The organism is Lachnospira multipara ATCC 19207 (genome assembly GCF_000424105.1).
Classification (GTDB): domain Bacteria; phylum Bacillota; class Clostridia; order Lachnospirales; family Lachnospiraceae; genus Lachnospira; species Lachnospira multipara.
Genome location: NZ_AUJG01000016.1, coordinates 1 through 57443, shown reverse-complemented (window position 1 = coordinate 57443; position 57443 = coordinate 1). Strand labels below are relative to the sequence as shown.

Below are 57443 nucleotides of genomic sequence, written 5' to 3'. Positions count from 1 at the left end.
ATTTCTGCAAAAATTTCATCATCTATTTTTTCTAGAATAGTTGCTGCGTCATTTTTTGTCTTATGAACAAAATTAATTTCCTTATCTATTAGTATTGAGCGTCCTTTTCTATATGTTGTTTTAACAATGATAGAAGAAACACCAATATCGCTTGTGGCGAGTAATATTCCAGGAACTAATTCTTTGCTGTTCATTTTAGAATTAGGGAAATCTACAGTTAAATCTGGGAATTCTAAGTAAACATTAGTAAAATCATGCGACATATTCCATTCTCTTACTTCCATTCTACCCATTTTATTTTGTGATATAATCTTTTCGATTATTTCACATAATAAAGTTTGTGGTATATGCTGATAATATGGAGACATTACTGCAAAGATTTTTTTAACTCCGTCAACTTCTCTGTAGACTATATTACTATATTCTTCAGCCTTATCTACAAGTAATCCTTTTGCTAAATGCATGTTTCTAATAATGCCATGCATACCTACACTATTTGTACCAGTAATCGAAGCTCTGGCTGTTAGACTAGGCATTGACCAGTTTGAAACAATAAATTTCTCTCTTTCATTTGGTAAATAGAACATTAACTGTGTAGTATTAATAAGTTCATTAACTAAATCGTTTCCGAAGTTTTTAACATCAACACCGTATTTCTTATTCAACATATAATTTTTCTCAAAAAATTCTATGCTGTCCTGACCAAGTCCAAAAAAGAATTGAACATTGTCTTTAGAATCCCCATTAATTGCAGAAAGCATTTCTATATTAAAATTTCTGACCTTTTTAACATGAGTTATCTCAGTCATATTCTTTATTGCTTCTGCAAAAGATTCGTATGTTGTTCCGCTTATCTTAAAATCATCATTTAAAGTTATCATAGTATATTCCTCCATTATCATATCTAATATTTGTTATTTAATCTTCGTTTATAATTTCTTTTAGTCTTTCAATTGATTGACAATAAATCATTGGGATATCGCTTCTTGAAACAAGCGTATTAATAGGAACATCATTCCCAGAAACGTATTCATTGATAAAATACGAAACCTCTGATGGCGACAAAAATTTTGTCTGTGTAAAGAATTGAAAAATTCTTGTCATTTTTAATACTTTTAATCTTCTCTTATTCATATATTTCTCCTTTTTTAATAATAGCATTTTTTGTTTACATAATAAATATCTAAGATTTTTGATTTTAAAAAAAGAAGGGTTTCCCCTTCTTTTTAACAATTATTATATAATTTCAATTTCTCGTGTGTGTTCCAAATTCAAAACATTCTCACTGACTAAGTATTTTGCAATTCTGATTTCGTTTAAAGCCTTGTCATACATGTAAAATGTTCGGCCATTTTTTACTTGATACTTGTTAATGAATTCATTTTCTGCATCAATATGAAAAGACGCATATGATGGGACTTCCATTATGATAGCTTTTTTCTTTTCTTCTACAATAGATATAGAATTTGCAAAAAAGCTTAATTTATCATCTACTTCTGATACTTCATCATGAAATTCTCCTTCTATAATATAAGCTGCGCCTTCCTCAATTTTATCGCCAAACAATGCATATTTTTTGGTAAATACACATACATCAACGCTTGAAGTCTTATCTGTAAGTTTAAAGAAACACATTTTAGCTCCATCTTTTTTTCTTGCAGTGATTCTTAAATCAGTTACAATGCCATAAATTTTAGTTGTATTTTCTAATATTGAATCAGAAATGTTTGCTAGATTTAATGATTCTGCTGTTGGATATATATCCATTGGATGCATAGTAATATATCTACCAAGAGCTTCTTTTTCAAGATTCATACGTTCCTTTATATTTTCAGGTAAATTAATAAATTTAATGCTTTTAAGTTCAGCTTCAGCATTAACCTTAGAAGCATTAGCATTATTTATTCTCTTTTGTAATTTAGTTATACTAGTAGGTTCTTTTATTTCTGCCTTTAAATTTGCATTTTGTTGTATAGCAATAAGTTCTTCTCCAGATTTATTTTCTACATAAGGTAATACTAGATTAGAACTATCAATAAAGCTTTTCTTCTTTATTATAGTGTCGATAATTGGCATTGAACTTTCTATATATTTTTTCATTGCTTTTCTATTTTTAGCAAAACTGTCAAAAGCTCCTGCGTCAATTAATTTATTTAATAGTCCTTCACCTAATTTTGTTCTTATAACAAAATCATTTAGAGAATTATATACGCCATTATTTTTTCTTTCGTTAATAATAACCTCGGAATTAGATGCAACTCCCTTAATTGAACTTAAAGCAAATATAATATCTCCATTAACTACTTCAAATTTGACTCCAGACTTATTTACATCTGGTGGTAATATATTTATTCCAAATTCGTTAGCTTCAGCAATTAATCCAGATATTTCATCTGAATCAGCAGCCCAATTTAATGCAGCTGCGAAAAATTCTGCTGGATAATAGTATTTTAACCATCCAGTAATATAAGCATTGAATGCATATGCTGCAGCATGTGATTTGTTGAAGGCATATTTTGCAAAATCCATCATCTGATCAAAAATGGCATTAGATATTGAATCAGGAATATGCTTTTTTAAACAGCCTTGTACGAAAATTTTTCTTTCGTGTGCTAACTTATCTGCCTTCTTCTTAGACATATAACGTCTTACTTGATCCGCACCGCCTAATGTATAGCCAGCTAAATCTTGGCAAATTTGCATAACTTGTTCCTGATATACTATTGCACCATATGTCGAATTCAATATATGTTCTAATTCAGGTGTAGCATATTCAATAGGTTTTAGTCCATTTTTTACATCAATAACACCATCTAAGTATTGTAGTGGGCCTGGTCTAAACATTGATACAAGTATAATTAAATCTTCAAAATTAGATGGTTTAAATCGCTTTAACATCTGCTTCATACCATTTGATGAAAACTGAAAAACTGCATTAGTTTTAGCTTCAGCAAATATTGAAAATAGTACTTTTTTATCCTCTAAATTAATCTTATAAGGATCAATAATTTTGCCTGTATTATTTTCAATCATTTTAAGACATTCAGTAATAATATCTAAGGTTTTTAGACCTAAAAAATCAAATTTAAGTAATCCGTTTTCTTCTGTTTGGACCATATCGCATTGTGTAGTCATCATATTGAGATTATTGTTCCATCTAAGTGGTAAATAATCGCTTACAGGATTTCCATCAGATATAACTATACCAGCGGCATGTGCCCCATAAGCTGTGAAAGAACCTTCAATTACTTTAGCCCAAGCAAGTATTTCATTTGCATCTTTTTGTTCTGCATTTGAAAAGTTATTTTTTATTTCTTCTTTTAAATAATCAAAAAGCGATGTTTCGCTCGTATCATCTAACTTACCATTAGAAGATACTTTCTTAGCGAAGCTGACACCGACTTCATCAGTTATCATTTTAGCAATTTTATCGCCTAAATGAATTAAAGCTTCATTATACTCTTTTAGACCGTAATATTTAGCAGCAATTCTTACAGCACCCTTTGGAGCTTGTGCATTAATTGTCATGATGCCACAAACTGAATCAGCTCCATACTTATTCTGAACATATTCAATTACTTTTGAACGTGTTAGATTAGATATATCACTATCAATATCTGGCATAGATACTCTTTCTGGGTTTAAGAATCTTTCAAATAATAATCCGTACTTTATCGGATCAAGACTTGTAATTCCCAGTAAATAGCATACTAACGAGCCAACAGCAGAACCTCTACCGTTTCCGATTCTCATTCCAGGATTTTTCCAATTGTTTTCTTTAATCCAATTTTTTAGTTCTGGAATTGTTAATGGTGCATCGTTAATTTTGTCTTCATCTACATATCCAAGTAATCTTCCGTACTCTAAGAAATCTTTTACAACTAAATGATAGTCTACATAGCCCATAGACTTAATAATTCCAATTTCATATTTAAGTCTTTCACTATGTTCTTTATCTAGTCCATTTGGAAATCTCCATGTTATACCCTTTGCAATTTCCATATCGAATATTTCTTCGGATTTATCTGAAAATTTTGGATAATGATTTTGAGTTTTAAATTCAACATTACAAGAATCGAAAATGTATTTGATATTTGCTATAGCTTCGTCAACAGCGTCTTTATCTAATATTTCTAGTAATTTTTCTGCTAATTCTTCGTCTGTTTTTAAGTATAGTTCTTCATCACCAGTCTGTTCTTCTAAAAAATCTGTTTTGTATCGAAGACTTCTTAAAATTTGACGTTGAAGCCTGTCTTCCTTAGAATTAGTTAAAATATGTACATCATTAGAAGCTACAAGTTTTATATTTAACTTTCTAGCAATTTTAACAAGTTCAGGGAATACTGTCTTTTCAATATCAATTCCATGATTTTGAACCTCTATATAAAAATTCTCACCAAAAGCTTCCTTATATATAGTAGCTGCTTTTAAAGCTTCAGCTCTTAGTTCATCAAAAGATTTTGCATTATCTTTTAAATTTGAAATTTCTATTTCAAGATCCAAATATTTAGATATATCATCTTCACAGCTTTTTAAGTCTTTTTTTTGTTTAGAAAGTTCTTTTTTTGCTAACTCTAATTCAGTTTTAACCTCTTCTAATTCTTCTTTTGCTTTTAAAGATAGAATTTTTTCCTCATTAAGTTTTGCCAATTCTAAAGAAACATCCTCACCTTTGTCGTTTCTTTTTAATAATTTTTTTTCAATGGCCACAATTTTTTTTTCGCTAAGTTTTTTTAGGTCATCTCTTCTTATCATTAATTCGTCAACTTTGTTTTGAGCATTATTGACATTATCAGTAATGGTTAGATATTTACTATCTGATGGTGACATATACTTTTCCTGTTTTGCTCTGAGTTTATTAATATTGTCATCAATTTTCTTGTTCTTAAGAAAAATAGCTGATAACACACCATAAACACAAGCTGAAGTTATAATAACATCATCTTTATATTCTTTTGCTATTCTTAAAATATCCTCCTTATTTATTACAGGGAAGCCTTTAATGATAGTCTTATTAGATATTGTTACCATTTTACTGATAGCTTTATAACCATTATCGTTTTTTGCAATAGCGATTAAATGAGTTCGACCTAATACTCTGCTATTAACATATAATTCCACACCTGGTATTAATTTTAGATTATATTCATTAAATACTGCTTTATAATCTTCGATTGAAGAAAGTACACCGTGGTCTGTAATAACAATGCCTTTTCCTTCTAATTCGATAATTCTTTCTGCTAATCTACGTGCATCTATTTGTGCGTCAAAAATTGATCTTACATGTGTGTGAATGCTTGTTGTAAACATATATATATTCCTCCTTAATTGTACAGCTCTATTTACATTTGCTATAATTCAAATATATATGATTTATGATTTGATAATCGTACTCATATTGGGTATAATAAAGGAGGTTGTATTATGGATATAAGAAAAATTAGGGAAGAATTGAACATGTCGCAATCTCAATTTGCTAATAAATTTCATTTATCAGTTAAAACATTACAAAGATGGGAACAGGGACAAACAAAAGTACCTGAATCTATATATTATATGATTAATAAAATTTACGAATTAGAGAAAAAAGATAAATAACTTTAACATGGGATATTCGTGGGACAACAAATATAAATGATTTGTGTATACTTAAATTAAGCGGGAGGAAAGGTTACAAAATGGCGGAATTTACTTTATTGCAGACTTTGGCAATATGCGACTTTATAAGAACAAATAAAAAGATAAGTTATTCACAAATCGAAGAACAGATTAGCATACAAATGGCTAAAGAAGAGAATCCTGATTTTTTTATAGGAACAGGATTAAGTAAATCTTCCTTACAACGGAAAGTTACAGATTTAACTGAAGAAGGCATTGACAATTTCACTCAAAGAGAAAAACAGATATTATTTAAAGCTGTAAATAAAATCATTAGCGATACGGAAAGTGCATTATTAGAAGCAACAATAGAATCTTTTAATTCTAAAAGGATTGCTGAAGATTCTTTATTAAAAGGTAGTCCTACTAATGAAAGATTTCGAATTTTGCCAAGAATTTCTGATATAGTTTCATTGCCAAATTCGGGAGGCAATGATCTTGATTTAGAGTTGTTAAGGAAAATGTATTGTTTTGCAAGTCCAGAAATAAGACATTGGTGGAATACAAATCTTAATACATATTTAGCACTACCTGATGTAGTTAAAGCTGCCTTATTATGTTGTTCTTATATAGGTACAAATATTAGTAATATTGAGGTTAAAAAGAAAAGAATATCACAGCTGCTAGATTTTTTTTATTTTAATGCAAAAAATTTTTTGGAAGTAGAACCCAGATATCAAATTCAATTGATAAATATTTTAGAAATAATCAATGAATATAAAACATATGATGATACAAACGTAAAGAAATGGGCTATTGATAAAAATAACATTGATTTTAATTGTTTTTTGCATCAGGATATCGAAGAACTCGATAGACAATACATATCTTTAGAGTCTTTATTTTTAGAATATAAAAGTATTGGTAATGAATATACTCTAAGAGATTTTATACATGCAATCAGTTTTCCCATATTTTTACGAAAAGAGGATTGGGCGGTTGCACTATCACTATCGGTTCTTTATTATAAAAAGCGTGATATAATCGGAAGGGATAGAAAACTCAAATATAAGGGTGGATGTACAGATTATCACTTTTCTAAGATGGAACTTGAATTATTGCTTAATATAATTAAAATTTTGAATTAATTTGCATATTGCTAAATCGGTCAGGAGGAATACATGAATAATTATTCTAAAGACGAGTTAGTATTTTTAGCAAGTTTAAGAAATTTTATTGACAGTTATACTGTTAATGATAGCAATAATCAATTAGTAAATAAGTATAAAGAGTCAGTTAATGCTGAATTAATTGGGGAAATTGATAATTATGTAGATTTTATTATTAGGAAAAAATTTCCTTCATATGCGAATCAAGATTATAATGACATAAAAAATGAAGTTATTGCTGAAATTTTAAAAGTCTTTCCCAAATATAACGGTGCTGCTTCATTATCCACATATCTTAATCCATATATACTAGCTGGCGTAACAAAAGAAATATGTTTTCGAACTAATAGAACACTTCAACAAAATAGAAACATTATTAAAATTGAGCGAGCTAAAATAGAATTAATGAAAGAAGGTTATAAAGAAGAAGAAATTACTTATCAAATGCTCTCAGACCTCACAGGTATGTCAGTTGATAGTATTATTGCTTCTTATCGCTTTGAAATTAGAATTAGTCTAGAGAAAAATAAAAAATTATTCACTTAATAATTCTTTTTTATATTTATAAAATGTATTTCTAGCAATTCCAATTAATTGAATGCATTCTTTATCATTTAAACTGCCATTAAAATGTTTTGAATATTTGATAATTTTTTGTTTAGTGGGTTCTTTCTTTTTTATATTTAGTTTTGCGCCTTTCTTTTGTCCTATTTGTTTTCCATTAAGTCTTGCGGTTTCTATACCTTCTTTTGTTCTCTGACGTAAATCAGATACTTCTTTTTCAGATTGTTCAAATGCGTATTTAATTTGCTCTTTAGCAACTTCTAATAGATATTTATTAATACCATCTAGAATTAAATCAACCTTATCTCCTACCAGATCAACTTTGTTAGTTAATGCTTTTTTATATACATCTGTGTTAATATAACTCTCTTTTAAAAATATTAGATTTATGTTTTGATTATATAGTTTTTCATAAAGTTCAAATCCTTGGTCTGCATCTCTGCTCATTCTTGATACTGAATCGAAAACAATTGTATCCCCTGGATTAATTGCATTAAGAATTTTTTCAAGTTCTAATCTACCTTGAAATTTCGTACCTGTATAAATTTCTTTTACAATAATTGCATTTGGATATTTCGAACGTATATTTCTTTCTTGTCTTTCTATGTTTTGTTTGTCAGTTGATATTCGACAATAGCCATATATTTTGCTCATTTTGAAAAATTCTCCCATTTTTTGTATTCATTCTGACGAGCGTCAGATTTGTACTTTTATTTTATCGTTATTTTGTCCATTTTTCAATGTATATATTAAGTTTTGATACTTTTTATTCGTAACGGTAGTTTTAATACTTTATCTATTTAGTAATACTAAACACATTGCAATACTAAAACAAAAAAGCCAAACTAAGAAGACTCTTAATTTGACTTTTTATGATAGGAAATATTTATTTGTTGTTTGAAACATTTTTTGTGTAATTATTAATGTAGTCTATTACTGTCTGGATATTATTTTTTTCTGACAAATAATCATCAAGGCCCTTATAATTTCCTTTCCAAATACCGTTACTAAAATCCCAAACTAAAGATGTGTATTTTATATTAGATTTCTCTAATATATTATGTAACTTATGTTGAGCAGACTGGATTTTTTCTAGTGTTTTCTTATTATAATCGCTGTGTGGTTTTTTATCCATGTCATAACATTCGAACACAAAATTGTTTTTTATAAGGCTGATACCGTTTTCTTTAAAGTCATTTAAAACATCAACTCCAGGTACACCAATAACAGAAAACTGTTTATCTAACAATTCGTAGCAAATAGTCGCCTTTAGAATTCCTTCTGTAATAAGGGTAACGTTCTTTTTGCCTTTTAGATAAGTAAATCTTCCACCTGATGTACAACCATTTTCTTTTCCAGCTGAAGAGAGCCATAAATATTTACATCCATTTTTAGGTTCATCAACTCTAATTTGAAAACCAATTATCATATGTTCTCTATATACTGGACAAAGATAACCTTTTGAATACTTTAAATGCCATGAATTGTTTTCTTTAAAAAATCCTGGGACACCATTCAAATCGATTTTTTGTAATAACAATTGTTTAGTTAATAAATTACCATTTCCTTGAATTGTTTTAAATCCGATCTCAGCAATATGCTGTTCAGAGAGTCCTCTTTTTAACAGATTATCTTTATGATATTTGTTAAGCTGCAATTGTGATAATAATGCCTTATATGCTATGTTTAATTTTTCATCGCAAGCTCTATTAGATTGTTTAACAGAATTGCTAATAAAAGATGTTTCATATTTAAAAGGCTGGGTTTTTCCATTTAATTCTTGATGAATTAAATTAACACATTTCTTAAATTCTCGTGAATCTTCTAAATTTAAATCTAGATTTTTCAACTCACTGTAAAGTTTAAATTGGTTTCCTGAATTACCACATTTCCAACAATGGTATTTATTTTTTTTGATAACTGTATAAGAAAATTTACCTCTATTATCCCCACAAAAAGGACATTTAGCATAATATTCTCCATTAGATTCCTTAAATGGAACGATTCCTAAAATATTTGCTACTAAATCAATATTTATTTCCTGCATGTTATATCCTCCATTACAAATAGTTTATCTAATGTAAATATATAAGAAAAATTCAATTTTATAGCATAAAAAACTCTCCATCATATTAATGATAGAGAGTCTTTTTAATTTATTGAGTTATTGTATCAATATTATACCAACACTTCGTCAAGTGTTAAAACAAATGCATTGTCTGCTAACCATTCTTCTTCTTTAACTTCCAAACGGTTAACCTCTTTTACAAGGTTTGTAAAAGCAGGTAATTGTCCTACAGCTTCAGACTTATTTGGTATAGGTATTAGTAAACATTCATGTATACTGCTTGGACACATAATTGCACATTCCCAGTTTAATTTCCACAAAATGTTTTTGTAATCTAAAATAGCAGCTGCACCATTTGTTCCTCTTTTATTACTTACTACTATTGGTGCTGGACCTTGCCCTGCAAAACTCATACCTGTACGTTCACCAAGATCGTCTATTTTAATATCGCTTAATGTATTTGCATATGCAGCTCTTCTAAGTGTTTCGAAATCTAATCCCATTTTTAATAGCATATCTTTTCTAAGTGTGATAGACATAGATTCATCTGTACTATTATTGTCGAGCTTGATATAATACTGTTCCCAGATTCCAGGAAATTCACTTGGACGTGTTAGGTGTGTATTACTTTTGCCCTTAACTAATCTAATAAAGACATTCTTTAATAATAAATCTTTGTTAGTTAATATTGCTTCAAAATTTGGGATACTAGGTGTGTTATGATGTTTTTCCAATATTTCCTTTATAATATCAGAATTTGACCTACCCTGCTTAATATACTCGCCTACGTGAACTACTCATGACTAAAGTCACGAGCTTCAATTCAGGTCTTACGACCTCTTTTAAGAAGTTTGGTGTTTAAGTTTTGCTCCTGAATATCAGGATACCCTTATTCTTACAGGCGTGTCCACTTCGCCCCTAGTGTATAATCCATCTAAGGATACAACATTACTTTTGCGTAGGATATTTAGTGCTCCGTTTACATCAGCATTAAGACATTTACCATTTTTACATTGATACATTCCTCTGTAAATTCTATTACCGCTAAATGTATATGTTTTTGGATTATCATTATTGTAAACTGGAAGTTCATCTTTATCCCAAAATGATGCTTTAGACGTATAGCTTTCTTCCTGTTTTACAAACACAATACTATTTAACTCACAGAGATATTCTAATTTAGAGCGTAACCTACCGTATGGGATATTTACAAAGTTTTGATTGTTTCTTTTTCCCATATCAGCACCACGTTGGAATGTTTCATTATAACCAACAACAAGAGTTCCTATATTATTAGAAACACAATAGTCTATGATTTTACGAGCAGCCTTGTTCATATAATCATTAACTTTATTGTTTCTATCTCTGGTATTAGCTTTTTGTCTGTTAGTTAGTCTATAACCCAAATGTTGTTTGTCTTTAATAGACTGTAAACGAGCATTTTCTTTATTAAACCATTGATTGATAGATTTAAGTCGTTTTCCATCTATGATGAATGACTTACCTTCACTTGATACAGCTGTTACAAGATTGTTTATACCTAAGTCTAAAGCTAGTGCATTGTTTTGATTTAGATTTCTTTGAATTTTTTCAGCTTCATATATGTATTGGATTTCAAAGAACCTAGCATTTGCCTTTGGTATTATGCGTATCTCTTTAACTTTTTTATCAATTAAAATCGGTGGTATTGTAATCTCTACGCTTTTATGAGTTTTCTTATAAGTGTTTGAAAATGGAAGTATTAGCTCATTTCCATTAAGTCTAACAAAACCTATGACAAGTGTTGTATATCCGTCTTTAGGAAGATAATGTGGCAATTTACAATCTTTAAAAGCATACTTGCCTTTTTTAGCAAGCTTTAACAAACCAAAGAATGACTTAAAACTGCCATCTACTTCTTTGAGTATCTGCTGAGCCATATTTGAGTTGAGTAATTTATAATTTTCAGACGACTTTAAAAGAGCATAGTTCTTCTCATAGTTTAGATACTCGCCTTCATTGAAGTAGTATTGTCTTACATTGTAGATTGCCTGATTAGTTAAGTTCTTTGCTATATGACAAAGTTCTTTAATTGATTTATAATCTTCTTTTGACAGATGTTTTACTTGTTGTTTTACAGTAAGGTACATATAACTATTTCCTTTCATAAGACTCGGATTGTTCCTGTATGTATATTATATCATACATTTTACTAAAAATGTAATATTATAGTAAAATAATGGGCTGTATCTCATGACTAAAGTCACGAGTGTTAGCCCATTAACTCATAAAAACAACATCCTAAATTCTTATTAACTTTTACTTCAATTGCGGGTAAAATAGAATTGTTTTTTTCTACCTCACGATATTTGCAATCTAGGCCGCAGCTTCTTAATACATCCATAATTTCATTAATTCTTGATACATTTGTCATAAATTTTTTTCTCCTTTTTACTGTATATATTTACACAGTAAATATATAAGAAAAATAAATATGAATTCTTCTAACCTATGTTAACCTAAGAAGCTGGAATTTCTAAGATATTTGTACACTGTACTTTAACACCTTCTGCTTTTGACGATAATATCTTTTCTCTTTTTGCCAAATCCCATGTTGGCGGTACGATAATTTTATTATCGAATTTACCCTTTGAAGTCATTTTGACTTGAATGTGGGCTAAATATTCTGTTTCATAAATGAAATCATAGTAAATCCCATCTGATCTAAATTTTAGTCCAAACACATATCCTTGGCCCTTTAGAGGGATTCCGAACATCTTAAATGGAGTAAGTCTTAGAAATTTGTCGTCTATTTTATAGCCTGCCAAATATTCTTCTTCACTAAAATCGCTTCTTTCGATTGCATAAAGATTACTGCATGACCATTTTGTTTTTGTAGCAGTATGATACGTAAATCTAAGACCAAACAAAGTCCATTCAAACCACTCTATTGCTACAAGCACATCTCCATTGTTAACTTTTTCCTGAATTTCTTTTGCAATTGGTATTCTCATAATTAATAAATTTAGAAATTTTCACCTCCAATATCTTCTCCCCAATCAATTACCCTAGCTTTACCTATATCATCAATTGTTATTTCTTCCATGGGTTTATTGTAAAATTTTTCGAACATTTCTTTAGTAGAGATTTGACCAAATCGTTGTGAAATGGAATCCGCATGGGCTTTTCTTTCTTCATCGGATGCTTCATATAAAGCTATTTTATTAGATATTTCCAAGACTTCATCATCTGTATAAATATCCTGTACTCCTTGAATATTCAAAAATTCCACTAAATTACTTATTGAATATAACTGAACAGGCATAATTATTCGATTGTCGCCTTTGTGTGCTCTAATATAAGCTGGCATATTATTTAATATATTCCAGTAAACACCCTCTTTTTTATTTGTAATATAAGGCTTAAATTGAGTGATAGCTAAATTCCAATATTTATATTTTCCTATAGTATTTTCTAATGCTCTTATATGCCCGTAGTTTTGTTTAATTGGATTTTTCATTTTGTGTTTATGGTATTCAGAATCATTGCAAATATCTAGGTTATCATAATTTCCCCAAAGCCATTCATCATCATCTATATCACCAACAAATGTTTTGAATACAGATGATTTTTGTTCAATTACAAATATTCCTTTATTATGAACTAAAATCGCATCTATTTCTGTTGTATTACCATCTTTTTTGGTAAGTATTACATTTCTTAAAAAAGTCTTATTGGCCATATTAATCACCTAGCAATTCATCATGATTTTTTTCTTTTTGCTTTTCTAATGAATTTAATTCATCTTCTGTTTTCTTAGCAACTAAATCTTCAAAAGACTGACCTCTTTCTCTATTAAGCTCTTCTAAACTCTTATTGTTTTCAATTTTATCTTGAAGATTATTCATATTAGATTTGTGTATACGTGTCTCGCTATACGGACTATATTTATCATAAGTTTCCTTAATGAATCGTTCTGCTTCTTTTCTATTTTTCTTTTCTTCTCTTTTTTTATCACTTTTGTGCTGCAGAATAGCAGATGCAAGTAACGTTGCTCCCGCAGCAATTACGCTAATATACATAAAAAGTTCCTCCTGAAATTATTGTTTTTACAAATATATATGATTTTTTGGTTATTTTTGGAAAATATCTAATATTATATTACATAAAAAAACATTGCCAATCTATAGGACTGACAATGCTTTTTATTAGATATATAGTTTTTTAAATATAACTGCAGCTTAGAGCATTCATAATATCATCATCCGATGCTTGTGGAATAAATGATTTTGCAGCAAATGCCTCAATATCATTTTTCTTTTGAAGTTCATTTCTAAGCTTAGTAATACCTGAATTATATTTCATTTGTAAAAATACTGCTTTTACTGTCTTAGGAAGTTCTGCCTTAATAAAGAAATATTCTGGAATCTTTTCAGGTGTATTATTTAAATATGTAGCTATATTTTTATATGATGGTATTTTATCGCCACCTAGCACAGGATCAGTTGGTTCAAGTAACATGATTTCTACTAACCATCTTTCTAAAGGTGTTAATGTATCTAATGCATGTCCGATTTCTTTAATCCTCTCTTCTTTTAAATAGTTTTCTTCTGGTGATAAGAAACTACCATGTTCAATTTTGTTTTGTTCCGTTAGTTCTTCATAACTACTTTCAGTGTAAGAGAACTGTGTTAATACTTCATTGACTGTTTTTATTGGTATATTTGAAAGCGTTGAAATTTTAGCTGCATCCAGTCTCTTATCGTCTAGCCCCTGATAACCACATTGTATTAATGTGTTATAAATGATTCCCTGCATTTGCTTATAGTGTGCAGAGATTTCACTCTTATAATCTGAAGCTATGTTAACCCACATATTACCAAAATATGTGATTGCCTTAGCCTTATATGGATTAAAATTCTTATATTTTTCCATTAATACTAATGCTGCATTTTGCATTAAATCATCAAATTCACCCTTGCCTAAATACTTCTTTACTATTAAAGTTTTAGCATAATTTTCTGTGATTTGCCATAGATATGTAGACCAGTCTGTATCGCTTATTTCGCCTGCTTTCCAAGCTTCGTAATACATTTCTACTCTTTCATTTGTTTGCTCTTTAAGCCAATTTTTCTTATTTTCGGAAAAACAAAGTTCAATTTTCATTTTCTTTTACTCTCCTTACTTACTATTTTTTTGAATAATGTAATATTACTTTTTAAATTCGTAATTGATTCCAAAGTACTAACAACGTCATCTAGCGATGCTGTTTGTAAATCAAGTGAATTAAATACGTCAATAGTATTTGGGGGAGTATAGTCCTTCGTACCATTCATATATATTTCTCCTTTCTGATATTTGTTATTCATTAGAAATATATAAGAATTTTGGATTAGTACTTATTGAGAATTCACAACCAAAATTAATACGTGTCACGCATTAATTTTTGTGACATAAATTATTATTTTTTTATTTCATCTTATTATCATAATAATTACACATTTTTTTCACAAACAAGATGATTGTAATACTAATGATATATAAAGTCAACGATTTTTTAGTATAAAAGTACTATTTTTTATAAAATAAACAATTTACGGGGGTAAGATAATAATAAAAATACCCCCAACCGAAGTTGAGGGTACTTTGTATGATATACAATAAGTCTAAGAAATTATATTATCTATTTTCCAAAGTATAAGTTTGGAATACCAGTAGATAAAATTGTATCTTTAATTTCGCTATAATCGACTGCGGCAAGTATAACATTATCGTAATCATTCTTAAAATCATTAATAGTCTTAGCAAGACTCATTAACGCTTCTTTATCCATTACAGATAATTCATCTAATACCATAATTTTAGTTCCTACTAACTGGTTAATCATATCCATAATTATAAATAAGAAATAGGCCTTTTCACCATTTGATAGTGACTGATAAGGTAAATATAATCCCTTATCGTTTGACATCTTGACTACAACACCCTTATTAGTTTCAAATACGAATTTATTATTTGGTCTATATTTGCATGAACGCTTGTTGCAGATATCTTCAAAGAAGCCTAAGTATTTGCTAACGATAGCATTTCTTACTTCGCCCTTCTTATCAAAAACTTTGACAAGGTTGTTATAATCGTTGTACATCTCTGAATAGATTTTGAGCTGCTTTTCTTTTGAGCTTCGCTGTTCGCAATCCTTAATCATCTTTAATTTAGACTCAATATCTTCAATCTTAACCTTAAGCTCTTCTTTCTTGTATGTTAACTCAGCAGGCTTTTCAAGAACAACAGGCTGATTATTCTTTAATTGCTTTAAGATAGACATTTTATCTAATTTTCTTTGATATTCAATTGCGTTAGCATTATATTCATCTAATGTTTTTGTCACATTTTCTAAATCTGATCTAAGCTTTAAAGTGTTCTTTTCGATTAACTGTATGCTGTTTTCTAAAGCCTTAATGCTTTCTTCTATCTCGTTTTTTGCAGAAGTTTTGTCTTCATGGCATACAATTAATGGTGAAATAGGACAAACTGGCTTACTTAACAAATCTAATGTATTTTTAAATTCAGAAATAGAGTTCATCTGTGTAGAAATAATAACACCATTATTATTAATTAGATTATTTAGCTCATTTATCTTGTTCTTTAAATCCTTATCAGTTCCATTTGGACGTACAGCTTTGATGCTTTCAATTTCTCTTTCAAGAGCACTAACCTGTTCATTATACTTTTGTGCCTGAATTAATGATTTTTGATAAGCATTAATGTTCTTCTCATATTCTTCACCTAATAAAATAGCTGTATTAAATTCATCTCTTTTTAATAGTAATTCATTGCTATCAAAAGGGGCACTACTTGGTAATTCATCAATAATGAGTTTTAAAGCATCGACCTTTTTTCTGATCATTGCTCTATCTTCAAAAACCTTTTTATAAAATGATTCAATAGTATCTAAATCAATATCTGATTCAGGTAAAAAGCTTTCTATTGTGTCTTTCATTCCAGGAGTAAGCGCAGGCACTAACGAAATAACGTCATTCCTTTTAAGCTTTTCTGGGATATAAGATAAAATCAATGATGAAAACTCTTGTGGTGATAAATTCGAAATTACTTCACTTGAAGTTGTTATTTTTAATTTATCCATTGGAATTCCAGAGATATTTTCAATCATTTGTGTAAGAACCTTAGCTGTATTAGTTTTACCTTCAATTTTAATTGTTGTTTTTCTAGGAGTAGAATTCTTTACTTCTCTTGAAAAATGTAATACTTCTTTGGAAGTTGTATTTTCAATTTCTAGATAAACCTTTGCGTATGATGCGTTTGTATTAATAATTTCACCAGCTGGCTCATTACCTGTTAATCCATAATTAATTGCATCAATTATAGATGTCTTACCTGCACCATTTGCACCCAATAAGCATATAATTTGAGGTAAACCTAATTCCTTGATACCTTCATAGCCTTTAAAATTTTCGATTACTAACTTATTAATTCTCATATATATTTCTCCTTTTATAATTTATTATATTAGAAATATATAAGAATTTTGATTGCAAAAAACACTCTCCTCATTTTCGAGAAGAGTGCTTCACTTCTTAAACATTGTCGTTTAGTTCTTTGATTCTTTGCTTTAAAAGAGTATTTCGATGTTTAACCTGCGTATTGCTAACGGCTATGTCTATAGCTGACAACAATTTTCCGTATTTGTATTTTTCTTCGGCAAACAAATATATTTCTTTTTTAGCTCTAGTTACCGCAGTATAGAACAATGCTCTATTAAGTAACATATAATCAGCATATGTGTATGCTATAATTACACATTTTGCTTCAGAACCTTGGCATTTATGCTGTGTAATGGCATATGCGAGAGTTAACTCTTTAAGTGTGGCTCTTGTGTAGCCTCCAATTGAGCCATCATCAAATTTTACCACTACTTTATAATCTTGTTCGTCATCTTCATTTGTCGTTTTGGCGATACATACTATTGTGCCAGTATCTCCATTGAATACGCCTGTTTTAAAGTTGTTATCTTTAAGCGAAACAAAATTATAATTATTAACAGTCTGCATAACCCTGTCGCCAACTCGATATATATTATTGCCTACAATAGCTTCATCTGCACCAGCAGTACGCAATTGCTGGATTCTTTTATTTAATGAATTTACGCTGGTAATACCACGTTCTCTCATTGGAACAGCTAACATAACATTTTCAATTCCATATTCTGAAACTTTAGCAAAATATTTGTTAATCACATTAACAGCAATGTCTTCAGAACCACTTGGAATATAATGGAAATTATTATCGTAAGTATATTTATCTAGTTTTAACCCTTGATTAATAAGTGCTGAATTGTTTGCTATTGAACCTGAATTTCTATGTCCTTCTTTAAGCAGAATACAAGGTATTACACCACTTTCTATTAAATCCCTTAAAACCATTCCTGGGCCAACTGATGGGATCTGGTCCACATCTCCAACAAATACAATGTTACAATCCTTCACACACTTAATTAATTTATGAGCAAGAAGTATATCAACCATAGAGCTTTCATCAACCAAAACTAATTTATTTTCAGGTCTATCATCTTCATATTTTGATAATAGTCTATGAATAGTTGATGCTTCATAGCCTGTAGATTCTGTAATTCTTTTAGCTGCTTTTCCTGTAGGAGCAACCATAATAACATCTCTTTTATCATATCTACGTCCTGAACGTAAAAAGGTTTCAGCTATAATTTCTGATATTGCTGTTTTTCCTCGGCCTGGTCCACCTGAAATAATAGATATTCGATTCATGACTCCAGTATATACAGCCTTTCTTTGCTCTGATGTAACCTCAAAATTACCGAAAAATCCTTTTTCTTTGAGTTCTTCTGTTTTTCTTTTTTCAACATCTTTAATACATGCCTCAATTATTTCTGGTTTAACAAATCTAGCAGAATTTGAATTCACGAGTTTAACTATTAATTCGGCTGTTTCCTTTTCAACATTATACATTTTTTTTGTATATATTCTACCATCGTCATTAACAATTACTCCGTTATTTATAGCATAATCAAGTGCTTCATATAAAGAATTGTTAATGTCTTTTCTAACGGTAATAATATTTGTAAGTTCATCTAATGTTTCTTGTGATGGATTATGTGCCTTAATTAATTTTTCTCTTGATTCAATCCAATTTTCATATCCAGCTTTTAAAGAATTTTCAGCTACAATTTCTGAGATATCTTCAAAATTATGCGTTGGGGCTAAAAGCTTATCTAAGCTTTCTTTAATTTCTTCTATAGTCAAATAACAATGTCCGTTAGTTAATTGACCTTGTTGGATAATATAATTAATAGCATAGCTTATTCTTTCAATAGAATCGGGTTTCATCCCTGCGGATAATGCAATCTTATCAGCTTTAGCAAATCCAAATCCATCAATTTCATCAATTAATACATATGGATTTTTCTTTAACTTGTTAATGGAACTATCGCCATATTTATTATATATCTTCATAATCTGATCTTTTGTGCCTGCTCCATTAAGAAATAATGTTATATCTTTATACGGAATTACTTTTTCATAGTTTTTCGCTATAGTTTTAACTTTAGTTTTCGTGATTCCTTTTATTGTGGTTAACATCTCTCTTTTTTCTTCATTTTCGATTATGTTAAAAAATTCATTGCCAAATGCATTGATTATTCTTTCTCCTAGCACTGGGCCAATACCTTTAATAAATCTTAATGCAAAGAATTGACGAAGTCCTGCACAATCATCTTCTTTTTGATATAATACATTTTTTATGACAAATTGAGTACCATATACATTTTTTTGTTCTTCGCCAGTAATAGTAACTTGCATACCCATACTTGCATTGGGAATAACACCAACTACTAATTTTTCATCATTATCTGTATTTAATACATATCTTCCCCAGTCATTTTCCTTTTGAGTTAAAATTCTTATAATTTTTCCATTGATTTTTTCCATGTTTTTCTCCTTTTATTTGTTTTTTACATGATAAATATATAAGAATTTATGTTCTCTTTTATTATATATTTATTATTCTATTATTCTATTAACCCTGACTCTCTATACATCATTGTTATGATATTATTCATTTCTTCTTCTGTATAATGTCTTTCTTGCCCTCTATATAAATTTTGCGACATACTGACTCGTGTAGGTCTTTCATATTTATCGCTCATTGTAAAAATTAAGCTTCCGACAATGTTTTTCTTCTCATTTAATCGGGGAACTTCTATACCTAATCGTTGCTTTACTTCATTAACACTCAAATTTGACTTATCTGCACTTTTTTGAATTGCTAATATATCTTTTTCTGATAATTTATATCCATTTCTTTGTAAAACTTCTTCCACGATTGCACCTGTTGAGTTAATTTTTGTTTTTTGTTTTGCATTGTCTAAAGAGACTTCATTATATTCGCAATTATCTATAATATTATCATCAGCTTTTTCTAAGCCATTTTCTGTCAAATGATAATCAACATGTGAAAGGCTTTCAATGTTTTTCTTCTTAAATTCCCTTCTTAATAGGTTTTCTGACTTGTTTCTTCTACTTATCTCTTTAATATCTTTATTATCTTTGCCATTGATATTCCAAATAAATCCAATTACCTTGCTGCCGCCTTTTACGTTTTTCTTCTTTTCAACTAAATTAACAGTAAGATCTGTTTTTTCATTAATCTCAGCAATAGATTCTAATAATATCTTTTTAAAATTTCCGTAATTATAACTTTGAGGAATCATTAATGACTCTCTTAATACAACACTATCGTCAATTCTATGACCTTTATCAGCCCATCTTTTTAAACAATAATATACTCGTTTTGAGTACTTAGAAGTTAAACTTACAGCGTATTTCCAAGGATATAAGGTATAACCATTTGCTCTGTCTTCCATTATTATCTCTTTTGCAACTGGATTCATAACAAAGGTAACAGATAAATTGTTAGAGTTCCAGGATAATCCCATCAACATTCTATTTACTCCACCTAAATCAATATCTCCCCATTTATAATCACGGTTATAAATATTTTTAAAGCCTTTTCGCAAGGACTCATAAGCATGTTTTACTTGTGTCGTAGGAAGATACTTTGCATATTTTGTCAGATCCACAGTATACGAATACTTATATAAATCATCAGGGCCATCTTGATTAAGATAGTTAAAAATAATATCTATACAAGTGTTTTCGATATTTGATAACTCTATTCCCTCTTCAACTAGCTTATTAGGTCTAAATGATAATTCTCTTTTATTCATAGCACAATCTTCCTTTCACGTTTTATTGTCTTGGTACTGTAAATATATAAGAGCATTTTTTATTTTTGCAGCTGCTACAACAACCTATTTGTTGTTATATATTTGTTATAAATATTTGTTTCCTTTGTAGACACTCCTCAAAGCCAGTAATGGTGCGCCTTGTAGGATTTTAGTGGTGAGAAAATTCGGCTAAGTGGTGAGAAAATTCGGCTAAGTAGTGAGAAAATTCGGCCAAGCGGTGAGAAAATTCGGCTTATATATTTTCCAAAAATGGGTATTCTTTCTTTTATATTTACACTACAAGGAAGGTGGTATTTGATGATATTAAAAGGATTACTTATAAATTTTAAGGAACACAATTTGCAGACTGGAATTTCTATTGCTTGTGTGCAGATTCCAAGTCTAAATAAGACAATTCTATGTGATGGAATATTTTTCGATTATACAAACGGAACTCCTCTTTTATTAGAAGGAGAATTTGAAAAAGAAATCTTTAAAGTATCTTCGGTTAAGGCATCCTCTTTTTCTTATGAAATATCAATGAAAATTCTTAAATCAAAATCTTATCAAGGAATTGGTCCAAAAAAGGCTGCAGATATATTAAATAAATATGGATATGACATATATAATTATCGCAGAGCCAATATTCTTGATGACAATGAAACTTTAAAAAGTATTATAAAAGTTACAAATTATTATACATTCTTTGAAGATTTATATATGTATCTTTCTAAATTTAATGTTTCTTATAATTACGTCAAATACTTATATAATGATTACCTTTTTGACTCTATGGATAAGCTTAAAGAGAACCCATTTGTGTTAATGGATTATGGAATAGATATATATGTATGTAATTTAATAGCAACTGATTTAAAAACTATAAAACTTAATACAAAAAGGATGGAAGCTCTTGTTAAAAAAATAATTCAAACAAATCAAAATAATGGCCACACTAGGATATTACTTGAGGATTTCATTTCCTTATATAACGAAAGTGAAAAGAAAATGAGCCAGAATTCCCATGTTAATCAGTTTTTATTAATGAATTATATCGTTCAAAACTACACTATAGTCGAGGAAGAAAACAATCTATCATTTATATATACTAAATTCGATTACATTAATGAAAAGAATATTGTGCAGCATATAGACCGATTACAAACTAATAAAATTACATTTGATTTTAATTGCAAGTATATAGATGCAGTAGAGGATTTATTAAAATGCTCGTATTCTAGATCACAAAAAGAGTGTTTTAAATTATTATCTTCATCTGGAATTAAAATATTAACTGGTGGCCCTGGTACTGGCAAGACTACAGTTATTAAAGGTATAATACAAGCTTTCAAAATGATTAATCCAAATGGTAATTTAATTTTAACCGCACCTACAGGTAATGCAGCAAAACGAATGTACGATTCAACTGGAATTAAGGCATATACTATTCATTCTGCGTTAGGCATTACTCCATATCAAACTTTAGAGGAAATTACATTAAATATTAAAAAATTAGATTATGACTTTGTTATTGTGGATGAAAGCTCTATGGTTGATTCTTTTATCTTTTCATGCCTATTAAAGTCCTTAAAAAACGGAACAACGCTGTTAATTATAGGTGATAATAATCAGTTACCGTCTGTCGGTAATGGCAATATACTTGGTGATTTAATTCAAAGTAAATCATTTGAGCATTATCATTTAGACACTATTTTCAGACAAAGTGGTGAAAGTTCTATTATTACTAATTCAAAAATGGTTATTAATGGCATTAATAATTTAAAAGAAGATGATAATTTTAAGATATTTTATGCTAAAACTGAAGACGAAATGGTTAATATGGCAACTAATATAGCCAGAGAGCGATACCTTAAAGACGAAGACTTTAAGCTTTTTTCACCAGTCAAAAAAAACATTTACAAAACAGGAACTAACAATATGAATAATCTTTTACATGATGTGTATTTTAAATCTAAATTTATAAATGGTTCAAATGCTATAAAATATGGTTCTAGCACTTTTGATATTGGAGACAAGGTAATATTTAATGTTAATACTGATAAATACTACAATGGCTTAGAAGGTACGATTATTGATATACAGATTATTCGCAATAAAAGACATATTACCATAGAAACGTCTGATGATACTATCAACATTACTGATAAAGACTTACGCAACATGTCTTTAAATTATGCTCAAACTGCTCATAAATCACAAGGTAATGAATGTGAGACATGCGTAATTTTAGTTCCAAATAAGCCAATGTCTATGCTTAAAAGACAATTACTATATGTTGAAATTACAAGAGCAAAGAAGAACGTTATAATTATCACCCAAGGAGATAAATTTAACAACGCTTTAAACGTATGTATTAGCTCCAAAATGGAAGTCAAAAGAAATACTGGACTAATTTTTAAACTTGAAAACAAAAATCTTTAATATTTGTTATAGAAACATCTAGAAATGGAGTTACTTAGTTGCTTGGTATGGGATTATTTTGTAATACAGACGTAAGGGATCTTTATTACGATGTGGGACATTTTATTCCTGACCGATTGATAGACTACAAAGAAAAACGCATTGCTTAATTGCAATGCGCTTTTTTTTATCTGGCTTGTGCAGTACTGTAACAGTACTTTAGGTTATAAATTCCTCCCTTGATACTGAACGGTTACTACATATACAACTTTTCTGTTTTCATTAATTCTGAAAATAGCAATGTAGTTATCTATAACAAGCTGCTTGTATCCTTTTCCTGCATATCTTCCAACAAGTCTATCTTGATGCGACTGTGGAAGTTCTGCCAATCCAAGAATTGCTTCTCTAATTCGGCTAACCTGTCCTTCTGCATTTTCAGGATCTAGCTTTTCATGTGCAATATAAGCATATATATCTTCAATATCTCTATATGCTCTTTTCATCAATTTAACTTGATACTTATCCAAAATACTTTTTCTCCAATTCCGAAAAAGCTACTTTAGCGTCAATAGCTTCCCCTGTTTCCGCAAATTCCTGTTCTGCCTCAAAAATAGCCTGATCGATACGATTTTCTCTAGCAAACCAGTCATAATATTCCGAACTCATTACTACAAGATCGCTATACCCGTTTTTTGTAAAATGAATTGGTTCTCTATTCTTGTGCGCTAATTCTGATACTTTACTTGTATCTCTCAAATCTCTAATTGGTAAAATTATCGGCATAGATAACACCTCCTATATGTAAGTATAGTGTAGCATAATTATGCTGCATTGTAAATTAATTTCTACTTATCTTGCAAAAGTAAAATCAAATTCCATACAGCTTCTTCAGGAGTTTCTCCTTTGCCGATGATGTAATCATTTATATCATAATCCTTATCCTTACCGTTCCAGAAATTCTCACAATCTATATCACTTGCATTAATAGGAAGTTCCTGCACGGAATACGGATTCATATTAAATGCAAGGAAACGAGCTGAAGAATACGCCCCACCATATCTATCCTCAACAATACAAAGGGGATATGGTAATTTTATATTTATTAGTTCAAATGGATTTTTCAAAATTATACCCTCCTTATTCAATATCAGTTAACTTAACCATTCCACAATCTTGCTCCATTAAATGTATACAAGTAGTTCCGATTTCAGTATTATCTTCATCATATACATTAGTTTCATATCCTGCTACTACTAATCCGTACTTATTAACAACATTTTGGATTTCATTAAGCACATCTGCTAATTCTATATACTCTGTCATTTACTTTCCTCACTTTCTGCATCAAGAAAATCGTCTCTTTTTAAATCTTTATCAAACCATAATTCGTATTCATCTTCACTCATTCATTACTCCTTGTTTTCTTCAACCAGCTTATTTATTCTTTCTACAACAATATACCAGTAATCTCTTTTGCTCTAATTTTATAGGCTTCTCTTGCTTCTTCTTCCGTGTATTCTTCTCCGCAAGCAATGCAATGAGAAAGAGGGAATTTAATCAGATCCTCTAATGTTTTTATCTCATTCTTATATTTTTCAATAAGCTTATTAGAAGACTCTTTATAAGCTTTTAATGCATCTTCTTTTGTTTTAAAAATACATTCTTCAGTAGCTGCAAAAGAACCAAGATTATCGAGAGACTGTAAAGCGTATACTGATTTGTTTACTCTCGATTCTTTCTGTACAAACTTAGTAATCTTGCATTTTTCAGCAATATTATATGTACTATTTACATAGACAATTTCGTTATCTGCAAACTTTCTATTATCATTCATATCCTTTCTCCTTATATATTGAATTTTTAGTTTTTTTGTGTACTAAGACTTATTACGTGCTAACCATTTTTCTAGATTTATTCTTGACCTTGCTCGTTCAATCTCTAAGCCTGTCTCAAAATCTGCGTCTGAACATAATACAAGGTCGTCTATTTCGATAAGAACATCATGTGCAAGATTTCGATTTCCATATTTAAAATCTAAAAACGTATAATATGAGCCTACAATTCGGTTACGTAATTCGTAACAACCAATAAAGTTGTCATTAAGTCCAATTGTTTTTACCAAGTTCCTTAATACACGCACCGCATCTTCGTCTGTTTTGGCATCGAATTGTTTCCAGTCTTCTTTTGTACGTGGAAGATACTGCATGATTTTTGCCGCATGTAAATCTCGTGTCACTTTCGGTATTATATTTAATATTACTTTTTTAAATATCATAGCAATACCAACAATGGCAACACATACACCGACACCACACAATCCTAAAAACCAAGACGTAATAAGGGAAGGTTTGGTAACTGATATACATGGTATTTTCATTATAAGTGCCCCAACGAAAAATGGTGCCACAGTAACCATTAGAAAGGCGGTTGTACCTACCACCCAGTTAAATTCAAATAATGTCTGTAAAAAGTTCTTCTTCTTTTTATATTGATTCATCAAAAATCCTCCTTTTACTTTATATAATTACTTCTTAACTTATTATGAGTTTTAGATAATAGAATTTTAATCCAAAGCATTCTATATGTATAAGTTAAAGAATTTACATATTCTTCTGTTTTCTTTAGATAATTTATGTCTATATTTCGTTTTAAAAAGACAGATTGCAGTACGTCTGAAGCCCAGTAACGATAAAGAAGAAGTTCTTCCTGCATTCTTAATTCCTTTTCGTTTACATGATTCCCAACGTATCTTCCATATTGAGACCAAACTCGTATTTTTAATAAAAGCGAAACCTTCTCCATCTCTTGAATCATTTCTGGGTGATTCATGATATGAATGAATTTAGTCTTTTCAAAATAAATACAACTGCGAACCAATATTATAACAAGTAATATCACACCAATCATAATAATATATCCATCCATAGGTTACTCTCCTTTATTTATTTTATATTTAATACTTTTGTATATCGAATTGAATAACCACACTGGACCAAAACATGCAACAATTAATAATATGTACCAAATAGGACATAATAAAAGTGAAAGAATAGCTCGAACCGTTGTATCGTATTGATTTATTACATCTATACTCCAAACAAAGAGGTTGTGCCACAGATGATATAATACAGAAATTAGTTCTATTTGGAACATAAATCCAAATAAGCCTGCAACAATCAAAAGTCCCCCTTTAATAAGTCGTTCTCTTTTCATATTATTCCTCACTTTCTTTTTGCATTTCAATTTCATGTTCTAGTCTTTCAAACCCTTTTTGTATATCCTTTTTACGAGCGTTTGACTCATAAATGCATACACAGATTAACAATAGTACTAATACAAGTGATATTAGAATCCTCATATCTTCAACCCAATCTAAATTTAAATCTACCATCTTTAAACCCCATCCTTTCCTTCACTTTCTATTTGATACTTTTTCTCCTATCTGCTCAATTCTCTTGTGATTGAACTATACAATTTCATATCCTCTTTTTTTACTAAAGTAATATCTCCACTACCAATTGAAACAACTTCATAATTTTCTAAAAGTTTCTCACAAACTTCATAATCTGTCATTGTTGCCAATTCTTTATCAGTGCATTTTTTATCACTATCTAAAATCATTCTTGCACATTTCTTCATGCCTGTATAAGGCATACTGTTATAAAGTTTTCTTGCGTCCATGTTTTGCCATCGCTTTCTATTTTTTTATATTCTTTGTTGTTGCGATAAATAAAGGAACGTGGCGGAATCGGACCACCTTGATACAATCATTTCTAATTCGTTCCTATGCCGTTTCATATGACCTCGGAACATACAAAACGTACATTTTATATATCTTTTAAAAAAAATCAGGGCAGACATCATATTTTTACGATGCTGCCCTTATAAAGAGTTTTAGTATTCTTTTTCATGTGGAGCTTGTTTGTATTGATTTTTAAATACGTTTGTGTTGATTTTTCAACACAAATAACAAGCTCTACCAAATTTAAATATACTCAACAGCAAGTGAGTCTGTAACTTTTTTTGAAAATGCATCCATATCTTGAATGTACTTTTGTTCTTCGTCTGTAAATTCTTGTAAAGAGTCTAAAGTATTTGCCTTAGCTCCTCTATAGACTAATATGTAATCATTAAACTTATTATCTGCGAGTTCTAATCCACCATTAATAGTCTGAGGGAAATTATAATAATTTTTATACTCTGTCTTTTCTTCAGTATTCTTTACTGCCATTGATAAAAAATATGGGATACCATTTCTAATACAAAAGTTAGATACTGTATTTATTGCGTCTTTAAATTCCTTTTCTTTTAACTTATCTTCATAATCAAATGTCATATGTCTTTTAGGTGTAGTTATTATTTAACTACAACTCCTCCTCTCTGAATAATAATTAATAGGTTTCTGTATAGTAATTATATAAGAATAATTTATTGTTTTTGGGAAATATGCAAAGCAAATTGTTATTACAACATATCAAATGCATTTAAAAAATCATCCATATCAACCACATCTTTATTTTCTTGCTTATCTTTTGTTGTATACTCTTCATTTGTTAATTTAACATTGTCTTTAGTGTTTATATTAGTATCGTAGTCCTTAAGATACTGTGTGTTGTTATCAGTCTCTGAGTTTCTTATATCTGTGCCAGGCATATAATTAGTTATATTGCTATCTGGCCTATTTTTCTTTGCTATATTATTTACTATATTATCAACATTTTTTTCTTTTTCTTCTATAGATTTATCAAATTCCTCTGTAGGTTTATCAAAAATAATTGGATCTAAATTTACTTTATTTTGCTTCTTTGTTATTACCTTTCCTGCAAATTTTATTTTTCTTTCTTTTTTTATAGTACTTAATTTTATTGCATTCTGGAATTTTAATATATTATTATCGATGTCTCTCTTTTGCAGCTGAAAAAGGCTATCTACGGCAAAGAAAGCTCCTAAATTTTGGTTAATTAAAGCATTTCGCAGCACCATCTTACAAAAGTTATTTCGTGTTCTATGTTTAATATGCTTTAAAAGATATATTAAGTTTGTCTCACTTTCAGGAATAACTATTCTCGTTCTGACAGATTCCTTCCCATTTAAATCAAATGCAATATTTTCATCTATTAGATATGAAATTGGATTACCATTTGCATATGCTATTAATGACTCTTTAATCATAGTAGATACAGGATAACCTGCATCTACTAAAGCTACTAAATCCATGTCATATCGTTTATATAATCGTATTTCAATCACCATAAAATTACACTTCTTTCTATCTATTCTTTGAAAGCATCATATGTCTGTATAGGTAATATCCTCTTACATTTGAATAGATAAATGATAAATTATCATTTTGATTTCCATTAATAATCTTAAGACTATTTAATGCACTAAATCTTTCTTTAATGTTATGCTCCCATGCAGCACTTGTACCGCCTGTAATAATAATGTATTTATAAAACTGAACTAAATTGTCAAATCCAATAGAATTAATCATTCGCTCAATAGCTTCATTGCAGACATCATTGTTTGCTTTGGCTAAAAGTCTATCGAATGGATATTCTACTGACTTAAATGTTCTTCTATCTGCCTTTTTAATAATTCCTGATGATAAAAATGGCTGCATTGCAGGGACAGGAATAGCTACTCCGAAATTTTCTTGAATTAAAGAGCTAGTCTCTTCTAATACTCTTCGCATTCCTAAATCTGGGAAAGTTTCTCCACCGACTGTTCTACCATTTTGAATCATAAACATATCAAACGTACCGAACCCAGGATCAAACACCACACATGAACTTGCTAATACATCTTTTGTTTCTGTAAGATTTCCATTATTATCGACACAGACAGAAAAAAGTGTACCCTTTGGCTGCGACATAATAAAAATGTCATTTGGATCTACCTGAATACTAAATATCTTCCAGTTAGAAGCTCCTATTTTTAAAGCAAATCTATGTGTACCTGATAGGAATTCCTTTAATAAAGTATCATCAATTCCTAGATATTTTTCTGGTAATCCAGTCTGAATTACTACTTTTTTACCACCGACTTCCCCATATTCATTATCTGTGCATGCAATACCTAATCCAACTCTAGTAATAACTTTAAACATTGGATCTGAATATCTATCTCTTGAATATAATACATTAGCAGAATTACTTGTATCATTGATACTTAATGATGACTGTGCTAACTCACCAACTAACCATGTTTCATCAGTTTCGAGGTCTTTATATATGATTGCTTCATCAGGAGCTTTAGTGATAAATTGAATTTCATCTTCATGCGCCTTTATAGCAAATGATGGGAAAGCTGCTACAATGTTTGGACTAAAGAGTTTTACACTCGAATAGCCTAAATCAATAGCGACTTCCCATGTATCTTCCCTAGATATGTTTTTTCTCTTTATAAATTCTGTTCTAGTTTTAAATTTTTTTGTATTCATAAATTGATTCCCTTCCTTTTACATTTTTTCTTCTACTTTTTTTAAAAAATATTGTTCTTTTGCTGCTCCAATTCTGCATGACACATGATAATTAATATCTGCTTCTGAAACATATAATATCTCTGGTTTTTCCATTATTAGTTTCGTTCTATAATCGAAAACTTGGTTAAATAAATCTATTGAGTAATTGAATCTATCTCTTAAATCAAATAGATTTTTTATAGTATTATCTTCATTTTCTTCACACTTCCCATATTTTTCTATGATTTTTTCTGCTTCACAAAATACACGAGAAAATTCATAATCACTATAATTTAGCTTCTCTTTAAAATCTCTTACCAGATCGCTAACTAAATCAATTCTATCCTGATAAATCTTATAATTTCTTTTTTCGTCTTCTTTAATGCGGTCACATTCATAGAAGTCTCTTCTTTGTTCCCCACTGTATTTGTAATTAAATACTTTTTCTATTAATATTATGCCTTGTAAATATAAGGCATAATCATCACCCTTTATTTGAGCATTGATTTTCTTTGCTTTATCCATATATTCTTTCACATCTTTATTTTTGTTTAAAAAAGAATCAATTCTATATTCACAATCCTTTTTTGCCCGTTCTTCTCGTTTGCGTTCTTTTTCTCTTCTTTTGTAATCCCGATTAGCCTTGTACTTGTCGAACATTTTGTATTTCCTTTCGCTCAAAATATTTTTTTTAAAACTTTAAATTTAATTTCGTCAAACGTTCCATATTCACGAGAATCGCTAGAATTATTTCTATTATCACCTAATAAAAAATAACTATCGTCAGGTACTACTATTTCTTTTTGATTGGATAGGGCATCGCCAGTTTGAACCATATCATCAAATACGATACCTAAGTCTAATAGACTATCATTAACATATAATTGTCCTTCAATGATACGAATTCTATCACCTGGCAATCCAACTACCCTTTTTATTAAATATGGGCCATAGCTGCCACTAATTTTGGCAACGACAACATCCCCATATGTAATATTTTCCCTTATTTGTTCTTTCGTATATAAACGTTTGCACAAAACTACGTCATTATCATCAAATTGAGGATACATTGATTTTCCGCTCACAAATGATAATGTGAAAGGTATATTCATATATATAGCAGCTGTAATCACTACTGTTATAATTACTAATAATATTCTCTTTAATTTATCTGTCATATTACTTATTACTTCCCTAAAATCGTGATATTTTTTACTCCTAATCTAATTTCCTTATCATTAAATTTTAATACTTGAACATACAACTTCTGTCTAGCTCCTTTATAATAAAAGGAAAAATTTTCGAAATTAGTTGTTGGAGGTTCTTTTTCTATCATATTTATAAATTTTAGAATCATGTTTTGGTAATCATCCAAATTCATACGGTTAGCACAATTAAGCCCTGCATTTCCGTCAAATTTGGCATCAACACCCTCGCCCCTTATTGTTGTTGAACATGTGTAAAACGGGGTTTTGATTAATTTTGTATTACTCATAATGACCATAGGAACAGGTTCTTCATGATTCAAGCAATAAACAGTTATTTTATTCCAGATATTAATAAGCATAAATCCACCTTTCGTCATCCTAAATATATAAGAATCATTTATAGTTTTTGAAAAATATCTAATATATTTCTTAGTTCATGGCAAAATCAAGAACTACAATATCTTCAAAATGCTGCTCTGTACCGTTAACTTCGTCCTTTTTGATTGGAGTACTAACGCTGCAAACTAAATTAATAGAATTACCAATTTCTATATTAGGCATTCTATCAGGCTTTTTTAAGCTTGTTAGTATTGAAGAATTAACACCATCTTCTGTTCTTGTTTTTACAACAAGATTTAAATATTTATCATTATCGAACATCTTAACGACTTCACCACTTAGATATACATATGTTTCGCTAGGCTTAAAGAACTTTCCTTTTACTCCAAATACCTCTTCTGTATATGTAACATCCTTGTCAACAGCAGTTGCAACAAACTGTTGTACTCTTTTCCCATTAATCTTTCTTGAATTTACATATCCCTCAATACAAACATGCGCTCTATAAGGTAAATTTTCTATTTTTTCTAAAATCTCTGATGAACAAAATACCTGTGGATAAATATTTACACCATTTTTAGAAAATATTGTTACAAAACCTCTGCCGTCATTGAGTCTTCTTACAGAAATAATCTTTCCTTTAATTAAAAACTTATTCATTATATTTCCTCCTAAATAATAATTATTGGTTCTATAATAAATATGTAAGAGCAAATAAAAAAAACTGATCCCGAAGGATCAGCTTTAAGATAATTATTTAATTTAAGTGTTTATGAAAGATATTCGTCTTCCAGTTCGTCAATGTACTGGCCTTCGAATGAATTATAATCTTCATCATCGTTCATTCTTTCTCGAACTTCACTCGCCCAATACCAAGCGTCTTCATCTGAAACTTCATAATTCTCACGCAAGAACTCAGCAGTTGCCGCAATTTCATAATTTCGTGCCAAATTCTGCATGTTTATGTTTACAGGTGTTTCTTCTTTGAGCCTTACAAGAGCTGAAATACAAGCGTCTTGAAATGTATCAAAATAGTTTGCTCCATCCCATGTGCCTGTTTTCTCGTCATAACCGCTAACACAAATAAATGGTTCGAATTTTGTGCTACGCTGAATTATTGTACTTTTTCCAATCGTTCCTAATACTTTATTCATATAAATCTCCTTTCAAAAAGACATGTATTTATATTCTAATTTAAAATGTTTTGATATATATTCATATAATCTGGAATAAATCAAGAATGTTTTAAGATTCGATTGTTAAAATCGCATTTGAAGGAAATGATGTAGTATGTAATTCATAATAATCCTCTTCGGCATTTTCTGTGAATACATAATCAATCAATTCCCTTATAGGCTTATCGTAAAATAAATTTTCAATAGTATCTTTCAACAACATAAATCCACCGCCAATTTCTGATGGATATTCTTCTTTTACTAGGTCATCTTTTAAATAAACTTCGGTATAAATATAATCGACATAACCATCTTCAATATCTTCGTATAGAAGATTGTCGCCTGAGCCTTCCTTAATAAAAAGAACATACTTATCGTATTCAAGCTTTATATCTTGGCCATTATAAGTCATATCTAATAAATTATCCAAAACTAACATGTGTATATCTCCTTAATTTTATTCATTTTGAGTCTGCAAGCTATTTTTTCTACCTTTTCTTTTGCAAGTTCTATTAAGATAGCTCTTCGTCCTTTATTAAGTGCCGCTTCTCCTAACGCTCCAGAGCCAGCAAACTGATCCAGAACTATTTCATTAGGTTTTGAAATATAATCAAGAATCTGTTCGTATAAGGCCACTGGTTTTTCAGATTGCGCTAATATGTCTTTTCTAGGAACAGCCTGTACATCAAAACATGTTGGTAACATTCCATTCGCTCCTGACATAAATCTTGTAGGATTACCATTTTCATCTAATCCTCTTTGCTTGTCAGGTCGTAATGCTCTAGCTTTCCCTTTTGTAAAGAAAAGAATGTCTTCTGTGTTCTTTGCTTTTCTGCCCGTATTAGACACAAAAGTCCCTTTCTTCCATGAAACCTTTGCATAATACTCGAAACCAGCTTTTTTAGCCATCTCTTTTATTCTGTATAAATACTCATAATTCGTTGCTGATTCTGCTGGAATTATTTCACAAAGGAAAGAACCCTTCTTTAAGACTCTAGCTTTTTCGTCAAAATCCTCTTGTACATATTGGAAAGTATCATAATTTGCGAAATTTCTATTTCCTCCCTTTGTAGACTTTTTATCTTCCCAAGGGTGGTCTGTTACGATACAATCAATACTTTCGTCTGCTAATGCACTTAAATTCCTTCCATTGCCTTCTATTAATAAACAGCTGTTGTCTATAGTGGCATAAATACCTCTTCCAACTCTTTCAAAAGCAATGCCTAGATTTTCATATATACGTGCTCTAACTGACTCCTTATTTACATCGGGATTTGCCATATAGGCTTCTTTTAAGGTAAACCTTGCATTTTTGAAACACTCAATTAAATTTTCAACTATCATACTTTATTCCTCCTGACCTGCGAGAGCACACTCTAACATACAAGCGTATCTCAATTCAGATTTTATCTCAGCTAAAATATCATTCTTTTTCATTAGATTTTTTAGCCCTAGACTTTTTAATCCCTTAAGCTTTCCGTTTAACCAAGAGTTATGACATCTAGAGATTCTTTGGTATTCCTTTAATTTTTCTAGTAAATTAGCCTCGTAAATTTTGTGTGAATTCATAATTTCATTAATCATCTTATATTTCTCCTTTTATTTGTTTTATTACATTAGAAATATATAAGAAATTCAGGTCACAAAATAAAAAAAAAATAGCCGTTATAAGACAATATCATTAAGTTAAGAGTCAATCAAGAAAAACCCCAGTCAGCTTTTTTCTAAACCTCAAAATCTATTAAGTTAAGAAAATACTAATTGTTGAAATAACCTATGAATAGCAGTATAATAAAGTATGGAATTGTATGATATGGATGATATTATGAAGGAGGTAGTATATGGCTACTCAAATGGAGAAAAAAACATTATCTACAATATCACGCCAATCAATTATGTTAGCGAAGCAAGCCAGATTGGAACAACAGAAAAATGGACATGTGAGCGTGAAGTGCCCAAAATGCAATGGCACACCAGAGATTACGATGACTTCGAACGGTGAACGTACTATCGTTAGTTGTCCTTGCGGCTATATAAAAAATATAGAAATCAATTTTTAAGAGATAAAAAACCACTTCGACATATCCTTTTGCGGAATACGAAGTGGTTTTTCTTCATCTATTGGCTTAACTTAATGACATTGCGTCATAAGACAACTGTTTTTATCGATAATATATTTATTTATCTTGTTTTTTAGCATGTACCTTTTACATCCTCTTCATCTAAATCATCTATAAATTCTGGGATATAATCATTATATTTCTTATTTTCTTTGAATAGTTCAGTCATATATTCTAACAAAATTTCGTTACTTTTGATCCCATGCTTTTCTAATATTTGATTTAGTACTCTACCATGTGTCATACTATCTAATGCCTGGAAAACAGCTCTATCATATGCTTGTAAAATTACATCATCACACATTTCCTTTGTCGCTGGAACTAGCAATTTTTCTCCATTCTTACCATAAATAATTACTTTTCCATTTAATGCAGCCTTAATATGCTCTTTCTCCTGATTACAATAATTACCAAATGTACAAGTCATTCGTTATTCCTACCTTTCTTACAAGTTTTTTCTTCACATTCTAAACATTCTGTATAGAGAACTATTTCTTTTGTTTCTGGACAAATTTTACTCATTTTTTTCTCCTTAAAGATAATAAAAAGAAATATATTTTTCTTTCTCTACAATAAATATATAAGAGTATTTTATAATTAAAAGGGTAGCACACTAGCTACCCTCTGAGCGGCTTACTCACGACTAAAGTCACGAGAGTGCGGCGGCAATTATTCAATGGTTAGTCTTTTTATTTAGTGGTTCGAGTTTTTGGTACTCTCAGTTCGAGAAATTGGTACTCTCAGTTCGAGAAATTGCCACTTTGGTTTTTTCCGCTAAAAGCGATTATACATCAATATCATTGACTCCTTCACTTCTTGAAAAAACCTTTGTATAATCCATTTTTGAGATTTCTTCATTAAATCCATTTACTTCCGAAATTTCTTCTACTTTATAATCCTTCATAAAGATTACAGTTTTAAAATTAGATAGCATGGCCATTAATTCTTTTTTAGAATAATCTGAAGTATATTTTGCATAATCGACTAATTTATCAAGAGCAGATTGTGAAGAATATGCATGAATAGTTGTTGCACATATATGTCCTGTATAACTTGCATTTAATAAATACGCTGCTTCAGCTCCCTTTGTTTCACCGATGATAAAATAATCGATATCCATTGTAAGTCCAGCAATAGATAAGTCCTTTAAATCATATCTGGTATCTGATTCGCCATTACCTTCAACTGAATGGAGGAAAATCATATCTGGATGATTCTTTGTTGTTAATTCCTCTGCTTGCTGCAAAACTAATACAGATTTATCTGCTGGTATTTTTTCTTTTAATGCATTCAAAATAGTTGTCTTTCCACTTGAATTAGCTCCACATATTAGCATTGAACCGCTTCTTAATCTTTCTTTTAGATAATTTGCTATCTGAGGAGATAACATTCCTGGATCATCTTCTGATAAATCCTCTAATTCTGGGAAATTCTTAGGTACTTTTCTAATAATTAGTTCATAGTTCTCATTAGTCGTTAAATAAGGAGTTACAAGTGTAAATCGTAAAATAGAATCACCATCTGTATCATTATCTGTAAATCTTCTGATTGCATTTACATTAGATATATTAACCTTATTTCTTGTTGTAACCGATTCAATAAAACGTTTATATTCTTCTGGTGAATTAAACGAAATGTCGCTTAAGAACTTTTTACCTTTTCTTTTGATTACTATTTTATTCCAATCATGTACTTTAATATCACTTACTGTTTTATCTTTAATAGCCGATGTTAGTACAGAATATCCAAATAGATTCTCTGTTAATTTGCTTACGGCAATATTAATATCAGATATATCATCAGCTGAGAATAACTCTCTCGCACTTTTTAATGCGTCTGTTTTAAATTTTTCTACGCCTGCGTGACCTTCTTTTTTTAATCTCATTAGCAAATCACCAGAATCTCTTGTATAAAAATTCATTAATCCCTTATAAATTCTCTCTACACTATTATTATTTGACATTTATATTACCCTTATCCTTTCTTATTAGCTTATATATGTTTTCACAATAAATATATAAGAGCATTTTTCATCAAAAAAAGAGCGAAGGTTTTCCCTTCGCCCTTTGTGATTTATGAATTATTCAGGTAAAATATAATTTTTATCGCATCCATCAATGAGTGTGTAAAGTATTAAATAATTTGTATAAATATAATCTTTGTAAATATCTTTATATTTATCCCAATTTGATTCATCTGCCATTATTTCATCATATGTATCTAACACGTCTTTAGCAAATTTAAGAGTTTCTTCATCATATACTTTACTAGCTATTTTTTTATTAATAGCACTTTCATATAGTGGCTTGTACATAGTATTATATCTTTTTTCAAAATTTTCCCATGTTTGGTCACTAAATAGAACTAATTTTTCATCTCTTTTAAGTCCTAGCAAATTATACATGTCATTTCTTCTATTTCTAGGTAATAAATCGAGTTCTGTAAAATGAAACAATCTACCGTCATCATCTACAAAGCAATCATGTTCATCACGCCAATGGGGTAGACAATGTCTATCAATTTGTTCATCCACAAAATATTTTCTTTGATTTAACATAATATCTATATAATCAATGTCATAAACCTTTTTGCAGTCTTCCATTAATACCTTATAAAGATCTAAAATTCTTGTGAATGCATAACGATTTTTAACAATGTAATGAGCAAACATAGAATCCATATTATAATGTATTCTCGTAGTTGCGTTTTCTTTAAGTTTTTTCATTTCCATATCAGTCAATTCACTTAAACGAACTTCATGATTTTCATATAAGTAATTTGTTAATTCTACTAAACCTTCATGCGACATATCAAAATTTGTATTAAAATACTTATTCAAAAGGTCAATACATCTTTTTATGTTATGTCCAGCGCATAGAAAAGAAGCATATGAAACATTTTTAATCCAGTTCCACACTGGATCTTCATGTTGATTACTTTCCCATACACCATTTCTAAGTTTAGTATTATTATCATTAAATCCGAAATAGATATATTTTAAATATCTATAATCTGTGTCTGTTGCTGGGTAATAAAAATTTCCAAGATAAGGTATAATACCAGTCTTACTAGCCATATTATGTTCATAATCCCAAATAAAATCTTTTTCATTTAGGTTATCGTAATTGAATGAATAACCCTTCATGTTTCTAAGAAGTGGAACTGAAAAGTCGCATTCATCTAAGTTGGTTACAATTCGTGATGTTGATGCTATTTCTAAAGATATAACTGAGTATATAATATGGTCTATAATTGCATTATAAAATTTCTTTTCTGCTTCTTCTAATTTAATCTTATCTTTTTCTTTCTTTGTAATTTTATAAAAATATAATGCTCTATCATAACTTGAATGGCTCATATACAAAAGAAAGCCTGAGTCATCTTCCGAAACATCTAATGCGACTTTTTTATCGCAATATTCAAAGCCATCTACATTTACAGCTTTCTTGTAATTCTTGAAATTTTTTCTACATTTTTTAATTACTTTTTCAGATTCCTTTCGATCCTTAGCTGTATGTGCCCCCATTTTCTTATTTAATTCATTTATCTTATTTGCATTATCTTTCATTGCATTTACTAATTTTTCTTGTCTTTCTGTCATCATAAAAAATCTCCTTGGTTTTGTTTATTTATTTTTACACAATAAATATATATGAATTTTTAGTCGTTTTTTGTAAATATCTAATATATTTATTTTCCAGCCATGATTTATTAAAAACCCAACCACATATATGCAATGTGATTGGGTAACAAATTGATTATTAAGGCTTTTATCTTGCGTTTTCTTTTGTTTTTGTAGGGTTGTCAATTATCTTATTATTAAGCTTTTGAGATTTCGCTTTTGCTTTTTCTATTCTCTTATCAAGAGATGAAGTATTTCTGCCTAAATCATTAAGTGCTTTTTTATTTAATTCTTGCGATTTTATATAGGCTTTATGCGCATTGTTGTATGCGTTTGTATGTTCATTTGCATATTCAATATTTTTATCTGCTAAAGATTTAAAAGCTGCCGATATTTTACCAGTTTTAACAGGTTCAATCTTTTGCTGTTTACCAATCAATGTTCTGCCTAAGTTTTTAAATCCATTCTTTACATTAGAGGTATATCTTTCAGCTTTTTCAAAAGTATTTCCTAATCCTCTTTCCACAACAGCAGTTACTCTAGCCTCAGCAGCCGAAACCAAATAGTATGATTTCGCAGCTCTATTAATTGAATAGCCAAGTTCTGTAAAAGCTTGCTTACCTCTTAGCTTTGTTGCTTCTAAAGAACGTGTTATTTTACGGCTTATATCGTCAAAGAATCTTTTTCCTCTTATAAGATTTATTTTAGCTCTTCTTTCAACATAATTAAAAGCTGCTTTAACTTGCTTTGTGAGTCGATCTTTTATCGAGCCTTTTTTTTCTCTAATTTCTTTTTGTAATTTGTCCGTATGTTCTTTGGCTGCTTTTAACTGGTCGAAAACTTCTGGAGGGCATCCAGCCTGCCTGGTTTGATTTTCTAATTCTTCTTCTTTTTTAAGAGACTTCCAATATTCAGATTTCAATTCTTCCAATGTCTTTTTCTTGTCTTCTTCAGATATTTCCTCATTTGCAAACTTTTTTGCGTCTTCTTTTGTTTGTTCATCTACATTAGCTTTATCAATTACATCATTTACCAGCTTATCATGTAGGTTGTCTAGGGCTTTGCCATCTTTTTGCTTTAAGGCCTTTTCTATATCTGCCCCTAGGATATTTGCATCTCTATCAATAGATTCTGGTGCGAGGTCTAAATTAAGTTCCTTTTCTTTAAGAGCTGCTTCTTCTTTTGCCATATTTTCATAATACTGTATCTCGTCCATAAATAATTCCTTTCTATCGAGATTAATTGTTTCATTACAAATATATATGATTTTTAAAAGCAAAAAAAAATCCGTCCTTATCAAATAGACAAAGACGGATTTTAATATTTAACTCATACACTCTAAATAAGCTTTGTATAGATTTTTTAGTTCATATTCCATCAGAAAATCTTCTATAATATTTTTGTTATTATAAATTTCCTGCATGAACACACAATAATCCATATATCCTTCATTTATTATATAAGTCTGTGGTACAAGTCGTAAATATACCCTGATAATGCTTTTTTATAATATTCTTCTACTTCATCTTCTGAAGTTTCTGTCAAATATAAATCTTCACATTCATTATATACATCAAACATAAGTGTTATTTCGTTAGAAAAATTTTTATTGTTATCCACTAATGGGAAATATTCTATGTTTTCTAATCTAACACCATTATCTGCAGTGTATTCTAAAATGCTAATTTTATTGATCTGGCCACAAGAATTTCTTTGATATTGAATTTCCTTTTCATCTAATCCATATCTTCTAAGGCACTCTAAATTGTTTCTTAACTTAGCATCTAACAAAGTATCCTTTAAATCATTGATACCTTCTTTTATTTCTTCTAATGAATATATCATAACAAATTCCTTTCTACGCTCTGTTTTTTTCGTCAATGTCAAATGAAGCAACTAAAAATCTATTTTCTGCTTCTAAATAATCATAAATATCTCCATAGAATAAATGACAAACAGGCATTTCTAATTCGCTTGGCAATTCCCTTGAAGGCTTTTCTTCATAATATATACGATTTGCTACTGCTACTCTGTACTTATCTGTTAAAACTTCCCATCTGTTTTTTCTTTCTAAAACAATTTGTTCTTCACAGTTTCCTTTATTTGGAACAATTATTTTATCTCCAGGTACTAGTTTTTCAAATTTGTCAGAACCATATCGTTTATAATTCTTCCACTTTATATTTTTTAATTTAATATAAATACCTGCATCTTCAACAGCGTCTTCATAAACATCAAACTTTCCATCTGGCCAAGAAAATTTAGGATCATTAAAATCTATATTTTCAATTACCTTTTCGATTTGAGCTGGAGTCAGTTTGATTCCTTGTTGCTTGGCATCTATAAATTCGTATATAGTGTTTTCTACGTCTTTTGCTGAACGAATAGAAATATCTAACACAGCTTTTTGCTTTGCCAATTCCTCACGAATTTGATTAATTTCCTTTCCTGATAATTCATTATTTTGTAAAAAATTAATAACATCACTTGTATTTGTAATATGCATTATGTAGTTTCTCCTTTCAAATTTTGTTTACAAAATAAATATATAAGAAAAAAGACTACCTTTATAATATGTACCCAGAATCCTGGATACATATCTTTTACGGTAGTCTTTTAGGCAATTATTATCCTAATCAAACATATAACAATTATCATTATCTGGACAATTAGACTGTCCAGCTTTACAGCAATTATTTTCTTCACTCCAAAGACAACAATCATGTGGTGTCGAATATGATTCGCTAACAGGGAACGTTGCATATCTATCGTCATCTGCACCTAAGTCATACACTTCACCGCACCACTTTACTTTGGTTGTATTTAGTTCTACCATTGCATCAAGTAACTCTAAAATATCTCCATTACACAAAAATGATGTCGAGTTCAAAAACCCATATAACTTTTCAACACTAATGACCATTGTATTCCTACCTTTCTGTTTTGTACTTGTCGATAACTTGTAATACCATTCTTACTATGGAATCTGTATTATCGTAAAAATCACCAAAGTCAAAGTCCATCTGTTCTACCTCGGCTCTAAAGTCGTCATCGTAATCGTTCCACTCAGTATCTGGTTCTAATTTATCTGCATCTATCAACCTGCTCATATTCTACCTCCTGTATTTCTTTCCATTATCAAAAGAAGAATCGCCTTTCGGGTTCTTTCAGAAAACATTCTAAATCTCTTTAAATCATCATCTTCACAAACAGAATCTGTATTATTTACAATATATTCTAATTCTCGTTTTGCTACATCAAAAGTAGGTTCGCTTTGTCGTATTGAATATAGTAAAAAATATTTCTTAGCATTAAAATAAAAAGGATCTTCTATTTCTGCTTGCATCATTTACTCTCTCCTTTCAACTTTATTCGTAACGTTACCACCTTATTGTTAGCAAATCCAAACATGTTTCGTTATCATATACGAATTCTTGGTAGCCTACTACAATCATTTGTGGACCATAAGAGTCACCATCTAAAGAAACAATTTCTCCACTTTCGATTTTAAATACACCGCAAAAGCCAAGTACATCTGGATAATCAGGTATTTTACTTACATCATGTAACTGGATTTCAGCATATTTATCCGAAAATAGATCCGTTTTGTCAAATTCTGTTGGTTTTTCCAAAAATATGAAATCTTCATAACGAGCATTGTTTGATACACGCTGTTTTAATTCTTCAAATGTTTCTTCTTTATTCATAAGCTCTTTTAAGGATTTAGCACTAACAAAAATAGGATTTTCTATTTTCATTAGTGCCATTTATTTCTACCTTTCTTTAAAAATTACATTAACAACTTTTCAATTTCATCACAGATATAAGCACAACCTTCTTCCCAATCCGTTTGAGCATCAGTAGGTCGGTTGTTTTCGATAAAATCTAAAAGTTTGTCCTTTCTTAATGGTTTCGTTGCTAATTCTTCGATTTCATCACAGGCGTAAGCGCAGCCTCTTTCCCAATCTGTTCGAACATCGGTAGGACGGTTATCTTCGATGAAATCTAAAATCTTTTCTTGTACACCTTCAGTTGGCATGTTATTAATTCCACTTCTTCCAGTAGAGCCAAATCCATTTGTACCTCTTTCAGTTACAGTATCGAAATCATCAACTTCTACTAATGTATCCACTGAAATTGGCATAATCACTAGCTGACTAATCTTATCACCTGGTTCAAAAGTATAATCTTCTGTACTATGGTTATATAGCTTAACAGCAATTGAACCCTGATATCCTGTATCTATGAGTCCTGTTGATAAAAGCCCATGCTTAACATTTAATCCTGATTTAGATACAAGTAATCCAGCATAACCTACTGGAATTTCAATATGTACTCCTGTATCTATTACAGCAGAACTGCCTGCCTTTACTAATACTTCTCTTGGTGTACATAAATCAAAACCTGCATCTACATCATGTGCCTTGCGTGGCATAATTCCACCATTGCTTAATTTAATTTTAATTGCCATAATTATTTCTCCTTTTTAAAAAATATTATTCCATAATAAATATATAAGAATTTCTTCTTGTATATTTATCGTGGAGGTGATTATACATGGAAGATAAACTCTTAGAATTTAAGATAAGAAGAGGACCTTCTGGCCTTATTTTTTTAGCATTTGTTAATAAAAAGGAAGTTGCCAGAGCTGATTCTTTTGTAGAGTTAGCGGAAAAATTAAATAAAGATAACACTGATATTTATACATATCTCTCTTTATCAATCTAAAAAAATAAACCTATTAGCCGTTTAAAGCTAATAGGTCTTTTTTTATTTACTCTGTACAAATTGTAGCACTAATTGATGCACCATTTAGAATTGCACCTGTAATATAATCTGCGTCACTTTCAGGTACAACAATGTTAATTCTGCTTGTTATACTTGTTGTATCGTTATTTGAAATTCTTACACCATCAGATGTAAAAGCCTTTGATACATATATTCTTTTATATGTTGGTGATACAGATAAACTTGTATCAACTGTTCCTTTAGTTGAAATACTTTCACCAGGATTTAAATATGTAACAGATTTATCACCATTAATTACTGTTGTTTCTGATGTACTTGTTAAATTCGATGAATTAGCATTTCCATTATAGATATATAAATCAATATAATCTGATTCTCTAATAATACCATTAACGCCACTTGTCAAAGATGATAATGAAATACCGATTTCCTTTGTTCCATTTTCAGCATCGTTAATAGAATAAAACATATTATCTGTTAAAACTGTATTTTTTGATAAATCATATAATGCATATGTATCCTTAATTTGCGATAGGTCAGTAATTGCATTTTCTGGTACTACAGATGAATCAATTTGCTTTTCTGTAAAATATGACTTATCAGTAATTTGAGTACCAGCAGATATATCGCTTGAAAGCACATATACAGATGTTCTATCGTATTCACTTAATACTCGATTTTCTGCAGATAATAATAACCAATAAGATAAACTAGCTATTACGATTGAAACTAATCCTGCAATAATAGCTATTGAAAGTTTACCATTTCTCTTCTCTTTTCTTTTTGCCTTGTCTTCCTTTTTTGCTTCCTGATTTTCTATATCAATCAGTTCATCTTCTCTATAAAAATTGTCTGCCATAAGACCTCCTATTCTTATTCTAGATCTAAATTGCAATAAATTTGTTTTGTTACATATTTTTCTATTCCCATTATTTTTACAGGGAACTGGAATTCAATATAAACGCTCACAGTATCAGTTTTTACCTCTTGGCCAGTAGGCGTTTTTAATCCAAAACTAGATGTGTTAGTAGAGCTAGAGTATCCAACATTAGGAATTTCTTCTATTGGTTCTCTATTTTTACTTATAACATCAGTTTCATCAGGAGTAGATTGGCTTGTATATGTATAACTTCTGATTTGTTCATCTTTTACATCATAAAAAATAACCTTTTTTACACATGCAGGGTAAACAGATGTATTGTACAACTTATTTTCGCTTGTAATATTAGCTAAATATGTTCCATCTTCATGTTCCATATTTAAATTTATTGCGATTAAGTCAATTACTTGTTCATACATTCTATTTACATCGTTTAAGTTTTCAAAACTTCCTGTATTATCATTATTTTTATTATTATCGCTCAATGTTAAATTACCAAAAAGAGTAATATTTTGTGTATCAACATCTAGCACAGCCATTCCGCTTGCTGTTAAAGCATCTTGTACACTAGTTATTGCTATATTTAACTTTTGTCTCTGGTATAAAATTGAACCTAATGTCAGTGTAAAAACTAATAAAAATACTCCAAAAATAAAAGCCCATCCCTTATGTTTATTTCTTAGAAATAGACGCATATTCTGTTTTGTATTTGAAATTCTTCCCGATAAGTTCTGATACATATGGCGATAATCCAAGCTCTTCGTATGTCGCATTAACTTCAATTGTAATAATAACCTCCTCTCCATATTGAGCGGTAGTATTGTCATTATTATATGTAATTACAATATTATTTCTATCGATTCCAAGATTTGTAAGCTTGTTTGAAATTTCTTCTATATCTGTTTCGTTTAAACTGCCTTGCTGCTCTAAGACTAAAAGAGAACTTCTTGCATATGTATTGATATTTCTTTTGACTTCTAATATCTTAAAGAAATATACCATACTAACCACTATCAGCATTAAGGCCACTATGCAAACTAGAGTTCCTAACATATCTCCAAATCCCGAACCCTTATGAGTTTTTTTAAACATATTATTCCACCTTATCAATGCAGGGAAGGAAGAAAATTCCTCCCCCACATATATCTGCTTATTTGATTATGGGTTAGTTACATCTGATGCCCCATTCTCCCAATCGTTTAACTGCTCAATTTCTGTTGCTGTTGACTGGATTGAGCCTTTTAATGTTGGCATGATGAAGTAATTGAATGAAAAAATAAGGATCATAACAAGTAGGATTAAACCTACTGTAACGATTAATCCGTCAAATCCCTTCTTTGTACTTGACTTTAATTTACCTAATACTTTCTTCATCTTATGAAACCTCCTTGAATTTTATTTTTCTTTTTCACTATAAATATATAAGAGTAATTTTCATTACAAAAAAGTGGATTGTCATTACAAAACAACCCACTAATTATTCTTATTCAGTTCCCATTTTTTTGTGGAATCGCTTCAGTCTCTCTCTTCTCTGCTCTTTTTCTTCCTCAGACATCCTTCTCGGCTTACGATAACTAACGTACTTTTTCGGCATGGAATATGTCTTGTCGATATCTGTTTCGCCTATGCACTTATAAACCTCTGGGAATTCGTTAACTAATGCATCAAGTTTTCTCATAACGGCTTTACTTCGGGTATAGACTACTGCATCAGACTCAGCAACATTGAAATTGATTGTTGTTTCTTGCTCATACTTTGATAACTTACTTATAAAGTTCACCGCCTTTCAATATTTTTTAATCGATATTTTCCAAAGTTTTTTACATTTTATCGAATAGCAGCTATCGGAAATGATAGCTGCCTTGTTTCGTTATGATAATTGTGAAAATATCTGTTGAATAAACATTATTAATACATATCCTATCATATCTCCAAATAGCAATAAGATACCTAATGTCATTTGTCTATTAAGTTTTTCTTTGTCTGAATTATATATTTCTTCCTGTGTATCTGAGATTTGCTTATTTAAATCGTTTAGAATATCAACTGAACGACCTGTCTGCTCACTCTGACGTATAATCATGCATAATGTCTGAATATTACTTTGTGAAAAGTTACTTTCTAGTTCATCAGTAGCTTCCAGCAATGTTTTTTGTCCAGTTGCAGTATCTATATAAAACTGATTTAAACATTTTTTTAATCTCTTATTTTTTACTAAATCTTTACATGCAGCAATTGCTGAACCGATATATGCTCCACCTCTAATCTGAGATATAAGCATATTACAAAGTGTTAATGAATCATTCATAAGTTCTTTTTCTTCAGATTTTGACTGATATGCAAAAATTATATCAGGTACGAATAGACCAAATATAGCGAATGGAATTATTAACCAATATGTTATAAAAAAACCTATTAATCCAAAAGTTAATCCGAATAATAAATGTATGATTATATAATAAGACGGATCTGCTAACTTAGGATATCTTACAAGTGCGCCTTGGGATTTTAGTCTTTTTAATTTATCTGAAAAACTAAAAAATTTACTTTTTTCAATTTTATCTCCTGCGTTTTTTATAAATTGTTTTGATTCTTTTGCCATTTTTATATATATAAAAAACACTGTAATTCCAATTAACATTATTATTATTAACTGGGTTATAAATATTATAAACTTATACTCCATCTCTATATCACACCTACTTTCCTGCACGTATAGCACTCGCAATAAAATAAACCGAAATTAAAAAAGCAATTATTAATACACATGCTCCTAATACACTATTTACCATTGTTAACGCAATATTTACTTCTAATATTTCTCCTAGCATTCCTAATACACCTATAAAGGCTACTAAAACTGCTACAAAAGAAATAAGATTTTCCTTTGCAATACTGGCCCTCATTTTCTTGCCATGCAAATATTCAATTAAAGAATGTCTATTAGTACTTACAATCTCGCCATATGAGCTTACATTATTTAACGCAATTTCGAGGTTCTTCATAATTTCCTTGAATTTTTCATCTTCTATTTTATTTGAAAGATTTCTAATTGCGACAACCTTATCTCTATTAACATCCTGCACTTCATAAATAGCTTCGTACAAGCATGTTCTTAATGGATCTGAAACTTGTGGTGCAATCTGTTCAAATATACTAAAGATTTCTGAATTTGCTGTAGAATAATTTCCCAATAAATTCAAAAAATTCATAAGCTCTAGTGATACAGCTGCTTTTTGTTTCATTCTTAATATATATAATCCTAAATAGCTTAAGCTAAAAAATATAATAAAAATTAGTAAACTCATTGTCACTGATTTAAAAATAACTATAGACATAAGGCCTAGTACAAAACTTGTTATCAATGTGGCTAAAAAGAAGCTTACTGATGTTCTTATATATTTACCAATCCCATATGTATAAAGTCTTGAATACTTAAATGTATTATCCATCCAGACTGTTAATTTGCAATTAAGGAAATCTTGCACATATCTTTTACTAAAATGAGTAAGATAAGCATTTTTATTTTTCTTCATTCTTTCATTAACCACTTCTGTATTAATCAAGAATGTGGGAACAATTATAAATAATGCACCAATAAAAAGTGCTATTGGAATAAGTATTTTTAATGCAACACTGTTGTTTAAGGTTAATTGATATAAATTATCTATTATAGATTTCAAATTTCCACATCCTTTCTTTTAAAAAAATCCGTCTTCGTCATCTTCATCTTCCACAAATTTAGTCCATATAGGTGTGTCGCTTTGTGTTTCTTCATCTTCTATAATGTGATTATTAAGTTCAGTGTCTTCATGCAATTCAGCACCTTCATATAAAGTATTCTCCTCGGAATCAATATTTCCGATGTAATCCTTATCCTGTCTCACCTGCGTCTCAATTTCTTCATTTCTAAACGACCATGGAACTTCGGACTCTTTTGCTGCCTTATAATCTGTATATTTTTCAAAATATGTATCAATGTCTTCATCAATTCCGTCTTTTATTAATTCTTTTGCTTTTATTTTTCTTTCTTTTTGACGGATACTAGCTGCATCTTCATAAATATCCTCTTCCTCTGTCTCTTTCTCTTTGTATTTAAATGAATCATCTTTTTCTTCATATAAATCCCTAAAGACTATTTCTTCTGAAAGAGTATCATCATCATGAAAATCATATTGTGATAAATATGAATTAGCATAATCTGTTAATTTATCGTTAACTTCTTCTCTTTTTTCATTAAACTTATCATTAGCAGCCTTTATCTTTGCACTTCTAATCTTTGTTTTTGTTTGCTTCTTTTTTCTTTTATGCTTAAAAAGTGCAATTGTAACACCTGCAACAACAATTATTCCAGCTACAACGCCTAACCTAACATAATTAGGGCCATTGTTTGTTTGCTGTTGAATTTCTACTTCCTGAAACTCTACTGTCGGCATAGTCTCTTTAGATACACTTTTAAACGCTGAATTTGTGCTAGAACTTGTTGTATTACTACTAGTGCTACTAATACTCGTATCACTTATACTGTATCCTTCTGTTTCCAGCGGTTTATCTAATGCACCCAATATTAAACCATTTTTCATTTTAACCTCCATCATTGATTTACCATTAAACCATTGTCTGCGAATATCTTTTCTACCAATATAAAATATTCTGTAGTCGTAAAATTATCTGTATCCAATTTTTTTATGCTATGAAGGACTTTTTCTAGTATTATATTTGCATTGTTCTCATGTTCATTTAACAATTTCAACTTATAATTTCTTATAGTTCCTTCATGACTTATCTTTAATAAAAAACTTTCCATTCTTATGCCTTTCGTTCTATATCTAACATTTTGTTTATATATGCATCGCCAATTAGAATCGCATCACTATGATTATCATCATCTGGCATGAATAAATACTTCTTCTTAACACTTTCAATGCTCCATGCTTTTAATTCATCTCTCTTTTTTGGGATTGGGCCAAATTCTTTTAGCTGCTTTCGCCATTCTGATGGATAATATTTGTGATAATATATATTATTTGCAATGCAATAACCTTCTATTGTTCCTAGAATTTCTTTTAATATCCCGTATGACTTTATATTTGATTTATAAATAGGATTTTCTACCACGACAATTTCAGGATTGCATTCTTTACATACTCTAATTATTTCCATTTGCATATGTTTTAATCTAATATCTTTATCTCTGATTTTGCTTAAATCAATTGTTTTTCCATTATCATATTTTGCATTTACAAAGCAAGCAAATCCTGTTTTTTGAGACGAAATATCAAATACTAACATTACTATTTTTTTATTCATTAATTCACGTACACAGTATGAATGTAGCCCCATTCTCTAAGGCATTCCTGCATTTCCCTTTCATTAATTTTTACGTCACCATTTTCGCCCTTCATTAAAGATGAATTGTGCAAAATATATTGATATGCTTCTCTCTTTATTTGCTTTGGGACATCAATAACCCTATCAATATACTTCATAACTTCTTTTTTACTTATAAATTTTTCCATTTTTAATTTACCTCCGCATTCTCACAATAAATATATAAGAGCATTTGCAGAAATCAAAATAAGGGAATTAACAAGAAAAAAGGTAACACAATAAATGTGTTACCCATAAGTGAGATAAAGAATAAACTAATCTTGTAAAAAGCGGTTGATAGGAATCGAACCTATCACTTGCACCATGACCGCTATAAACAAACAATAAACGGAGAAATACAAAATTATACTTGCCAAATGCCCCAAGAGGGAATCGAACCCTCGACAACTAGATTAAAAGTCTAGTGCTCTACCAACTGAGCTATTGGAGCTTATTTACTGTTTCTGATAACCGCATAAAACTAATCTATTCGCATCCATAGATTTTTTGTTATTACAGTCAAGCCTATCAATATACATAAAATGCCAATAGCAATAAAAAAAGATTCAGGGTACAATATAAATGTTTCCTCTGGTGTCATGTGTCTAATAATATTCCATACGTTACTGTTAAAAAAATTAATGCCAATAGATATAATCATGCACCATATGCTAAAGACAATTACTCTGCGTATAATTATATTTCTCATGAACTTGCCTCCTTCTTCTCTTGCATTCTATTTAACTGTTCAGAAAATAAATCCACTTCTTCTTTAGTAAGATATATACCTTTCTCTCTAGCCTCTTTGATTATCATGCCATAACGATCAGAGGAAATTGTTTTATGGAAAACGAACTCATTTAGGTTCAGCAATTTTGCATATAAAAATTGACACTTTTTAATTTCCTCGATTTTAGAAAGTGTGTATTCTATAAATTTAACTAGGCATAAAATAACCATGCTCAAAACCATGCTTAAGACAATTAGTAAAATGACTATCATATCTTCTATCATATTTTCTATTATTCCTCCTTTAACGTGTAAATGCTAATAATTCAAAATTGGTCTTAAGGTTGACCAGCCGCACATCTTAACCGCAAAAATACTGACGGTTGGAATTTGCTCCCGAAAACAGCCCTTGTTGGACTCGAACCAACGAATGCAAGGATCAAAACCTTGTGCCTTACCACTTGGCTAAAGGGCTGAATTTTGCTCTTGTTGTCGTACAAGATATGTTATTCAACATGGTGTAAACGTCAGTTATCACTCAAACTGATTAGAGTTCTTAGCAAATGCCAAGTATTAAATACCTCTTGAATACACATATTCCCTTATGTCGTAGAGGCTCGTTTCAGTGTGACCAGCACACTATATAGGTCTTGGATTCATAATGCTATCCTTCATTCAATCCTCTCACTGTCCTAGTGGATAGTTCAAGTGAGTGCTTAATTTTTTAATGCCCTATAGGCTCTGTTTCTCTTTTGCTCTTCGATCTAACTCCTTTATCTCCCGATCTAACTTGATGCCACGTTTTATTTCTCTTATAAGATTAGGAATAGCAAATATCATATATATTACAAACAATATCATGTTCGCTAGAGTTATACCGACTGATATATAATCGACAGTTGTCATGTATGCCCTCCTAATAAACAATCTCCTTTTATTGTTTCTTAAAAGTTATCGTAAGCGATTCTAGTTTTACAACAGGAGCTGCGATTTACGACTTATGCTCTTTATCGAACATTGTGTAATTGTATAGCACTCAAAGAATCTCAACAGAGTTCCGACTACCGCATCGATAACTTAGTGGACCTTCTAGGACTCGAACCTAGGACCGACTGGTTATGAGCCAGTTGCTCTAACCTACTGAGCTAAAGGTCCATACAGCCACTCCTTAAAATAAGGAGAGGCCGTTTGGTTGTATTATGTTTGATTTGTGTATTGTAAGCTCTTTGTCTTACACTTTAATTATATAAGAATAATTTACCATTTTTTGTAAATATCTAATATAATTTATATTAGGTAATTTTTTACTCTCTTTTTTATTCCTAAAAGCAATTATAATCATCCTCATAAGGCTCTTCCGTTACACAATCGGGGCAATCATCTTCCGAACATAAGATAATTAAACCGTATTTGTTGTAATAGATTAGACATTTTTAAATTCCTTTGTTCTGCTACATACATTATAGTAAATAATCTGTTGCTAAACGGTCTAACTCATTAATGAATTCTTCTTCATTTTCCTCAAAATTAGACTCATGTAATGTTGCATCATATGAAGCAACTTCTCCACCACAATCATATTCAACATATATATGAACATCATTTGTGCTAATATTTACTGCAACATATGCATAATAACTACACTCTTCATCAAGCAGTTTAATACATTTTTCATATACATCATCTAAACGTCCATCAACGCTTTTAGATTTTTTTACAAATCCATTTCTTGTAAGAATGTTATTAATTTTCTTGTTATCATCTTTTATTAACATAATTATCTGCCTCCATCATTACCCCACAATGACAATATGGAAATTCTTTCAAAAGACTTATTTTCCCATGATATTTACCACTTATTTCTCGTCCACATTCTGAGCAATGATAAGTTTTATATCCAGTTGCTTGTACACCTTGCATTTCATTAAGAATCCATTTTCCAACCTTACGTGTAGGTGTTACAGATGGTAACTCTTTATCTAATCTGTCGAATAATTCAAGTTTCCTTAATGCTCCACCAAATGAGAAATTCATATCGAGCCACTTTTTAAGTTCTGCTCTGCTCACACAATCCTCACAAGGTTGTTCTAGGGCCTTAGCAATTTCTTTTCCTTCAACATAGCAATGAATACATCTGATTTCGTAGCCCGCAGGTGCATCATCTTCGACTTCCAGTTCTTTTAAAACGGCATGTTTGAAGAAGTCGTCTGGAATGTTATAGTTAGGTTCGTCTCCGTTCCAAATATAAACTTCTTTCCAGATCATCGACATGAGTCTTGTGGTAGAGTCATATGTATACTCTGTCTGATTTCTGTCGTTGGTGAATTCTCCTCTGTTGGTGAGGAAAGTCGCTGTGTTAATCCACGGCATATCGGTATTAGTGATGCATTCAAACGAAATAGTCATAACCTTAGCTTTATTTAATGCTTTTTCTTTAATCATAATACAAATTTTTCTCCTTTTCTATATTTTGTTTTCAATACAAATATAGAAGAAAATGTTCATGGTTTTACGAAAAAAAACGGGCCACATTATATAGCCCGTTTTCGTTCGTCAATTTGACTCTTCTTCGTACTCTTTTCTCGCTTCTTCTTGTGCACATTCTTCTTCGAACTCAGCTTCCGCCTGCATTCTTAGAACGTCATATTCTTCGGCGGAATCATAAAGACCATCATCTAACATTTCTCGATACATAGCATCTCTCCTTAATATATAGATTCAGCTGAAAGTTCGTGCATATTTTCATCGTACTTAATACAAACGATATCAATTGTTTCGTTCGGTTTTAAAGTGATTTCTTTTGCAGCCTCTTCTGCCTCTTCGGCACTTACAAATACATCGATTTGACGGTCGAATTCGCCATTTACTCTTACTTCAAGAGCATATTCATGATATGGGTTCGCATATATCTCTACGCCTCCAATATCTGTATAATCCTGAGCAGTAATAGCTTCATCATCGTTATGAATCTCAATTTTATAAGAGTCATCAATGAATTCTCCGTTTCCTAAAGGAATGTCATCTATATGGGTTTTGGCATATTCAATGGCATCCTGTAGGTTCTTAGCACCTTTTACTTTGATTGTAGAATATACCTCCCAAGTAACAGGAATAATATACTCTTCGTCCTCATTAATAAATTCTTCTGGTTTCATATAAATCCTCCTTTTATATATTTGTTTTTCACTATAAATATATAAGAAATCTTTTTTTTAACTAAAAAAAGCCGACTAGATTTCTCTAGCCGACTTCTTATTAATTAATTTCTACTATGTGGTATCTTAATCTATCTAATATAGAACTGTTAGCGCCACTAGCTACTGTTATCTTTTGTTTTCTATTTAATGTCTTTACTTTAGTTTTATCTACGGTATTTCCTATTAAATTATTAATATATACCTGATTTTCATTAAGGAATCCTTTTACATGGACATCGCCCTTGTATGCTGTTACCTGGATGTTATCTTCTCCTCCAGCTGCATATAATGGTGTTATTATTATAAATTGCTGAATCCATGTGCCATCATCTGTATTAGATATTAATTGGCCTAGATTTGATTCTTTGTCTACATATAATACATCACTTGTTATTTCTACAAGTAATTGTGCATCATATTTTCCATCTAGGCTTCCAGTGTAAATATATAATGGATATCTTTCAGATATATACCAGTTTTCAGGGAACTTGATTCTGACAGCATTTGCATAACCAAATGTACTTACTGTCAAAGTAAAGTATTCACCCTTTATTAATTCAGCTTCGGCTGTATCTATGCCTTGTTTTGTTTTGGCTTCAACCTTTAAATCAAATACTGAACTATTAGTTGTATTGTCTAACACATTTCCCACATTATCTTCTAAGTGATAAGTAACACCATAGTCACCATTAAACAAGTTATCTGCAAAATCTTTAAGATTAACCGTCATAACATCAAAGCTATTCCAATCAATGTGAGTATATCTATTATATTCATCTAATTCTTGATTTTCTGCTTTTCCTATCGTAGCAACTTGTGAATTGTCATAATTTGTTACTACAATTCTAGACTTATCTAAGTTAAGACCTGAGATATTGTCATGTCCTATAAGACTTACGATATATTCTGTAAAATTAGACTTATCAAGGCCCACGATATTTTCTAGCTTATCTATACCTTCAAGTGTTGGTATATCATTATCGCCAATAAGAGATGTATAACCATCTGTATCGTGATAAGTAGTTGTTTCATTATAACTTATATGTGAGTCATACCAAGCATCCCTCATAATAACCCAAGGAATAACAAGCATCGAATTATTATCTGTTAAAGTAACATTATTATAGCCTGTTCCATATATGAGCTTACCATCTGTCGTTTTATTAGATGTGAAACTAGCTGAAGTTACTGTCTGAACATTTCCTGTATCTGTACTTGATACATAATCATATCCATAGCTATCTATGTAATACCAACTAGATGTAGTAGCTTTATCGCCATTTGCAAATAAAGCCTGACGTTTATATTGCCAATTAGTTGTTTGATTAGTATTTAAATAGTACCCAATTTGAGTACCACTAGCACTTACACTTCCAAGGCTTGTTACAATCGGTGTATCTGAATAATAGAAATATCCAGCAGGACTGTCAATTGCCTGATTCTTCCATTGCGGAGCGAAAGGCGAATCTGAATTGCTTGTATTAGCATTTGGTTTTTCTATATCGTTGCCATCCGCATCAGTAAAATGTTTCCATATTGCTACTAGGGTAACTGTTCCGTCCGAACTACGAAGGTTTTTAAATTTTTCATTAGCATTTATATATGACTTTGTACCAATACCGACACTTGGATCTGTATTAGTGTTATTAGTATAGCCACCATAATTCGAACCATCATATACTTGCCAACTTCTAAACTCATAATCTTCTCTAGTTACGCTATCTGGTGCAGTAACCGTTTCGTCAAAACGAACTCGCTTATCTGGAATTTGTTCCTCATTTGCAAGGTTCATATCGTAATGAACTGTATATGAGATAGGCTTCCAAATAGCGTAAAACGTAATAGTTGTACCATTACTTATATTTGTTCCTGAAGACTTTGGTGTAATAGTTGTACCTACCCTATTTAATCCTCCAAGGCTTGAACTAAAACTTAGAGAACTATAAGAAGGATTTGTTGACCAGCCCACAAATTCATAACCTGTTCTTGTTAGTGAACTAGCACTAGGCATTGTTATACTATTACCAGCCTTAACATTTTTAATAGTTGTTACACTACCTGTTGGATTTGTTGTAATAGTATCACCATAGATATTTCTAGTAGTTACGCTTGTTGGGTTTGAGTTAAATACAACATCGTAGGTGAATTTAAAATATATATTTACGGTTGTATCTGCGTTTAAAGTCTGCACACCTGTAGAAGTAGTGCCAATAGTGGTTTCTACACCGTTTTCTACTTTTGTAATCTTTTCTACATAGACATTACTTCTATTAGTTCTTGTAGCATTAATAGAATAAGTAACGCCTTTTGTAACGTTCATACACACATCGCTTTGCCATGCATCTGAACCAGATATTTTAAAATTACCATATGAACCATCTGTAAATTCCTGCCATGAAGAACCATTCCAATATAGTGGATTTACATTTAAAACCTTTTGTTGATCTGGATCATCTTCCCAAACAATAGTAAGGGAATTCATGACACCTTCACTTCTTTCTATTTTTACACCTGTTTTTTGCCAATCGCCTATAAACACACCACAATCAAGTAATACAAACTGATGACCGTTTTCTACATATGAATAAGATACCATTTCTGTATTATCGTCTAATACTTCTTTTAGTCTATATCCTGCTGGAGCACTTATAACCTCTAATAAAAGGAATGGAGTATGACCTACGAAATTACCCGAAACATAAGTGTAATCCACATTAGTACCTTGTGCTCCAAAGTTAAAGTCTGTAAGTCGCATCCAATCTATGCCATTATCATTCATCTGTGCATAACATCTCTCTGCCGTAGGGAGATCAGGATAAGCCGAAGCTCCCATATCATCATTGTAGTCAAGCCAAGTGATTTGATATGTTCCCGTAGCACCATTTGCACCCGTTTGATTAATTTCATAATCAAATCTTGCATTACGCTGGTCTAAAGCTTTTACTGTCAATATATTATTTAACATTAAAGAAAAAGCAAATAAAATAACAACTAAAATAAAAACAATCCGACCTTTATCTTTCTTTGATTGCCATGATTTTATCATAACTTTACCTCCTAAATTTATTAGTAAAATATTGTTCCATAATAAATATAGAAGATTAAAAATAAAAACCCCTAAGTAGATTTGGTTATTTGTCTACTTAAGGGGGAATCATATCATTATAGCTTGTCTTTATAATTTAATTTGCATGTTTTAAATATATTTGCCATATAGTATCTATTACTTGATCATATTTTTCTTGTGTATCACCCGAAGCTGTTGAACACATTTGAGCAATAGTTAAGTCTTCATTAAAAACATAAATACGATCTACTCCTGGATAACCCGAAGGTTGTGCATAAATTCTTGGGTTTTTAGTTTCATGCAAATCAGACCATGTAATCTGCCATGCATCTGTTAAATCACGACCGTCTAGTATATTAATTGCTTTAATATACTGACTAGATGAACTTGATGAAGAACTATCTGAAACGCTTGTGTCATTAGAGCTTTCATTTGTCGAACTAGATGAATTATCTGCAACTTCATTAGTTGTATTGCTTGTTGAAGATGATGTACTATTTGAGCTTGAAGCCTGTGCCTGTGCTTCTGCCTGAGCCTGAGCCTTAGCTGCTTGCTCTGCCTGATATGCCTTTTCATCTTCCTCAATCATGTACTTTGCGTATTCATCACCTGTAAAGAACTTCACACCCTCGTCTGTAGTAAGAATATTTGTTACTAAATCCTTATTTGCATTGAAATAATAGAAATAATAACTATATACGCTAAAGTGTGTTGTTGAAAATGTAACGACATTTCCATCATTACTTGTTTCGCAAGCTTCCATCATCTTTGTATCTGGATTGTAGTAATAAACCTTATACTCAACTGAATATCCCTCTGGAAGTTCAAGAGTATCTAAAGCCTTAGTGATAGAAACTGTTCCATTTGGCTGAACCTTCTCGTTATTAGCATCTGTTATATTAAAATCGAAACTTACAGCACTTGTGAAAGTACCTGCAAAACCTGAATTTTCAATAGCCTGATTCATTTCATCTGTCATATCAACGGCTTCTGAATTAAATGTAAGTCCTTCAAGTTCAACACCCTCAACGCTTGAACCATCTGCACTTGTAAGAGTATCAGGAGTTGCTTCAGTTACAAGCTCTGTTGTATTTTCTGATGTATTTTTCTTTGTTCCACATGCTGTTAAAAGACTTGATAAAGCAAGTGTGGAAATTAAAAGTGTTGTGATTAATTTGTTCTTTTTCATAAATTTCTCCTTGTATTTTATATTGAAAAGAACTGTTTTGTTCTTTTCTGCATTAAATATATAAGTTTTTTGGGTGGATATTGCGAAATATCTAAAAAAAATCGACTAGATTTCTCTAGTTGGCTTTGAATGCGAAAGATAGAAAGTTATATATAACTTTTAGACTTCTTTATTCTTCTTGTAAACTTAGTGGTGGGTTTTCTAAGTCTTCTTGTAAACTTAGTGGTGGGTTTTTATTTAACCAAAATAAATTTACTAGAT

Annotated in this window: 71 protein-coding genes and 3 tRNA genes (1 of these 74 running past the window's edge); 6 read left to right on the top strand and 68 right to left on the bottom strand. The window is 30.3% G+C overall.

Annotated elements, in window-relative coordinates:
• The 3 genes from G600_RS0111380 to dnaE all read right to left on the bottom strand — a co-directional run.
• Nucleotides 1–881 carry the 5' portion of a hypothetical protein gene (locus tag G600_RS0111380; protein ID WP_027432027.1) on the bottom strand. Its footprint begins 391 nt before the window's first position, so the window shows 881 of its 1272 coding nt (coding positions 1–881); its start codon is at nucleotides 879–881; the stop codon falls past the left edge of the window.
• A gap of 37 nt (nucleotides 882–918) precedes the next feature.
• Complete coding sequence (locus G600_RS0111375; RefSeq protein WP_027432026.1) at nucleotides 919–1134, bottom strand: hypothetical protein; 216 nt, start codon at nucleotides 1132–1134, stop codon at nucleotides 919–921.
• 102 nt (nucleotides 1135–1236) lie between these two features.
• Nucleotides 1237–5310, bottom strand: a complete 4074-nt coding sequence (dnaE, locus tag G600_RS15230) for a DNA polymerase III subunit alpha (RefSeq protein ID WP_027432025.1) — start codon at nucleotides 5308–5310, stop codon at nucleotides 1237–1239.
• A gap of 114 nt (nucleotides 5311–5424) precedes the next feature.
• Between dnaE and G600_RS15515 the strand changes: the two genes are divergently transcribed.
• The 3 genes from G600_RS15515 to G600_RS0111355 all read left to right on the top strand — a co-directional run bounded on the left by G600_RS15515 (nucleotide 5425) and on the right by G600_RS0111355 (nucleotide 7313).
• Nucleotides 5425–5598 carry a helix-turn-helix domain-containing protein gene (locus G600_RS15515; RefSeq protein ID WP_081669480.1) on the top strand — a complete coding sequence of 58 codons (174 nt, stop codon included), beginning with the start codon at nucleotides 5425–5427 and terminating at the stop codon, nucleotides 5596–5598.
• Between the two features lie 80 nt (nucleotides 5599–5678).
• Nucleotides 5679–6746 (top strand): hypothetical protein, encoded by a 1068-nt coding sequence (locus G600_RS0111360; protein WP_027432024.1) that lies wholly within the window; start codon nucleotides 5679–5681, stop codon nucleotides 6744–6746.
• 33 nt (nucleotides 6747–6779) lie between these two features.
• Entirely contained in the window at nucleotides 6780–7313 is a 534-nt protein-coding gene (locus tag G600_RS0111355) for a hypothetical protein (RefSeq protein ID WP_027432023.1), read from the top strand.
• Here the strand turns inward: G600_RS0111355 and G600_RS0111350 are convergent.
• From G600_RS0111350 to G600_RS0111290, 13 genes are all read right to left on the bottom strand, one after another.
• On the bottom strand, nucleotides 7302–7985 hold the full coding sequence (locus tag G600_RS0111350; protein WP_027432022.1) for a recombinase family protein: 684 nt from the start codon (nucleotides 7983–7985) through the stop codon (nucleotides 7302–7304). The genes G600_RS0111355 and G600_RS0111350 overlap by 12 nt on opposite strands.
• A 232-nt stretch (nucleotides 7986–8217) precedes the next feature.
• Nucleotides 8218–9378: a CHC2 zinc finger domain-containing protein gene (locus tag G600_RS0111345; RefSeq protein WP_027432021.1), complete on the bottom strand. Its 1161-nt coding sequence runs from the start codon at nucleotides 9376–9378 to the stop codon at nucleotides 8218–8220.
• A 131-nt stretch (nucleotides 9379–9509) separates the two neighbouring features.
• The gene (locus G600_RS0111340; RefSeq protein ID WP_278244417.1) at nucleotides 9510–10175 is read right to left on the bottom strand and encodes a DUF5688 family protein; all 666 of its coding nucleotides are present in this window, start codon (nucleotides 10173–10175) and stop codon (nucleotides 9510–9512) included.
• A 102-nt stretch (nucleotides 10176–10277) separates the two neighbouring features.
• Complete coding sequence (locus G600_RS0111335) at nucleotides 10278–11528, bottom strand: RNA-guided endonuclease InsQ/TnpB family protein (RefSeq protein WP_027432019.1); 1251 nt, start codon at nucleotides 11526–11528, stop codon at nucleotides 10278–10280.
• A 122-nt stretch (nucleotides 11529–11650) separates the two neighbouring features.
• A complete protein-coding gene (locus G600_RS15750) occupies nucleotides 11651–11812 on the bottom strand; it encodes a hypothetical protein (protein ID WP_155885976.1) in 162 nt (53 codons plus the stop codon).
• 85 nt (nucleotides 11813–11897) lie between these two features.
• Nucleotides 11898–12392, bottom strand: coding sequence for a hypothetical protein (locus G600_RS0111325; RefSeq protein ID WP_027432018.1), 495 nt, complete (start codon nucleotides 12390–12392; stop codon nucleotides 11898–11900).
• A gap of 11 nt (nucleotides 12393–12403) precedes the next feature.
• Complete coding sequence (locus tag G600_RS0111320) at nucleotides 12404–13120, bottom strand: nuclease-related domain-containing protein (protein ID WP_027432017.1); 717 nt, start codon at nucleotides 13118–13120, stop codon at nucleotides 12404–12406.
• A gap of 1 nt (nucleotide 13121) precedes the next feature.
• A complete protein-coding gene (locus G600_RS0111315; RefSeq protein ID WP_027432016.1) occupies nucleotides 13122–13460 on the bottom strand; it encodes a hypothetical protein in 339 nt (112 codons plus the stop codon).
• A gap of 142 nt (nucleotides 13461–13602) precedes the next feature.
• Nucleotides 13603–14544, bottom strand: coding sequence for a hypothetical protein (locus G600_RS0111310; RefSeq protein ID WP_027432015.1), 942 nt, complete (start codon nucleotides 14542–14544; stop codon nucleotides 13603–13605).
• Nucleotides 14541–14714, bottom strand: coding sequence for a hypothetical protein (locus G600_RS15745; RefSeq protein WP_155885975.1), 174 nt, complete (start codon nucleotides 14712–14714; stop codon nucleotides 14541–14543). The genes G600_RS0111310 and G600_RS15745 overlap by 4 nt, the downstream gene beginning before the upstream one ends.
• 347 nt (nucleotides 14715–15061) lie before the next feature.
• Complete coding sequence (locus G600_RS0111300) at nucleotides 15062–16876, bottom strand: AAA family ATPase (RefSeq protein WP_027432014.1); 1815 nt, start codon at nucleotides 16874–16876, stop codon at nucleotides 15062–15064.
• Between the two features lie 97 nt (nucleotides 16877–16973).
• A complete protein-coding gene (gene recD2 / locus G600_RS0111295) occupies nucleotides 16974–19355 on the bottom strand; it encodes an SF1B family DNA helicase RecD2 (RefSeq protein WP_027432013.1) in 2382 nt (793 codons plus the stop codon).
• Nucleotides 19356–19435: 80 nt separating this feature from the next.
• Nucleotides 19436–20653, bottom strand: coding sequence for a replication initiation protein (locus G600_RS0111290; protein WP_027432012.1), 1218 nt, complete (start codon nucleotides 20651–20653; stop codon nucleotides 19436–19438).
• A gap of 318 nt (nucleotides 20654–20971) precedes the next feature.
• Here G600_RS0111290 and G600_RS0111285 point away from each other — a divergent pair, with 318 nt between their 5' ends.
• On the top strand, nucleotides 20972–23095 hold the full coding sequence (locus G600_RS0111285) for an AAA family ATPase (RefSeq protein WP_027432011.1): 2124 nt from the start codon (nucleotides 20972–20974) through the stop codon (nucleotides 23093–23095).
• Nucleotides 23096–23298: 203 nt separating this feature from the next.
• Here G600_RS0111285 and G600_RS0111280 read toward each other — a convergent pair whose 3' ends face one another.
• The 21 genes from G600_RS0111280 to G600_RS0111175 form a co-directional block, all read right to left on the bottom strand.
• A complete protein-coding gene (locus G600_RS0111280) occupies nucleotides 23299–23601 on the bottom strand; it encodes a type II toxin-antitoxin system RelE/ParE family toxin (RefSeq protein ID WP_027432010.1) in 303 nt (100 codons plus the stop codon).
• Complete coding sequence (locus G600_RS0111275) at nucleotides 23594–23857, bottom strand: type II toxin-antitoxin system Phd/YefM family antitoxin (RefSeq protein ID WP_027432009.1); 264 nt, start codon at nucleotides 23855–23857, stop codon at nucleotides 23594–23596. The genes G600_RS0111280 and G600_RS0111275 overlap by 8 nt, the downstream gene beginning before the upstream one ends.
• Before the next feature lie 62 nt (nucleotides 23858–23919).
• Nucleotides 23920–24198 carry a hypothetical protein gene (locus G600_RS0111270; protein ID WP_027432008.1) on the bottom strand — a complete coding sequence of 93 codons (279 nt, stop codon included), beginning with the start codon at nucleotides 24196–24198 and terminating at the stop codon, nucleotides 23920–23922.
• Nucleotides 24199–24211: 13 nt separating this feature from the next.
• Nucleotides 24212–24397 carry a hypothetical protein gene (locus G600_RS0111265; protein WP_027432007.1) on the bottom strand — a complete coding sequence of 62 codons (186 nt, stop codon included), beginning with the start codon at nucleotides 24395–24397 and terminating at the stop codon, nucleotides 24212–24214.
• 124 nt (nucleotides 24398–24521) lie between these two features.
• Entirely contained in the window at nucleotides 24522–24908 is a 387-nt protein-coding gene (locus tag G600_RS0111255) for a hypothetical protein (RefSeq protein WP_027432006.1), read from the bottom strand.
• A gap of 42 nt (nucleotides 24909–24950) precedes the next feature.
• Entirely contained in the window at nucleotides 24951–25571 is a 621-nt protein-coding gene (locus G600_RS0111250; RefSeq protein WP_027432005.1) for a hypothetical protein, read from the bottom strand.
• A 14-nt stretch (nucleotides 25572–25585) separates the two neighbouring features.
• Nucleotides 25586–25999 carry a hypothetical protein gene (locus G600_RS0111245; protein WP_027432004.1) on the bottom strand — a complete coding sequence of 138 codons (414 nt, stop codon included), beginning with the start codon at nucleotides 25997–25999 and terminating at the stop codon, nucleotides 25586–25588.
• 3 nt (nucleotides 26000–26002) lie between these two features.
• Nucleotides 26003–26287 (bottom strand): hypothetical protein, encoded by a 285-nt coding sequence (locus G600_RS0111240; RefSeq protein WP_027432003.1) that lies wholly within the window; start codon nucleotides 26285–26287, stop codon nucleotides 26003–26005.
• A gap of 1 nt (nucleotide 26288) precedes the next feature.
• Nucleotides 26289–26465, bottom strand: coding sequence for a hypothetical protein (locus tag G600_RS15740; RefSeq protein WP_155885974.1), 177 nt, complete (start codon nucleotides 26463–26465; stop codon nucleotides 26289–26291).
• Nucleotides 26466–26512: 47 nt separating this feature from the next.
• Nucleotides 26513–26755 (bottom strand): hypothetical protein, encoded by a 243-nt coding sequence (locus G600_RS0111230; protein WP_027432002.1) that lies wholly within the window; start codon nucleotides 26753–26755, stop codon nucleotides 26513–26515.
• A gap of 304 nt (nucleotides 26756–27059) precedes the next feature.
• Nucleotides 27060–27410, bottom strand: coding sequence for a hypothetical protein (locus G600_RS0111225; protein ID WP_027432001.1), 351 nt, complete (start codon nucleotides 27408–27410; stop codon nucleotides 27060–27062).
• A 128-nt stretch (nucleotides 27411–27538) separates the two neighbouring features.
• Nucleotides 27539–28327 (bottom strand): hypothetical protein, encoded by a 789-nt coding sequence (locus tag G600_RS0111220; protein ID WP_027432000.1) that lies wholly within the window; start codon nucleotides 28325–28327, stop codon nucleotides 27539–27541.
• Between the two features lie 16 nt (nucleotides 28328–28343).
• A complete protein-coding gene (locus tag G600_RS0111215; RefSeq protein WP_027431999.1) occupies nucleotides 28344–29516 on the bottom strand; it encodes a ParM/StbA family protein in 1173 nt (390 codons plus the stop codon).
• An 18-nt stretch (nucleotides 29517–29534) separates the two neighbouring features.
• Nucleotides 29535–30197 carry a hypothetical protein gene (locus G600_RS0111210; RefSeq protein ID WP_027431998.1) on the bottom strand — a complete coding sequence of 221 codons (663 nt, stop codon included), beginning with the start codon at nucleotides 30195–30197 and terminating at the stop codon, nucleotides 29535–29537.
• A 17-nt stretch (nucleotides 30198–30214) separates the two neighbouring features.
• Nucleotides 30215–30715, bottom strand: coding sequence for a signal peptidase I (gene lepB, locus G600_RS0111205; protein ID WP_027431997.1), 501 nt, complete (start codon nucleotides 30713–30715; stop codon nucleotides 30215–30217).
• Nucleotides 30716–30723: 8 nt separating this feature from the next.
• A complete protein-coding gene (locus G600_RS0111200; RefSeq protein ID WP_027431996.1) occupies nucleotides 30724–31104 on the bottom strand; it encodes a hypothetical protein in 381 nt (126 codons plus the stop codon).
• A 70-nt stretch (nucleotides 31105–31174) separates the two neighbouring features.
• Nucleotides 31175–31744 (bottom strand): hypothetical protein, encoded by a 570-nt coding sequence (locus G600_RS0111195; protein WP_027431995.1) that lies wholly within the window; start codon nucleotides 31742–31744, stop codon nucleotides 31175–31177.
• A gap of 110 nt (nucleotides 31745–31854) precedes the next feature.
• The gene (locus G600_RS0111190; protein ID WP_027431994.1) at nucleotides 31855–32238 is read right to left on the bottom strand and encodes a hypothetical protein; all 384 of its coding nucleotides are present in this window, start codon (nucleotides 32236–32238) and stop codon (nucleotides 31855–31857) included.
• A gap of 91 nt (nucleotides 32239–32329) precedes the next feature.
• Nucleotides 32330–32698, bottom strand: coding sequence for a hypothetical protein (locus G600_RS0111185; protein ID WP_027431993.1), 369 nt, complete (start codon nucleotides 32696–32698; stop codon nucleotides 32330–32332).
• The gene (locus tag G600_RS0111180; RefSeq protein WP_027431992.1) at nucleotides 32692–33603 is read right to left on the bottom strand and encodes a DNA-methyltransferase; all 912 of its coding nucleotides are present in this window, start codon (nucleotides 33601–33603) and stop codon (nucleotides 32692–32694) included. The genes G600_RS0111185 and G600_RS0111180 overlap by 7 nt, the downstream gene beginning before the upstream one ends.
• Nucleotides 33604–33606: 3 nt before the next feature.
• A complete protein-coding gene (locus G600_RS0111175) occupies nucleotides 33607–33843 on the bottom strand; it encodes a hypothetical protein (protein WP_027431991.1) in 237 nt (78 codons plus the stop codon).
• 257 nt (nucleotides 33844–34100) lie between these two features.
• Between G600_RS0111175 and G600_RS0111170 the strand changes: the two genes are divergently transcribed.
• Nucleotides 34101–34319, top strand: a complete 219-nt coding sequence (locus G600_RS0111170; protein WP_027431990.1) for a hypothetical protein — start codon at nucleotides 34101–34103, stop codon at nucleotides 34317–34319.
• A gap of 133 nt (nucleotides 34320–34452) precedes the next feature.
• Here G600_RS0111170 and G600_RS0111165 read toward each other — a convergent pair whose 3' ends face one another.
• The 11 genes from G600_RS0111165 to dut all read right to left on the bottom strand — a co-directional run bounded on the left by G600_RS0111165 (nucleotide 34453) and on the right by dut (nucleotide 42472).
• The gene (locus G600_RS0111165; RefSeq protein WP_027431989.1) at nucleotides 34453–34806 is read right to left on the bottom strand and encodes a hypothetical protein; all 354 of its coding nucleotides are present in this window, start codon (nucleotides 34804–34806) and stop codon (nucleotides 34453–34455) included.
• Between the two features lie 357 nt (nucleotides 34807–35163).
• Nucleotides 35164–36342 (bottom strand): ATPase, T2SS/T4P/T4SS family, encoded by a 1179-nt coding sequence (locus G600_RS0111155; RefSeq protein ID WP_027431988.1) that lies wholly within the window; start codon nucleotides 36340–36342, stop codon nucleotides 35164–35166.
• Between the two features lie 117 nt (nucleotides 36343–36459).
• Complete coding sequence (locus tag G600_RS0111150) at nucleotides 36460–37983, bottom strand: hypothetical protein (protein ID WP_027431987.1); 1524 nt, start codon at nucleotides 37981–37983, stop codon at nucleotides 36460–36462.
• A 166-nt stretch (nucleotides 37984–38149) separates the two neighbouring features.
• The gene (locus tag G600_RS0111145) at nucleotides 38150–39217 is read right to left on the bottom strand and encodes a hypothetical protein (RefSeq protein ID WP_027431986.1); all 1068 of its coding nucleotides are present in this window, start codon (nucleotides 39215–39217) and stop codon (nucleotides 38150–38152) included.
• Nucleotides 39218–39456: 239 nt separating this feature from the next.
• Entirely contained in the window at nucleotides 39457–39846 is a 390-nt protein-coding gene (locus tag G600_RS0111135; protein WP_027431985.1) for a hypothetical protein, read from the bottom strand.
• A gap of 13 nt (nucleotides 39847–39859) precedes the next feature.
• A complete protein-coding gene (locus G600_RS0111130; protein ID WP_027431984.1) occupies nucleotides 39860–40507 on the bottom strand; it encodes a hypothetical protein in 648 nt (215 codons plus the stop codon).
• A gap of 126 nt (nucleotides 40508–40633) precedes the next feature.
• Entirely contained in the window at nucleotides 40634–40891 is a 258-nt protein-coding gene (locus tag G600_RS0111125; RefSeq protein ID WP_155885972.1) for a hypothetical protein, read from the bottom strand.
• Between the two features lie 40 nt (nucleotides 40892–40931).
• Nucleotides 40932–41111: a hypothetical protein gene (locus G600_RS0111120; protein WP_027431982.1), complete on the bottom strand. Its 180-nt coding sequence runs from the start codon at nucleotides 41109–41111 to the stop codon at nucleotides 40932–40934.
• A complete protein-coding gene (locus tag G600_RS0111115; protein ID WP_027431981.1) occupies nucleotides 41108–41350 on the bottom strand; it encodes a hypothetical protein in 243 nt (80 codons plus the stop codon). Before G600_RS0111115 ends, G600_RS0111120 begins: the two co-directional genes overlap by 4 nt.
• A gap of 31 nt (nucleotides 41351–41381) precedes the next feature.
• Nucleotides 41382–41768, bottom strand: coding sequence for a hypothetical protein (locus G600_RS0111110; protein ID WP_027431980.1), 387 nt, complete (start codon nucleotides 41766–41768; stop codon nucleotides 41382–41384).
• 23 nt (nucleotides 41769–41791) lie between these two features.
• Nucleotides 41792–42472, bottom strand: coding sequence for a dUTP diphosphatase (dut, locus tag G600_RS15225; protein WP_051195492.1), 681 nt, complete (start codon nucleotides 42470–42472; stop codon nucleotides 41792–41794).
• Nucleotides 42473–42558: 86 nt separating this feature from the next.
• On the opposite strand from dut, the gene G600_RS15735 reads away from it, so the two are divergent.
• Nucleotides 42559–42729 carry a hypothetical protein gene (locus G600_RS15735; RefSeq protein ID WP_155885971.1) on the top strand — a complete coding sequence of 57 codons (171 nt, stop codon included), beginning with the start codon at nucleotides 42559–42561 and terminating at the stop codon, nucleotides 42727–42729.
• 46 nt (nucleotides 42730–42775) lie between these two features.
• Here the strand turns inward: G600_RS15735 and G600_RS0111095 are convergent, their stop codons facing one another.
• From G600_RS0111095 to G600_RS0110985, 20 genes are all read right to left on the bottom strand, one after another.
• Nucleotides 42776–43609: a CpaB family protein gene (locus G600_RS0111095; protein WP_027431979.1), complete on the bottom strand. Its 834-nt coding sequence runs from the start codon at nucleotides 43607–43609 to the stop codon at nucleotides 42776–42778.
• A gap of 14 nt (nucleotides 43610–43623) precedes the next feature.
• On the bottom strand, nucleotides 43624–44370 hold the full coding sequence (locus G600_RS0111090; RefSeq protein WP_155885970.1) for a hypothetical protein: 747 nt from the start codon (nucleotides 44368–44370) through the stop codon (nucleotides 43624–43626).
• Nucleotides 44303–44722: a DUF4320 family protein gene (locus G600_RS0111085; RefSeq protein WP_027431977.1), complete on the bottom strand. Its 420-nt coding sequence runs from the start codon at nucleotides 44720–44722 to the stop codon at nucleotides 44303–44305. The genes G600_RS0111090 and G600_RS0111085 overlap by 68 nt, the downstream gene beginning before the upstream one ends.
• A gap of 66 nt (nucleotides 44723–44788) precedes the next feature.
• Nucleotides 44789–45004 carry a hypothetical protein gene (locus G600_RS0111080; RefSeq protein WP_027431976.1) on the bottom strand — a complete coding sequence of 72 codons (216 nt, stop codon included), beginning with the start codon at nucleotides 45002–45004 and terminating at the stop codon, nucleotides 44789–44791.
• Nucleotides 45005–45113: 109 nt separating this feature from the next.
• Nucleotides 45114–45308, bottom strand: a complete 195-nt coding sequence (locus tag G600_RS0111075; RefSeq protein WP_330362000.1) for a hypothetical protein — start codon at nucleotides 45306–45308, stop codon at nucleotides 45114–45116.
• Between the two features lie 192 nt (nucleotides 45309–45500).
• Nucleotides 45501–46316 carry a hypothetical protein gene (locus tag G600_RS0111070; protein ID WP_027431974.1) on the bottom strand — a complete coding sequence of 272 codons (816 nt, stop codon included), beginning with the start codon at nucleotides 46314–46316 and terminating at the stop codon, nucleotides 45501–45503.
• Between the two features lie 13 nt (nucleotides 46317–46329).
• Nucleotides 46330–47313: a hypothetical protein gene (locus G600_RS0111065; RefSeq protein WP_027431973.1), complete on the bottom strand. Its 984-nt coding sequence runs from the start codon at nucleotides 47311–47313 to the stop codon at nucleotides 46330–46332.
• A gap of 18 nt (nucleotides 47314–47331) precedes the next feature.
• A complete protein-coding gene (locus G600_RS0111060) occupies nucleotides 47332–48213 on the bottom strand; it encodes a hypothetical protein (protein WP_027431972.1) in 882 nt (293 codons plus the stop codon).
• Between the two features lie 226 nt (nucleotides 48214–48439).
• Nucleotides 48440–48940 carry a RuvC family protein gene (locus tag G600_RS0111050; RefSeq protein ID WP_027431970.1) on the bottom strand — a complete coding sequence of 167 codons (501 nt, stop codon included), beginning with the start codon at nucleotides 48938–48940 and terminating at the stop codon, nucleotides 48440–48442.
• Nucleotides 48940–49149 carry a hypothetical protein gene (locus tag G600_RS0111045; RefSeq protein WP_027431969.1) on the bottom strand — a complete coding sequence of 70 codons (210 nt, stop codon included), beginning with the start codon at nucleotides 49147–49149 and terminating at the stop codon, nucleotides 48940–48942. The genes G600_RS0111050 and G600_RS0111045 overlap by 1 nt, the downstream gene beginning before the upstream one ends.
• A gap of 229 nt (nucleotides 49150–49378) precedes the next feature.
• Nucleotides 49379–49451, bottom strand: a tRNA-Lys gene (locus G600_RS0111040).
• A 254-nt stretch (nucleotides 49452–49705) separates the two neighbouring features.
• Complete coding sequence (locus G600_RS0111030; protein WP_027431967.1) at nucleotides 49706–50014, bottom strand: hypothetical protein; 309 nt, start codon at nucleotides 50012–50014, stop codon at nucleotides 49706–49708.
• A 118-nt stretch (nucleotides 50015–50132) separates the two neighbouring features.
• Nucleotides 50133–50204 (bottom strand) — tRNA-Gln (locus G600_RS0111025).
• A 606-nt stretch (nucleotides 50205–50810) separates the two neighbouring features.
• A tRNA-Ile gene (locus G600_RS0111015) sits at nucleotides 50811–50884 on the bottom strand.
• 305 nt (nucleotides 50885–51189) lie between these two features.
• Entirely contained in the window at nucleotides 51190–51504 is a 315-nt protein-coding gene (locus tag G600_RS0111010) for a hypothetical protein (RefSeq protein ID WP_027431966.1), read from the bottom strand.
• Nucleotides 51488–52171 (bottom strand): hypothetical protein, encoded by a 684-nt coding sequence (locus G600_RS0111005; RefSeq protein WP_027431965.1) that lies wholly within the window; start codon nucleotides 52169–52171, stop codon nucleotides 51488–51490. The genes G600_RS0111010 and G600_RS0111005 overlap by 17 nt, the downstream gene beginning before the upstream one ends.
• A 111-nt stretch (nucleotides 52172–52282) precedes the next feature.
• Nucleotides 52283–52423, bottom strand: a complete 141-nt coding sequence (locus tag G600_RS15730; protein WP_155885968.1) for a hypothetical protein — start codon at nucleotides 52421–52423, stop codon at nucleotides 52283–52285.
• Nucleotides 52424–52434: 11 nt separating this feature from the next.
• Entirely contained in the window at nucleotides 52435–52884 is a 450-nt protein-coding gene (locus G600_RS0110995; protein ID WP_027431964.1) for a hypothetical protein, read from the bottom strand.
• A gap of 100 nt (nucleotides 52885–52984) precedes the next feature.
• Complete coding sequence (locus G600_RS0110990; protein ID WP_027431963.1) at nucleotides 52985–55972, bottom strand: InlB B-repeat-containing protein; 2988 nt, start codon at nucleotides 55970–55972, stop codon at nucleotides 52985–52987.
• Between the two features lie 136 nt (nucleotides 55973–56108).
• On the bottom strand, nucleotides 56109–57182 hold the full coding sequence (locus G600_RS0110985; RefSeq protein WP_027431962.1) for a hypothetical protein: 1074 nt from the start codon (nucleotides 57180–57182) through the stop codon (nucleotides 56109–56111).
• Nucleotides 57183–57443: the final 261 nt, after the last annotated feature.

Bases quoted from the DNA above. Each gene is read 5' to 3' on its own strand.
- G600_RS0111375 (WP_027432026.1), bottom strand. From the start codon at position 1,134: ATGAATAAGAGAAGATTAAAAGTATTAAAAATGACAAGAATTTTTCAA.
- dnaE (WP_027432025.1), bottom strand. From the start codon at position 5,310: ATGTTTACAACAAGCATTCACACACATGTAAGATCAATTTTTGACGCA.
- G600_RS15515 (WP_081669480.1), top strand. From the start codon at position 5,425: ATGGATATAAGAAAAATTAGGGAAGAATTGAACATGTCGCAATCTCAA.
- G600_RS0111360 (WP_027432024.1), top strand. From the start codon at position 5,679: ATGGCGGAATTTACTTTATTGCAGACTTTGGCAATATGCGACTTTATA.
- G600_RS0111355 (WP_027432023.1), top strand. From the start codon at position 6,780: ATGAATAATTATTCTAAAGACGAGTTAGTATTTTTAGCAAGTTTAAGA.
- G600_RS0111350 (WP_027432022.1), bottom strand. From the start codon at position 7,985: ATGAGCAAAATATATGGCTATTGTCGAATATCAACTGACAAACAAAAC.
- G600_RS0111345 (WP_027432021.1), bottom strand. From the start codon at position 9,378: ATGCAGGAAATAAATATTGATTTAGTAGCAAATATTTTAGGAATCGTT.
- G600_RS0111335 (WP_027432019.1), bottom strand. From the start codon at position 11,528: ATGTACCTTACTGTAAAACAACAAGTAAAACATCTGTCAAAAGAAGAT.
- G600_RS15750 (WP_155885976.1), bottom strand. From the start codon at position 11,812: ATGACAAATGTATCAAGAATTAATGAAATTATGGATGTATTAAGAAGC.
- G600_RS0111325 (WP_027432018.1), bottom strand. From the start codon at position 12,392: ATGAGAATACCAATTGCAAAAGAAATTCAGGAAAAAGTTAACAATGGA.
- G600_RS0111320 (WP_027432017.1), bottom strand. From the start codon at position 13,120: ATGGCCAATAAGACTTTTTTAAGAAATGTAATACTTACCAAAAAAGAT.
- G600_RS0111315 (WP_027432016.1), bottom strand. From the start codon at position 13,460: ATGTATATTAGCGTAATTGCTGCGGGAGCAACGTTACTTGCATCTGCT.
- G600_RS0111310 (WP_027432015.1), bottom strand. From the start codon at position 14,544: ATGAAAATTGAACTTTGTTTTTCCGAAAATAAGAAAAATTGGCTTAAA.
- G600_RS15745 (WP_155885975.1), bottom strand. From the start codon at position 14,714: ATGAATGGTACGAAGGACTATACTCCCCCAAATACTATTGACGTATTT.
- G600_RS0111300 (WP_027432014.1), bottom strand. From the start codon at position 16,876: ATGAGAATTAATAAGTTAGTAATCGAAAATTTTAAAGGCTATGAAGGT.
- recD2 (WP_027432013.1), bottom strand. From the start codon at position 19,355: ATGGAAAAAATCAATGGAAAAATTATAAGAATTTTAACTCAAAAGGAA.
- G600_RS0111290 (WP_027432012.1), bottom strand. From the start codon at position 20,653: ATGAATAAAAGAGAATTATCATTTAGACCTAATAAGCTAGTTGAAGAG.
- G600_RS0111285 (WP_027432011.1), top strand. From the start codon at position 20,972: ATGATATTAAAAGGATTACTTATAAATTTTAAGGAACACAATTTGCAG.
- G600_RS0111275 (WP_027432009.1), bottom strand. From the start codon at position 23,857: ATGCCGATAATTTTACCAATTAGAGATTTGAGAGATACAAGTAAAGTA.
- G600_RS0111265 (WP_027432007.1), bottom strand. From the start codon at position 24,397: ATGACAGAGTATATAGAATTAGCAGATGTGCTTAATGAAATCCAAAAT.
- G600_RS0111255 (WP_027432006.1), bottom strand. From the start codon at position 24,908: ATGAATGATAATAGAAAGTTTGCAGATAACGAAATTGTCTATGTAAAT.
- G600_RS0111250 (WP_027432005.1), bottom strand. From the start codon at position 25,571: ATGAATCAATATAAAAAGAAGAAGAACTTTTTACAGACATTATTTGAA.
- G600_RS0111245 (WP_027432004.1), bottom strand. From the start codon at position 25,999: ATGGATGGATATATTATTATGATTGGTGTGATATTACTTGTTATAATA.
- G600_RS0111240 (WP_027432003.1), bottom strand. From the start codon at position 26,287: ATGAAAAGAGAACGACTTATTAAAGGGGGACTTTTGATTGTTGCAGGC.
- G600_RS15740 (WP_155885974.1), bottom strand. From the start codon at position 26,465: ATGGTAGATTTAAATTTAGATTGGGTTGAAGATATGAGGATTCTAATA.
- G600_RS0111230 (WP_027432002.1), bottom strand. From the start codon at position 26,755: ATGGACGCAAGAAAACTTTATAACAGTATGCCTTATACAGGCATGAAG.
- G600_RS0111225 (WP_027432001.1), bottom strand. From the start codon at position 27,410: ATGACATTTGATTATGAAGATAAGTTAAAAGAAAAGGAATTTAAAGAC.
- G600_RS0111220 (WP_027432000.1), bottom strand. From the start codon at position 28,327: ATGGTGATTGAAATACGATTATATAAACGATATGACATGGATTTAGTA.
- G600_RS0111215 (WP_027431999.1), bottom strand. From the start codon at position 29,516: ATGAATACAAAAAAATTTAAAACTAGAACAGAATTTATAAAGAGAAAA.
- G600_RS0111210 (WP_027431998.1), bottom strand. From the start codon at position 30,197: ATGTTCGACAAGTACAAGGCTAATCGGGATTACAAAAGAAGAGAAAAA.
- lepB (WP_027431997.1), bottom strand. From the start codon at position 30,715: ATGACAGATAAATTAAAGAGAATATTATTAGTAATTATAACAGTAGTG.
- G600_RS0111200 (WP_027431996.1), bottom strand. From the start codon at position 31,104: ATGCTTATTAATATCTGGAATAAAATAACTGTTTATTGCTTGAATCAT.
- G600_RS0111195 (WP_027431995.1), bottom strand. From the start codon at position 31,744: ATGAATAAGTTTTTAATTAAAGGAAAGATTATTTCTGTAAGAAGACTC.
- G600_RS0111190 (WP_027431994.1), bottom strand. From the start codon at position 32,238: ATGAATAAAGTATTAGGAACGATTGGAAAAAGTACAATAATTCAGCGT.
- G600_RS0111185 (WP_027431993.1), bottom strand. From the start codon at position 32,698: ATGTTAGTTTTGGATAATTTATTAGATATGACTTATAATGGCCAAGAT.
- G600_RS0111180 (WP_027431992.1), bottom strand. From the start codon at position 33,603: ATGATAGTTGAAAATTTAATTGAGTGTTTCAAAAATGCAAGGTTTACC.
- G600_RS0111175 (WP_027431991.1), bottom strand. From the start codon at position 33,843: ATGATTAATGAAATTATGAATTCACACAAAATTTACGAGGCTAATTTA.
- G600_RS0111170 (WP_027431990.1), top strand. From the start codon at position 34,101: ATGGCTACTCAAATGGAGAAAAAAACATTATCTACAATATCACGCCAA.
- G600_RS0111165 (WP_027431989.1), bottom strand. From the start codon at position 34,806: ATGACTTGTACATTTGGTAATTATTGTAATCAGGAGAAAGAGCATATT.
- G600_RS0111155 (WP_027431988.1), bottom strand. From the start codon at position 36,342: ATGTCAAATAATAATAGTGTAGAGAGAATTTATAAGGGATTAATGAAT.
- G600_RS0111150 (WP_027431987.1), bottom strand. From the start codon at position 37,983: ATGATGACAGAAAGACAAGAAAAATTAGTAAATGCAATGAAAGATAAT.
- G600_RS0111145 (WP_027431986.1), bottom strand. From the start codon at position 39,217: ATGGACGAGATACAGTATTATGAAAATATGGCAAAAGAAGAAGCAGCT.
- G600_RS0111135 (WP_027431985.1), bottom strand. From the start codon at position 39,846: ATGATATATTCATTAGAAGAAATAAAAGAAGGTATCAATGATTTAAAG.
- G600_RS0111130 (WP_027431984.1), bottom strand. From the start codon at position 40,507: ATGCATATTACAAATACAAGTGATGTTATTAATTTTTTACAAAATAAT.
- G600_RS0111120 (WP_027431982.1), bottom strand. From the start codon at position 41,111: ATGAGCAGGTTGATAGATGCAGATAAATTAGAACCAGATACTGAGTGG.
- G600_RS0111115 (WP_027431981.1), bottom strand. From the start codon at position 41,350: ATGATGCAAGCAGAAATAGAAGATCCTTTTTATTTTAATGCTAAGAAA.
- G600_RS0111110 (WP_027431980.1), bottom strand. From the start codon at position 41,768: ATGGCACTAATGAAAATAGAAAATCCTATTTTTGTTAGTGCTAAATCC.
- dut (WP_051195492.1), bottom strand. From the start codon at position 42,472: ATGGCAATTAAAATTAAATTAAGCAATGGTGGAATTATGCCACGCAAG.
- G600_RS15735 (WP_155885971.1), top strand. From the start codon at position 42,559: ATGGAAGATAAACTCTTAGAATTTAAGATAAGAAGAGGACCTTCTGGC.
- G600_RS0111095 (WP_027431979.1), bottom strand. From the start codon at position 43,609: ATGGCAGACAATTTTTATAGAGAAGATGAACTGATTGATATAGAAAAT.
- G600_RS0111090 (WP_155885970.1), bottom strand. From the start codon at position 44,370: ATGTATCAGAACTTATCGGGAAGAATTTCAAATACAAAACAGAATATG.
- G600_RS0111085 (WP_027431977.1), bottom strand. From the start codon at position 44,722: ATGTTTAAAAAAACTCATAAGGGTTCGGGATTTGGAGATATGTTAGGA.
- G600_RS0111080 (WP_027431976.1), bottom strand. From the start codon at position 45,004: ATGAAGAAAGTATTAGGTAAATTAAAGTCAAGTACAAAGAAGGGATTT.
- G600_RS0111075 (WP_330362000.1), bottom strand. From the start codon at position 45,308: ATGAGAAAACTTGATGCATTAGTTAACGAATTCCCAGAGGTTTATAAG.
- G600_RS0111070 (WP_027431974.1), bottom strand. From the start codon at position 46,316: ATGGAGTATAAGTTTATAATATTTATAACCCAGTTAATAATAATAATG.
- G600_RS0111060 (WP_027431972.1), bottom strand. From the start codon at position 48,213: ATGAAAAATGGTTTAATATTGGGTGCATTAGATAAACCGCTGGAAACA.
- G600_RS0111050 (WP_027431970.1), bottom strand. From the start codon at position 48,940: ATGAATAAAAAAATAGTAATGTTAGTATTTGATATTTCGTCTCAAAAA.
- G600_RS0111045 (WP_027431969.1), bottom strand. From the start codon at position 49,149: ATGGAAAAATTTATAAGTAAAAAAGAAGTTATGAAGTATATTGATAGG.
- G600_RS0111030 (WP_027431967.1), bottom strand. From the start codon at position 50,014: ATGATAGAAGATATGATAGTCATTTTACTAATTGTCTTAAGCATGGTT.
- G600_RS0111010 (WP_027431966.1), bottom strand. From the start codon at position 51,504: ATGTTAATAAAAGATGATAACAAGAAAATTAATAACATTCTTACAAGA.
- G600_RS0111005 (WP_027431965.1), bottom strand. From the start codon at position 52,171: ATGATTAAAGAAAAAGCATTAAATAAAGCTAAGGTTATGACTATTTCG.
- G600_RS15730 (WP_155885968.1), bottom strand. From the start codon at position 52,423: ATGTATCGAGAAATGTTAGATGATGGTCTTTATGATTCCGCCGAAGAA.
- G600_RS0110995 (WP_027431964.1), bottom strand. From the start codon at position 52,884: ATGAAACCAGAAGAATTTATTAATGAGGACGAAGAGTATATTATTCCT.
- G600_RS0110990 (WP_027431963.1), bottom strand. From the start codon at position 55,972: ATGATAAAATCATGGCAATCAAAGAAAGATAAAGGTCGGATTGTTTTT.
- G600_RS0110985 (WP_027431962.1), bottom strand. From the start codon at position 57,182: ATGAAAAAGAACAAATTAATCACAACACTTTTAATTTCCACACTTGCT.